Raw genomic sequence first — 54,023 nt, 5'->3', positions numbered from 1 at the left:
CACCAGCGCATCTCCGCTTCGGACGACTTTCTCGTCGTTGGCGCCTATCCGCCGGCCGGTACCTATGACGAATGCACGACCACCGCGGACCACGCCAAGGCGGTGGTGACGATCCCCAAGGTCGGCCGTCCGCGCAAGGACCCCGTCTATGGGAGCAAGGGCCCGCTGCTGGCGGCGTGGAAGAAAGATTGAGTTCGCCGAAGGCGAAAGAGAGCAGGCCCCGCCTCGAAACGATCGAGGGGCAGATCGAAGCATAGTTTCATCACTCCGGTGGAACGCTCTCGGGCATTGGAGGTTGGTAGCCGTCGAATGCTTTATCAACGGACTGGAAAACGGAGAGAGCCCGCCTTCGGTTGACGCCGGGGCGGGTTCTTCTTTGTCTGAGATTCTCGGGATTGATGGCGCGCGGGAACATGTCCGGCATGCCAGGCGCAATGTTGGGAGCAAAGCCTGGGGAGAGCAGGTGGTGAAGAGATTGCGCCTGCCTCGTAGCGGACAGACGACTGACGTACCGTCTACATTCCGTAGGTGAGGGCAACATAGATCGCCGGGATAAGCGTCAGGCAGATCGCCATTCCCACGACAACGGCGATGGCCAAGCGCTCGGTTCGCCTGACAAGATCGACCATGTTGGCGTCTTCGCTCAGACAGACGGGCGGGACCGAGGGGATTTCCGGGGCCTGAACATCATTGTCATTTGCGGGGCGATTGTCGTCGTGGATGCTCGGTCTCTGGGCTGATGTCACTGCTTGCCTCGCTCTCAGAATATCCGGCGGTCGAGCTGGATTCCGCGATGATGGGTGATTGGCTGCGTTGCTCCGCGCGAAACCCAACGTATCGGCAAGAAATGGGTTGCCGCATACGACTTCAGTCTTGCCAATTCTTAGACCTAAGCCTTGCCCGGGAACGCAATGCAGCGGGAGCCGTTGGTGACCGGTGACAACTCAAAGAATAGGAGAGGAGAAAGTCATGGCTGACGGTCCAACTGTTGTTAATTCTGGAGGTGGTGGCGGCACTGCGGTCGCTATTGTTCTTGCGATAATCGCCATCGTTGTCCTGCTGATATTTACCGGTGTCATCCACATCGGTGGCGGCGGCGGGAAGGACATCAACGTGAAGGTTGAGGCGCCAAAGGTGGAAGCTCCGGCCACTTCAGCGCCCGCGAAGCCCGCGGCACCTGCCAATGGTGGCTGATTGGCTGCGGCAGAGGCCAGAAGAATTCTGGCCTCTGAAAATGTTTCTTAGTTCACAAAAGGACTTGTCATGAAAAGATATCTTGTCGGCGCTGTCGCGGCCCTCGCGCTTATGGCTGGAATTGGTGCTTCCTTCGCGGGAGACGTCGTAATTCTCAAGCCCGAGCAGCAGACGGTCGTCCGCGAATACATCCACAAGCAAAAACTCGCGTCAGTCAGCCTGCTCGGCGTCGAACTCAACGTCGGCTCCGCTCTCCCTGACACAGTCGAGCTTCATACAATCGACGTCCCCGACGTCAGATACAAATACACTGTTGTCGGCGATCATGCGGTTCTGGTTGACCCCGATACACGCAGGGTCGTGCAGATCATCGAGTGATGCCGGTAGTTCGTCCCTGGCCAACGGGGGCGGCCCGCCGTGCCGCAAATGGCGCGGCGGGCTTTCTAAACGAAGCCACCTAATCCCTGTGAGCGCCGCCGAAACCTTCACCCGTCAGGCCTTGGCGTGGGTTAACCGCTCCAGCGCATCGACGATCAGGCCGCAGAATTTCGGATGGTCAAGTTTCATCGCCACGGTATGGCGGAAGTCGACCTGCTCGCTCGCAGTGCCGCCAAAATGGTGCATCCCGCCCATCTTCTCGAAATTGCACACCGTCATGCCCTTGGTCCACCGCCCGGCGATTTCGACGCGGATATCGGCCTTCTCGGTGGTGAAGACGGTCGGGTCGATCATGGCCGCGACGCAGCACGCGTCGTGGACGGCTGGATACTCGATCTGCAGGAGGCCGCCATGCGTGGTCGCTATGAACTCCCAGATATCGAGGATGAACTTGGCGATCGGGCCGCCGACGGCGCGCACCCTGTTTTGCAGGTCCGGAGTGGCCAGCGCCTGGTGCGTGAGGTCGAGGCCGACCATGGTGACATCCCAATCGGCGCGGAACACGACGTCTGCGGCCTCCGGGTCGCCATAGACATTGAACTCCGCCGCTGGCGTGATGTTGCCGCGCGTGTAGGCTCCGCCCATCGCGACGACGCCCTTCACTCGATCGATGATGCGTGGGTCCTTGCGGATGGCGAGCGCGATGTTGGTGTAGGGACCGACCGGCACCAGCGTGATGGTTTTCGGCTCGTGTGCCATGACCGTGTCGATGATGAAGTCGACGGCATGCCGCTTGTCGAGTTCGAACGAGGCGGGCGGCAGGACGGGGCCGTCGAGCCCGGTATCGCCATGGATTTCGACGGCCAGCACCTGGTCGCCGATGAGCGGGCCGGGTGAGCCCTTCGCCACCGGCACCTTGATGCCGTAGGCGGTGCATACGGCCAGAGCATTGCGCGTGGTGTTCTCGACATTGTGGTTTCCCGAAACCGTCGTGATGCCGAGAAGGTCGATATTCGGGTTTCCCGCCGCAAGCAGGATGGCGATGGCGTCGTCGTGCCCCGGATCGCAGTCCAGGATGATTTTTTCCATGATTTCGTCTCCCTTGTCGCCAAAGCCTGTGGCTGCCCCGTGCCAATAGTCGGCCCGCGCCTACTTGTCCTCGACAATGCGCAGATAGGCCGCCGTCACGAACAGGACGATCAACCCGAACAGGATCCGCCTCGCTCCCTCCGGCATCTGCAAAATCGTCAGCAGCGTCGTCAGCACCGTGAGGATCAGCGCGCCGATGATGGTGCCGGTGTAGCCGCCGCGGCCGCCGAAGATGGAGGTGCCGCCGATGACGGCCGCCGCCACCGAGGGCAGCACCAGCGGTTCGGCGAGCGACAGCGACGGCGCCTTGATCAGGCCGATATAGAGCAGGCCGGTGACGCCGGCGAGCACGCTGGAGGTGACGTAGAGCGCCGTGATGACCTGCCAGTATTGCACGCCCGACAAGCGCGTCGCGCGCTCATTGTCGCCGACGGCGTAGAGCAGGCGGCCGAAGCCGGTGCGGGCAAGCGTGAAGACGATGAGGGCCGCCAGCGGCACGAACAGCAGCAGGGCGTTGGGGAAGGCAAAGCCGAGTACGGGGGTGACGCCGGTACCCAGCCAGGCGAGAAAGTCGGGGATCTTGGCGCCGGACGCGATCACGGTGCGCTGGTAGACCTGCAGGCAGCCGGTGCCGATCAGGCTGGTGCCCAGCGTCATGATCAGCGGGTGGACGCGGAAGACACCGACGCCGATGCCGTTGACGAGGCCGATCAGCACCGCCGGCATCATCGCCAGGAGGAAGGCCACAGCCGGGTCCTGGCTGACGATCTGCGTTGCCATGATGAAGGCGCTCATCGTCGCCACCGTGCCGACCGAAAGGTCGATGCCGCCGGTCAGCATTGTCATGGTCTGGCAGCCGGCGAGGATCGCCAGCGGAATGGCGAATTTGATGGTGTTGGCGATCCAGCGCTCGTTGACGATGCCGGGGCGCAGGATCTGCAGGATCACCACCAGGATGACCAGCAGGATGATCAGCGGGATGAGAGGCCGGTCGGCCATGAAGCGTTTTATGCGGCGGCCGAAGGAGACCGGCGCGGGCGTGATCGCGGTGGTGCTCATGGGGTGGCTCCCGTTCGCGAGGAGGGGGGCTTGGTGGTGGTGTTCTGGAGGGATGGTGCTCTACGGCGCCGTACAGCGCTGCGGGTGAATTTCATGATTGCCGCCCTCGCATCGTGATGAAGGCGCCGAACATCACCACGGCGACCATGATCAGGCCTTCGATGATGGCGGTGACGTTGGGGTCGATGGCGAGCAAGGTGAGATCCGTGCGCACCAGCCGCAGCACGAAGACGGCGACGATGGGGCCGAGCAGGCCGCCCTTGCCGCCGCCGAGCGCCACGCCGCCCAGCACGACCGCGGCGACGCTGGCCAGGAGATAGGGGCCGGGGATCGGCGCGCCGATGCCTGTGCTCATGGTCAGCGCCAACCCGCCCATGGCCGCGAACAGGCCCGAGAGCGCGTAGGCGATGACCCTGGTGCGGGCGACAGGCACGCCGCTGCGGAATGCCGCCAGTTCGCTGGAGCCGATGGCGTAGATGGAAAGGCCGAGGCGCGACCGCCGAAGCGGTATCCAGATGATGCAGAGGCAGACGATCAGCACCAGCAGCGCCTTGGGCAGCCACGCGTCGACGGCGTCGGGCAGGCCCGGTATCGGCACGGTGCCCGAGATCAGCGCCTTCAGCCATTCGGCCGCCGCGCCGCCCGGGGCGCCGAGCACCAGAAGGGCCGCGCCTTGCAGCACGAACAGCATGGCCAGCGTGACGACGATGTCCGGCACGCGGGTGACGACGATCAGCATCCCGTTGAGCGCGCCGAGCACGAACCCCATGGCGAGCACGAAAGGCACCACGAACAGCGCGTATTCCTCGCTCGCGCCCGCCATCATCGAGGCGGCGGTGACGCTGGTCAACGCCATCATGGCGGCGACCGAGAGATCGATGCCGCCGGCGATGACGACGACCGTCTGCGCGGCGACGGCAAAGGCGTAGGGCAGCACGGCCCGCGCCAGCGAGCCGAAATCGCCGCTGCCATAGCCGGGCTGGATGATCTTGGTGGCGATGAACAGGATGACGAGGAGGGCGAACAGACCTGTTACCCAGCCTTGCCGGCGCAGGAAATGGCTCATGGCGTTGCCTCCGGCGCATCGGAGGCATTCGCCGTGGGTGCGGCCAAAATACCGATATCCGCCTTGACGCCGCGCGGCAGGCCGTAGGCGGCGCGCATCAGCGTCGGCTCGTCGGCCTCCTCGACAGGGAAAATATCGACCAGGCGGCCGCCGAAGATGACGATGACGCGGTCGCAGACGCGCTGCACTTCTTCCAGTTCGGAGGTGTAGAACAGAACCGACTTGCCGTTGCCGGCGAGCTCGCGCAGCAGACGATAGATCTCCTGCTTGGTGCCCACATCGATGCCGCGCGTCGGGTCGAAACACAGGATGGTGCGCGCGTCGGCCGCGATCCAGCGGGCGATGGTGACCTTTTGCTGGTTGCCGCCGGAAAGGCGCTGCACCTCGCCTTGCGCGCGGGTGTCGATCTGCAGGCGTTGGATGGCGCTCGCCACGGTGGCGCGCTCCTTGCGCATACGAATAGGCCCCCAGTTGCGCAAGGCGGCACTGAAGGGGAGCGCAATGTTCTCGCGCACCGAGCGCTGCATGGCGAGCGCCTCGGAACGGTCGCCCGGCACATAGGCGATCCCCGATCGGATGGCGTCGATCGGGTGGGCGAATTTCACCGGGCTGCCGTCGACCTCGATCGTGCCGCCCGATGGTTTGATCGAGCCGGCAAGTGCGGCGAACAGTTCGTCCTGGCCCTGGCCTTCCAGCGCCACGACGCCGGCCACCTCGCCATCGCGGAGATCGAAGGAGACGTCGCTGAGCTTGGTCCCGACGCGCAGGTTTCGCACGGCGATGCGCGGGCGGGCAGGGGGGCGGGCCTTTTCGCTGTCGCCGCAGGCGGCGACATGGGTCTTGACGATGCGAGTGCCGAGCATCAGCTCGACGATCTTCTCCTCGATGCCCGGCACGATGTCGACGACGCCGACGGTCGCGCCGTCGCGCAGCACCGTGGCGCGGTCGCAAAGGGCCGAGATTTCGACGAAGCGGTGGGAGATGAAGATCACGGCGCGGCCGGCGTCGCCCTGCCTGCGCACCACTTCCAGCACCTTTTCGGCAAGGTTGGCGGGGAGTGCGGCCGTCATCTCGTCGAGCAGCAGCACGTCGGGCTCGACGGCGAGTGCGCGCGCCAGATCAAGCACGCGCAGGATGGCGAGCGGGATGTCGCGCGCGGTGTCGCGCAGGTCGAGGTCAGGTATGCCGAGTTCGCGTACCCAGGCGCGGAACGGCTCGACCGGCGTGCCGGTCAGCCGCAGATTGGACAGCACGTCGAGATCGGGGATCAGCGACGGCTCCTGGTAGACGGGCAGCAGCCCGGCCCGGCGCGCGGCGGCGGGCGAGCGTATGTCGCGCGCCTCGCCACGGATCAGGATGCGTCCGGCATTGGCTGATATCGCGCCGGTCAGGATCTTCACCAGCGTCGACTTGCCGGCGCCATTGGCACCCATCAGCGCATGCACCTCGCCCGGCAGCACGGAGAGCGACGCATCGCGGAGAGCCGCGACCGCGCCGTAGTTCTTGGCGACGCCTGACGCGTCGAGGAGGGGACTGGTGGTCAAATGATTTGGGTCTCGATTTGAAGCTCAAACAGTTTGCAGCGTCGGCGCCGCCCCTCACCTGCCTGCCGGCATCCTCTCCCCGTATAGAGACGGGGAGAGGGGGCTTGCCCTCCGGCGTTGCGGCCAGCTTCTCTCGCCCCGTTTTACCGGGAGAGATGTCCGGCAGGACAGTGAGGGGCGGCGCCGACCATGGTCAGCAAAGCCGCTGCTTACTCGCCCGGGCCCTTGCAGGCCACGATCTGGTCCTTGGTATACGTCGTCCAGTCGGGGATCATGATCGAGACCGGCCATTCAGGGCTCAGCGACGGGTCGGCGGCGGCTTTCAGCTTGGCCTTGCCTTCCTCGGTGGCATTCTCCCACAGCTGCGGGTCGACCAGCACGGTCTGCTGGGCCGGCTTCTTGCCGTCGAGGATCTGCAGCGCCAGCGTCACGCCGGCACCACCGATCGAGCCGGGGTTGGTGACGGCGGCACCCACGAGGCCCTTGACCGAGCTCAGCTGGCCGACGAAGCCGGCATTGTCGGCGCCGACCACGGGCACCAGCGGCGCCTGCGATTCGACCAGCGCGTCGACGATGACGTTATCGATGCCCGACGTCCACACGCCGTTGAACGGCGTGCCGGTGGCCAGGAAGGACAGCATCTGCTGCTTGGCCTGGTCCTGCTGCCAGCCGGTGAAGACCTCCTGCGCCACCTTCACGTCGGGGAATTCGGCCAGTGCCTTCTTGAAGCCTTTGTCGCGATCGCTATCGGCCGAAGCGCCCGCCGCGCCGCGCATGTAAAACACCTCGCCCTTGCCGCCCATCTGCTGGAACAGCCATTTGGCACCGAGATACGCGTACTGCTCCTGGTTGTTGGAAATGATGTAAGCCGACGGCTCGGTGACCGCCTGGTCGACGGCGACGACGACGATGCCGGCCTTGGTGGCTTCTTCCAGGCCGGCCTTGATGCCGGCCGGGTCGGCGGGGTTGACGACGATGGCGTCGACCTTGGCGCTGATCAGGTTGCGGATGTCTTCCAGCTGGCCGGCGGCATCGGTGTTGCGGTGGGCGATGTTGAGCTTGGTCACTTCGCCGGAGGCGAGCGCCTGCGCCTTCATGGCGCAAACCATTTCCTCGCGCCAGCCATTGCCCTGCACGGTGTTGGAAATGCCGATCGTGTATTTGCCGGCAGCGGACGACACGCCCACCGAGGCCAGCAGCGCCGCGCTGGCAAGCAGCGGGACCATGGTCAGATAGTTCTTCATTTCAGTCTTCCTCCACATTGTTTTTCAGTTCAGTTTTAACCTGTTGGGCCGCGCCACTCACAATCAGAGTCAAGTGGCTCGCTTTGCCGTTACTTGACGAAGGGACGCAGCACGTCGCGGGCGAGCAGAAAGCCCCGCTTCACCTGCTCGTCGCTGCCTTCAAATCGCCTGTCCTCGTGTTCGATGATGACCGATCCGTCATAACCGGCGCGGTAGAGGCCCGAGAAGAAGCCGCTCCAGTCGACATCGCCCAGCCCCGGCATGCGCGGCACCTGCCAGCCTATGCCCGCCGACAGAATTCCGCGCTCGTACAAACCATCACGATCAATCATCAGGTCCTTGGCGTGGACATGCAGCATATAGGGGCCGAATTCCCGGATGAAGCGGGCCTGGTCGATCATCTGCCAGACCAGATGCGAGGGGTCGAAATTCATGCCGACATCGCCGCCCCAGGCTTCGAGAATGCGACGCCAGACCTGCGGCGAATAGGCGATGTTGTGCCCGCCCGGCCATTCATCATAGCTGAAGATCATTGGGCAGTTTTCGAAGGCGAGTTTTACCCCGTGGCCGCGCGCATGGGCAACGATTTCCGGCCAGACTTTCAGCGCGTCCTGCCAGTTGACGTCGACTGTCTTGGAGGCATCGCCGCCGCAGAAGGTGTTGACCAGGGGAACGCCCATGTTTGCCGCCAGGACGATGACCTTCTTCAGGTGGCCGATGACCGCCTCGCGATGGGCGGTATCCGGGTGCAGCGGGTTGGGGTAATAACCGAGACCGGAGACCGTGAGGTTCTTTTCCGCCAGCGATGCAACGATTTCTTTCGCCCGCGAGACCGAAGTGCCATCAGCATCGATATGGCTGGTGCCGGCATAGCGGCGGGTCGCGCCGGAGGTTTTCGGCCAGCAGGCGATTTCCAGTGCCTCGAAGCCGACAGAGCTTGCCCAGCCGGCGACCTCGCCAAGCGGCGTGTCCGCGAACGGTGCGGTGAGCAGCCCAAGTTTCATCATGCCTCCCCTGACCGAGAACCCGCGATCGATGCCTATAATGCCGATTGTTTGGATCGCTTCAACCTCGCGACCTCATCTTGTTCGAGACTGTGACGGACTGCCGCCATCGGATCGCCCGAAAGCAGTTCGCCAAGCGCTGACGTGACGGCCTGCCGGAACGTCTCGTCGGCGGCAAGGCCCGGGTCGAATATCGTGTCGATGGCCAGGATGGCGGAAGCCAGCGCCCGCGCATCGTGGCCGGTTTCGTCCGCAATCGCGGCGACCTTGCCGGCATAGGGATCCGACACCGGCCAGCGCTTGCCGAAGCGCGCCGAGGCCAGGATCAGATAAGCCATCCAGCCGGCGACCGGCACCGACAGCAGGCCGATGCTGGCCCCCAGGTTCAGGCGGTCGCGGATCGGGTTGAGCAGGCGCTGCACGATTTTTTGCGAGCCGTCGGTGGCGATCTGGTGGTTGCGATGGCGGATCGCGGTGTTCTTCAACCGGCCAAGGCTCTGCTCGACATAAGCAGATGGATTCATGCCAGCCACCGGCATCAGTGTCGGCAGGGTTTGCTCGACCAGCATGCGCCTGACAAAGACCGAAAGCAGCGGGTCGGCGATGGCATCCGACGTGTGTTCGAGGCCGGCCAGTACGCCGAGCGTGGCGAGTGTCGTCTGGGCGCCGTTGAGCACCCGCATCTTGAGATGCTCGAACGGGGTGACGTCGTCGACAAAGGTCGCGCCGGCCAGGTCCCAGCGCGGCATGCGGCCGGCGAACTTTTTCTCGATCACCCATTGCCGGAAGGGTTCGCCGACGGCGACGGCGGCGTCGCGATAGCCGAACCGTCGCTCGACGCTGTCGAGATCGTCCTGTGTCACCGCCGGAGCGATGCGGTCGACCATGGCCGAGGGGAAGGCGGCATTGGCCGCGATCCAGTCGGCCAGGCCATTGCCGCGCCGTTCGGCAAAGCTCCGCACGACATTTTCCAGGATGACGCCGTTGGTCGGAATGTTGTCGCAGGAGAGCAGCGTCAGCTTCGGGCCATGCGTGGCCCTGCGTTGCTCCAGCGCCCGCGTGAGGATGCCGGGCACGCTGCGCGGCGCTTCCGGGTTGGCGAGGTCGTGGACGATGTCGGGATGATCGAGGTCGAGCGCGCCAGTCGAGGGGACGTGGCAATAGCCTTTTTCGGTCACCGTCATCGTCACCAGTTCGATGTCGGCGGAGACGAGCACCTCGAGCGCCGGTGCGGCGCTGTCCTGGCTGTCGACCACCTTCACGATGCTGCCGATGACGCGTGCCTCGACATCATCGTTCTCGCGGATCAGCCTCGTGTAGAGGCCGTCTTGCCGGCCAAGCGTCTCGGCCAGGGCGGGCGGGCGAATGTTGATGCCGACGATGCCCCAGCGGTCGAACCGGCGCGAAAGCAGGTCGTCGGTGTATTCGGCCTGGTGACAGCGATGGAAGGCGCCGACGCCCAGATGCGCCATGCCTGGTGAGAGTGCCGCGCGGTCGTATGACGGCTTTTGCACGGCTGGGGGAAGCCGCTCCAGCAGTCTGGGCCCGAGCCTTTCGATGGCGTTCACCGGTTCGCCCCGATCACCGACTGTTCCTGGTCGATCACGGCGCCGGTCATCGGCCCGGCCGCGTCGGAAAGCAGGAACACGGCGAGATTGGCGATATCGTCGGGCTTCAGCAGCCGACCGAAGGGCTGCGCGGCATTGGCGGCGTTGAGCCATCCCGGGCCATTGCCCAGCGTCTGCGCCTGCATGATGCGTTCGGCCGGCGTGTCGGTCCAGCCGACATTGATGCCGTTGACGCGGATGCGGTCGAAGCGGTGGGCGTTGGCGGCATTCTTGGTCAGCGTCGCCAGCGCACCCTTGGTGGCGGAATAGACGGCGAGTTCCGGCGAGCCGCAATGGGCGTTGATCGACAGGATGTTGACGATCGCGCCGCCCTGGCCACGCTTCTTCATGTCGGCGATCGCGGCCTGCATCAGGAAGAAGGGCGCACGGGCGTTGACGGCAAACAGCGCCGACCAGTCGTCCGGCGTGGCGTCGAGGAAGGAGGCGCGGTCGGTCAGGCCGGCGGCGTTGACGAGGCCGTCGATGCGGCCGAAGCGGTCGATGCAGGCCTGCGCCAAGAGGGCGGGAGTTTCCGTGTCTCCAAGGTCGGCGGCGACGAAGAGCGTCGGCGTACCCAGGGCCGACAGTTCCGCTGCCACGGCCTCGCCGCGTTTGCTGTCGCGCCCGGTGATCAGCAGGCCGGCAGCGCCGGAGCGCGCCAGCGTCTCGGCGATGGCACGGCCGATGCCTTGCGTCGACCCGGTGACCAGCGCCACCTTGCCTTCGAGCCTGATCTCCATTCCTCCTCCCGGAACAAAGTTTCTATTTATTGAAATATGGAATGTTGATTCCCGATAGTCAATTGTACCAGCGGCGCCTCATGTGCCGCGGCGCGCCGCGACGCCTTGGACCAGCGCCATGCCCACCGCCAGCGACGCCGCCAGCGAGCGGAAGCCGGCGAAGTCGGATTCCACCACTTCCAGCCAGCTGTCCGACAGCCGGATCAGCGGCGAGAAGGTGCTGTCGGTGATGGTGACGATGCGCGCCTTGCGCTCATGCGCGACGGCCACCAGGTCCGGCGTGATCGAATTGTAGGGGCTGAAGGACACCGCCAGCACGGCGTCGCGTGCGCCAATGCAGCCGACCTGATCGAGCGCAGTCGAGCCGACATTGTCGACCAGCACATTGCGCACGCCTTGCTGCGAAAGCGTCAGCGACAGATAGGTGGTGACGGGAAAGGCGCGCTTGGAGCCGATGACGTAGATCAGGTCCGCCTTGGCCAGTGTTGCCACCATCTTCTCGAAGCTTTCGATATCGAAGCCGCTTTCGATGCGGCCGAGCGAGGCCTGCGAGGCGCCAACCATGCCGCGCAGGAAATGCGTGGCGGCATTGGGCTCGGCCTCGGCGCGCTGCTCGCCGCGGCCTTCCGGCCACGATCCCTTGACGTGGTCCTTGAACAGGCCCTGGAAATCGGAAAAGCCGGAATAGCCGAAGATCTGGGCGAAGCGCACCAGCGTCGAGGGCTGCACGCCGGCCTGTGCCGCCACTTGGGCAATGGTGCCGAGCGCCACCTCGCTCGGGTGCTGCCACAGGAAGATCGCCACCTGGCGCAGGCGCTTGGGAAAATGCACGGTGCCGGAAGACAGCACCGCGCGCAACTCCTCATAGGTTCGCGGCTGTATATAGCCGAGTGCCGCCAGCGAACGGCCGCGTTTGCGCGTCGCTGCCTCATCGGCACTGGATCGTCCGGATGGTTTTCTCTCCCCGCTCATGAATTCAGGCTAGCGCGATACGATCGTTTTACAATATGGATTTTGGAAATGGTGTTCGATGAGGATAGGGCGAGGCTCGGCGATTTCGTCATCCCAGGGCGAAGCAGCCGCGCAGATCCTGGGTCTACGCGCGTCGCTTCGCTCCTTGCTACGCCCTGGGATGACGACCCCGCTAGTGATCAGCCCGAGGAGAAAACATGGTCTACGCAACATCGGATGGATCGACGCGCCAGCGTCTGCGGGTCGGCATGGTCGGCGGCGGCCGCAATGCCTTCATCGGCGCCGTGCATCGGCTGGCCATGCGCCTCGACGACCAGATCGCGCTGGTTGCCGGCGCGCTGTCGTCCGACCCGGACAATGCCGCCGCCTCGGCCGCCGAGATCGGCATCGCGCCGGAGCGCAGCTATGCCGAGTACCGCGCCATGGCCAAAGCGGAGGCCGCGCGGCCGGATGGCATAGAGGCGGTCGTCATCGTCACGCCCAACCATCTGCACGCGCCGATCGCCACCGCCTTCCTCGAGGCCGGCATCGACGTGATCTGCGACAAACCGCTGTCGACGACGCTGGCGGACGCCGAGGCACTGGTTGCACTCACGAAGGCGAAAAACCGCCGCTTCGTCGTCACGCTCAACAACACCGGCTACGCGATGGTGCGCCAGGCGCGCGAGATGGTGATGGCGGGCGAGCTTGGCCGGGTCGTGTCTGTGCATGGCGCCTACATCCAGGACTGGCTGACCAAGCCGATCGATGCCGACGGCCAGAAGCAGGCGGAATGGCGCACCGATCCGGCGAGGGCGGGGCAGTCGGCGGTGCTGGCCGATATCGGCGTGCATGCCTTCAACCTGGCAGGCTTCATTTCGGGCCGCGAGGCCGAGACGGTGTCGGCCGACCTGTTCACCGCGGTGCCCGGACGCCGGCTCGACGACAATGCCCATGTGCTGGTGCGCTGGACCGATGGCGCACGCGGCACGATCCTGGCCAGCCAGACGTCGCCCGGCCACTACAACGACCTCTCCGTGCGCATTTATGGCGACAGGGCCGGGCTCGAATGGTCGGGCGGCCGGCCGGAGGAACTGCGCTTTTCCAGATATGGCGAGGAAACCCGCACGCTGGTGCGCGGCGGCCATGGCTCGACGGAGGAATCCCGCCGCGTGTCGCGCATGCCGGCGGCGCATCCCGAAGGCTATATCGAGGCCTTCGCCAATTTCTACCGCGACGCCGCCGACATCATCCGAGCCCACCGCTCGGGCGGCGCGGTGGATCCCGCCCGCGCGGCGCGGGTGCCAGACGTGATCGACGGCGCGCGCGGCGTGAAGTTCGTCGCCGCCGCGGTGGAGTCGAACGCGGCTGGCGGGGCTTGGACCGCGGCCAGGTTTGCGGGATGAACAGCCGACCTCCGAGGGGAGATCGGCGGCTTTTGCCGTCGGCAACTATTCGATACCCAACTGTTCTGCCAAATCCGACAGCATAGGGCGCTGACCCTGCAGAATCTTCACCCCGGCCTCGGCCAAGGTGAACCAGCCGGCCCTGTCGACCTCCGGGAATTCCTTCATCGATCCCGACCGCGGCGGCCATTCCATGGTGAAGGTGTTGCTCTTGATGGCGGTCACATCGATGTCGGCCTCGACGGACCAAGCCATGACGATCTTGCCGCCCGGTTGCCGATAGTCGCCAAGGCGAGCGAAGGGGCCTTCGACCTTCATGCCGAGCTCTTCCTCGGTCTCGCGTCGTGCCGCCGCCAATTCGTCCTCGTCCTCGTCGATGAGGCCCTTCGGGATCGACCAGGCGCCATCGTCCTTCTTTGCCCAGAAGGGGCCGCCGGGATGAACCAGCAGCACCCCGATACCGTCATCGCTCCGGCGATAGATCAGCAGACCCGCGCTGCGTTTTGCCATGTTTGCATGTCCGTTTGCGGCACCGGTGCGAAGCCGGCCGATTCTGAGATCATGGCTGCCGATCTTGCACCTGGAAATTGCGACGCTATGTCAGATGCATCCGCATTGCACCTCATACGCGAGTCCGGCAAACTGATAGCATCGTTTCTGGGGCGGCGTCGAAAATCAGGTGAGGCGTCCGAATGCAGCTGGGTCTGATCGGCTACTACAGCGACTTCGTGGTCTATCCCCTGGTGATCGCGATATTGGGGGTGGCCGGACTGATCGAGGCCGGAGAAGAAAGCGCGCCGGACTGGGTCGGCACGATGCTGATCTGCCTTGGCCTGTGGACGCTGATCGAATATGTGCTGCACCGTTTCGTGCTGCACCACGTCCCCTGGATCCGAGACCTGCACGACCGTCACCACGTCGAGGAGCGCAGTCCGGTGGGCACGCCCACCTGGCTCAGCCTGGGCGTGCATGCGCTGGTGGCGTTCCTGCCCGTCTGGATGGTCTCCGACTTCGCGACCGCCAGCGCGGTGAGTTGCGGGTTGATGCTGGGCTATCTCTGGTACATCAGCGTCCACCACATGATCCACCACTGGCATCCGGCCCATCCGAGCTATCTCTACACGCTCAAGCGCCGCCACGCGGTGCACCACCATATCGACGACAACGCCAATTTCGGCGTGACGTCGATATTCTGGGACCGGATTTTCGGCACCGCTAGGCTTTGACGTGGGGAATCTTTCGACCAGGCGACCAACTTCATTCGTGGTCTGCCGGGCGACGGGAAACGCCCAGCCTGAAATCCATATCAGGCCGAGCGATCTGGCCAGAATAGCCAGATGAGCGCGGCGGCCATCAGAACCCAAAGTCCGACAATGAATGCGAGACCGCCGCGGCTGGTCGGCCTCGATCGGCGAATGGCCTCCGCGCGAAACTCCGCCATCAGATCGGCGGGGATCAACTTCACCGCAAGCAGGATGCCAAGCGGCACGATGATCAGATCGTCCAGATATCCGAGTACGGGAATGAAATCGGGTATCAGATCGATAGGACTGAGGGCGTAGGCGGCGACCATGCCGGCGGCAAGCTTGGCGTACCAGGGAACGCGAGGATCGCGGGCGGCCAGCCACAGGGCCATCACATCGCGCTTGATGGCTCTCGCCCATTGCTTTGTCTTGTCGAGGACAGTCACCCGGCAACTCTCTTTGGAAGGCCCCGAACATCGGCGTCTCCGCTCCTTCCTCGATCATTGCAGCGATGTCGACGGTCTGCAAACTGACCCCGCCGCCCAACGGGCGTGCCGTGAAGAAGACCTGTTGAAAGCCGGCGCTGGTGACGACCACCGCGCCGCCTGGTTCGGGACGTCGATCCGCAAAGCGTGAGCGACGGGGAGGGCTCCTCCGCTCACAATTCCTTCTCCGCCAGTTCCCTGAATGCGTCGGGCACCGAGCGGGCCGCTTCCAGGGCCACCGTACCGTAGCCGACCGCCTGTTTGCCGAAACGCTGGCGGATTTTGTCGATGGCGCGGTCGGCGCCGAAGCGCGCGAGGCCTTTTTGGCTGCCCGGGCGGCGCTTCTCGTCGGCGAGGCCGAGCGGCAGGTCGAGTTGCAGTTCGGCGCTCTCCTCCAGGTGCGAGACCGAGATCGCCAGCAGCGAGATCGTTTTCTCCCGGGGATGCTCGGCGAGCACGCCGCGCACCAAATCCCCTGCGATCTCGGCTAGCATGGCGGTCGCCGAGATCGGCTGTTCCAGCGTGATCGAGCGCGTGACGGCGCTGAGATCGGCAAAGCGCACGCGCACCGTTACCGTGCGGCCGGGGCGGTTCTTGGCGCGCAGCCGGCTGGCGACGCGGTCGGCCAGATGCAGCAGTGTCGGCACGATCACTCGCGCCACGGCCGGCTTTTGCCCGAGCGCCGATTGCGCGCCGGCCGAGTGCGCCCGGCGCTTCGTCTCCAGCTTGCGCGGATCGCGGTTCCACGACAGCGCCGCGAGCTTTTCGCCGGCCGCGGGGCCTAGCAGCCGGATCAGGGCGCCGCTGTGGGTCCTGGCCAGCTCGCCGATGGTCTCGATGCCGATCTCGGCCAAGCGCGCCCTGGTTGCCGGGCCGACGCCCCACATCAGCGAGACCGGCAAATCGTGCAGGAAGACAAGCTCGGTGCCGGGATCGACCACCACCAGCCCGTCGGGCTTGGCGACTTGCGAGGCGATCTTGGCCAGATGCTTGGTGCGCGCAACGCCGATCGAGATCGGCAGGCCGAGTTCGGCCCGCACACGGCCGCGGATCGCCGTCGCGATTTCCCGGGGGGAGCCGAACAGATGCGTGCAGCCGGCGACATCGGCGAAGGCCTCGTCGATGGAGATGCGTTCGACCACCGGCGTGAAATCGTCGAGCACCTTGATCGCCGCGTCGCCCAGCCGCTGGTAGTGGCTGAAATTGCCGCCGACGAAGATCAACTGCGGGCAAAGCTCGCGCGCCTTGCGTCCCGGCATGCCGCCGCGCACGCCAAAGGCGCGCGCTTCGTAAGAGGCGGCGAGCACCACGCCGCCGCCAACCGCGATCGGCTTGCCGCGGAGCGACGGGTCGAGCAGTTGCTCGACCGAGGCATAGAAGGCGTCGAGATCGGCATGCAGGATGGTGGCCGTCGTTTCCATCCTGTTCCGCTCATCCGCGATTGCTGATAGACAGGGAACCTATAGTGAACAAACAGAGATCGTTGTCAACTGGGTCTTTGGTGCATCGGTGTCCGTTGGGCGTAACCGAGGCGCGTAAAGTGCCTCCTTTTCCCACAGGGGGAAGGCGGCAGCGCCACTTCCTAGACAACATGCTCCGCCCGCAGTGCCGCCTTCATCCGTTCCAGCGCCGGCTCGCCGCCGGCCGCCAGTTCGTCGGCGATGCGGGCAAGCTTGTCGTCGGACTTGCGGTGCTTGCTGCCCCAGGCGCCGAGCGTGGCCAGCACAGGCAGGAGATCGATGCCGGCTTCGGTCAGCCGGTAGATCGCCTTCAGGCCGTGGCTAGGGTCGTCGCTGCGAGTGAGGATGCCTTCGTCCTGCAGCGTCTGCAGCCGCTCGGCCAATGTGCGCGAGGAGATGCCTTCATCGGATTGCAGGAACTCGCGAAAATGCTTTTTGCCGGCGAAGACCAGGTCGCGGATGATGAGCAGCGTCCAGCGATCGCCGAGCAGTTCCAGCGACAGGCTGATCGGGCAGCCGGATCTTTCACGCGTTGACATCTCTATGGTTCCATTTTTAAATCACTTTACTATTGACATCGTTCTTTCCATCGGTCAAATGCTTCCAAAAGTAAATCGTTAGATCGCAACTTGGCCAGCAGGAGGACGTCATGAGCCAAGCCGTCGGGAAAATCAGCACACCAAGAACCGTCGTGGTCATCGGGGCCACCAACGAGGTTGGCAAGGCAGTCGCCCGGGTCCTGACCGGGCGGGGGCATATTGTGCGCGGCGTGGCGCGCAGCCTGGGTGTCGCGCTTGACGATAGCGACGCGCTCGCCTCCGCCTTTTCCGGCGCCGACAGCGCCTATGTAATGATTCCGTTCGACGTCACGGCGCCGGATCTTCATCGCTTCGAAGATGAAGTCGGCGCACGGCTGGCGGCGGCGATCGCGAAGTCAGGCGTGCGCCGCGTCGTGCTGCTCAGCGGCCTCAACGCCCATCTCAGGATGGGAACTTCGCTCGGCGCCGCCTTGATGGAGGACCGGCTGGCGGCGCTCGGCCTCGACGAACTGGTGTTTTTGCGCGCCTCGTTCTTCATGGAGAACTTCGCCAACGGCATGGGCTTTGTCCAGCAGGCCGCTTCCGGCATCTTCATGACGCCGTTCCGGGGCGATCTGCCGATGCCTTTGATTGCTGCCAGCGATCTCGGCCAGCGCGCCGCCGCGCTGCTGGACGCCACGCGTTTTCCAAGCGAGCGGATCATCGAATTGCATGGCGGCGGCTATTATACCTTCGAGCAGGCCACCGCGATCCTGGGCAGCGCGATGGGGAGGCAGGTCGCTTACAAGGCGGCTCCATTCACTGAGGCGCGCGCCGGGATGATCGCCAACGGCCTGTCACCGAGCTTTGCCGATGCGCTCGGCGAAACGGCGGCGAGTTTCAACAAGGGTGAGCGCTGGGCGCTTGAGGCACCGTCAATCCGCAACGCCACGCCGACCACTTTCGAGAGCTGGGCACAAGCCTTTGCCCGTTCGCAAAGCGCGGCGTGATCCTTCCTGCCTGGAATCCGGAAACGAGGAGAACCCCATGAAAAAGCTGATCCTTCAGATGCAGATGTCGGTCGACGGCTTTGTCGGTGCCAATGAGAACCACCCCTGGCAACTTTGGGGATGGGGCGACGACATCGGCTGGGACGAGGAACTGAAGCGTGATTTCAACGCGGTGTTTGCCGGCATCGACACCATCCTGCTCAGCCGCAAGATGGCTGAGGAAGGTTACCTCACCCATTGGGGCAACGCGGCGCGGAAATATCCGGCCGATCCGTTCTATGCCTTCGCCCAGCGTATCGTCGAAGCGCGCAAGGTGGTGCCGAGCGACAGGCTCGAGACCTCGCGATGGGAGCGCACGACGGTGGTGAGCGGCGACCTGCCGCGCGAGGTCAACGCATTGAAGGCGGGTGAGGGCGGCGACATGGCCGTCTTCGGCGGGGCGGGCTTTGCGTCGGCGCTGATCGCGGCCGGGGTGGTCGACGAGTTCCAGCTGTTCGTCAATCCGGCCGTGCTGGGCGCCGGCCGCCGCATCTTCGACCAAGGCGGGTTCCGAAACCTGCTTCTGCTCGGCTCGAAGGCTTATGCCTGCGGCATGGTGGTCAGCCGCTACGCGCCGGCGGGTTGATCGCCGGCGTGCGGGCCGCACGCCGGTAAAAAGACGTTTGGCCGGAATCCTTTGCCCACTTCTCTTCGTCTTCAAGGTGGGTCGCCGGAAGGGCGGCCACATCAATGCTGAATGGAGAGACAGATGATCCTGGTGACAGGCGCCACCGGCCTGAACGGCAAGGCAGTCGTGCGCGAGTTCGCGCGGCAGAAGCATCAAGTGAGGGCGCTGGTTCGCGATCTCAACCGGGCATCCGCGGCAGGGCTCGGCGGACTTGCCGGCGTCGAGCTGGTCGAGGGCGACATGCGCCGGGCGGAGACGCTTGGCGCGGCTCTCGATAGTGTCGATCGCGTGCTGATGATTTCGACCGCCGCGCAAGACATGGTCGAGACGCAGTGCCGTTTTATCGACGCCTGCAAGCAGGCCGGCGTCGCGCATGTGGTGAAGTTTTCCGGTGCCGAATCCAACATCGGCTATGACGCGACGAAGTTCCGCTTCACGCGCATGCATGAGCAGGTCGAGCGCTATCTCGAAGGAGCCGGCATGGCGTGGACGCATCTGCGCCCCAGCCAGTTCATGCAGGTCTATCTGCGCGACGCGCCGACCATCGCCGCCGAGGGCGCCTTCTATCTGGCGCTTGGCGGCACCGAACTGTCGCCGGTCGATGTCGAGGATATCGCCAAGGTCGCCGTCCGTCTGCTGCGCGATGGCGGCCATGAAGGCGAGAGCCTCGACATGACCGGACCCGAGGCGCTGACGATGAGCGACATCGCGGCGCGGATTTCGCAGGCGATCGGCAAGCCGGTCCGCTATGTCGACATCAGCCCGCAGGACCGCCGGCGCAACCTGCTGGCCGCCGGCGTCCCCGCCGACTTCGCCTATGCGCTGGACGAGCAGTTGACCGAGCGCCTGCGGCGGCCGAAATCGCGGGTGCATCTTGCCACCCACGATATGTTCGGCGTGCGCGCGACGCCGTTCGTCGAATTCGCCCAACGCCACGCGGCGATGTTGCGGGGCGAGGCGTAGGCCGCCGAAAAAAAATCTCAGGTCGGCACGTATCCTTTTTGCCTGCCCGTCCGTCTCTTGCCTGAAGGTCGCGCCGGACCGCGATGGGCCACCACGGAAAAACGGTCATGGCGAGCATGCAAAGTCAGGCAAACAGGAACTACTACGCCGCGCTCGCGGCCAATGCGGGCAAGTTGACCAGCCCGCAGGCGGTCATCGACTACAACGACGTCAATTGGACGGCGCTGACCGGCGAACCGGGCGGCGTCGACTATGTCGAGGTCGACGCCGGCGGCGTGCCGGCGATGTGGATCGTGCCGAAAGGCGCCAACGATGAGCGGGTGCTGTTTTACGCGCATGGCGGCGGCTTCATCGGCGGCTCGATCTACACGCACCGCAAGCTGGTCGGTCATCTCGCCAAGGCCGTCGGCTGCCGGGCGCTGCTCTACGACTATCCGCTGGCGCACCAAGCCAAGCATCCGGCCCAGCTCGAGGCCGCGACATCGGCCTGGGACTGGCTCGTCGACCAAGGCTTCGACCCCAAGCGGATCGTGATCGCAGGCGACTCCTGCGGCGCGGTGCCGACCTATGGCGTCCTGCAGCGGCTGCGCGCGCAAAGGCGGCCGCTGCCGGTCGCCACGCTGATCATCTCCGGCTGGTTCGACATGGCGTTGACCGGCGCCAGCTACGAGACCAACCGCGACAAGGACCCGGCCTTCGCTAGGGAAGCCGTCGACTGGCTGGCGGCCAATTTCATCGGCGATGCCGATCGGCGCGATCCCGAAGTCAGCCCGCTCTACGCCGACCTCTCCGGCTTTCCACCCGTCTTCCTGCAGGCCGGCGCCGACGAGACGCTGGTCGACGAAAGCCGCATGTTCGCCGAGCGGGCGAGGCAGGCGGGGGTCGAGACGCGGCTCGACGTCTTTGACGGCATGCTCCACTCCTTCCAGATGATGGCAGGGCGGGCGCCGGAGGCCGATGACGCCATTGCCCGCTTCGCCGCCTGGGTGCGGCCGAGACTGGGGCTGCCGGCTCCCGGTGAGAAGACCAGCGAAAAGGCGGCGTGAGCATGCGGCGGCTGATCGTGTCGAGTTTCGTCTCGCTGGATGGCGTCATCGAGGCGCCGATGACGTGGGCGTCGCCATTTTTCGTCGGAGAGAATGTGGACCATGCCTTGCGGGCGCTTTCGAACTTCGAGTTCTTCCTGCTTGGCCGCGCCACCTACGAGATGTTCTTCGCGCGCTGGCCCGGGACCAAGGGTCCGTACATGGACCGCATCAACGGCCTGAAGAAGCTGGTCGCCTCGACGACGCTGAAGACGGTGTCGTGGAATGCCGCGCTGATCGAGGGCGACGTCGCCGAGGCGCTCGCGGCGCTGAAACGCCAGCCGGGGGGCGACATCCTGAAATATGGCGTGTCGCAGCTCGACCGCACCTTGCTTTCCACTGGGCTGGTGGACGAGTATCATCTGTCGATCGTGCCGACATGGGTCGGGCAGGGCAAGCGCGCCTTCGACGACGTCGGGCCGATCGATCTCGAACTGGTCGACATCAACCGTTTTGCCAATGGCGTGGTGACCCTGACCTATGTGCCGCGATGAACCAGCAGATCCGCAAATCCCCCGACACGGCACGAGGCATGCGGGCCTGGCCTGAGCCCGACCGCGTGTTCGACCTGCGCTATGCCGCGTTCCTGGAGACGGTTTCGCATCTGCGCGCCAGGCTGCATCGCTATTGCGCCCGCATGACCGGCTCGGCGCTGGATGGCGAGGACATCATGCAGGAGGCGCTGTTCGAGGCCTATCGCAAGATCGAGCTGCTCGACGATGCGCAGGCGCTGCGGCCGTGGCTTTTCCGCATCGCGCATAACAGGTGCATCGATTTCATCCGCAATCGCCGCACGCGGCACGCGGCAGAGGCCTTCTATGCCGACGACGACGTGGTGCAGCCGGTCGAGCCGGCCGGTCCGGGCGCCGGCCGCGCCATCGAGCGGTTGGTGGTGCATCTGCCACCGAAGGAGCGCGCCTGCGTGCTGCTCAAGGATGTCTTCGACCATTCGCTGGAGGAGATCGCCGAGCTGGTCGGCTCGACACCGGGCGGCGTCAAATCGGCGCTCAATCGCGGCCGCGCCAAGCTCGCCGCTCTACCCGCGCAACCGGCCGCGGCGCCGCCACACGATCCCGAACTGGAGCGGCTGCTTGATCGCTATGTCGCGCTCTTCAACGCCAGGGACTGGGACGGCGTGCGGGCACTGACCAGCGCCGATGCACGCCTCCAGGTGTCGGACTGCTACAGCGGCTTGCTGTCGGCTTCGCCCTACTTCGTCGAATATGAGCGCAGCGAACTGCCCTGGCGCGTGCGGCCAGGCGCGTTCGAAGGGGAGATGGTGCTGGTCGTCGACAGGCAATATGGCGAGGTCTGGCGGCAGGCATATCTGGTCCGGATCGGCGCCACTGGCGGGGTGATCGACAGCATCAGCGACTATTATGCCTGCCCGTGGATCCTGGAGATGGCAAACGCGGAGGGGATCTATCCTGGCCTCCTCGCCGGTATCGTTTCCCTGCCTACTTCACCGAGTCCACCGCCGCCAGGATAACATCGGCGACTTCGCGAGGCTTGGCGAGCATGGCGACGTGGCTGGTCGGCAACTCGGTGACCTTGGCGCCGATCGCCTTCGCCATCGCGTCCTCGGCCGCCGGCGGGATCATTCCGTCGTGCCTGGCGACGATGTACCAGCTCGGCTTTGTCTCATACGCGGCCGCGGTGAGCTTTTCGTCGAAGATACCGGAGAAGGCTGGTCCCTGGGTGGCGGCGATCACCCCTATTTCCGCCGGGGGCAGGTCTTGCGCGAAATATTTGGCGACACCCTCGGCGCTCAACCTGAGATAGCCGCCGCTGTCGGGTTGCAGCGCGCTTGCCCAGGGCGGCGGCGGCTGACCCTTGCCGAGGTCGTTGATCGAAACGCCCTTTGGCGGCGCGAAGGCGGCGACGTAGACCAGCGCCTTGACCTTGTCGTTCACGCCGGCCTGGCTGATGACGACGCCGGCCCAGGAGTGACCGACCAGAATGACTGGACCAAGTTGTGCCTCGATGACGCGCATGGTTGCGTCGACATCGGCGGCAAGCGAGCTCAACGGATTTTGCACGGCCACCACATTGAGCCCCTTGGCCTGCAGCAAGGGAATGACCTTGCTCCAGCTCGATCCGTCGGCGAACGCGCCGTGCACCAGGACGACCGTTTTCTTCGGGACATCGGCGGCTGACGCCGGTGCTGTCGCCGTCAGGAGAACGGCGGTTCCCAGAGCCAGGAAATGCTTTAACGGCATAGAATGTCTCCCATTGCCGCGACGGGCCGCACCCTTGCTGGGCGCGCTCCCGCTCGGCTTCATCGTTACAAAGGTCGCCCTGGCAGAGCCCGCGGTGGCTGAAGCGGTGCTGTTACTTGGCGAGGAAGTCTGTAATCAGCGTGACGGTGGCGTCCGGGTTTTCCTCCATGATCCAATGGCCCGATGCAGGCACGATGGCTCCGGTCACGTCACTGGCGACCAACCGCAAGATGTCGGCCTGCGTCGTGCCGGCCGATTTTTCCGCACCCGCCGCGAGCACTGGCATGGTCAGCTTGCCGCCCGTGGTGAGCATCGCCTGATTGTCGATCGCATCCTGGTCGAATGCCTTGAACTGCTCGAAGGCGTCGTGCATGGCATGTGGCCGGGCGTAAAGCTTGGCGTAGTGGACGCGCGTCGCCTCGTCGATCTTCTTGGGGTCGGCCGACAGTTCGTTGTAGAAGCGATCGAGGTAGATGCGCTCGCGGCCCGCCACCAGCCGTTCCATATCGGGGCCGCGGAAGTTGAAATGCCACAGCAGCGGGCTCTGCTTGATCTTGTCCCAGTCGCCTATGCCCGGCAGCGGCGCGTCGATGACAACCCATTTGGTGATGCGCTTCGGATACTGCGCGGCCAGCGCATAGCCGACCATGTTGCCGATGTCATGGGTGACCAGGTCGGCCTTGTCGATCTTCAGCGCGTCCATCACGCCGGCGATGTCGACGGCTTGGTTCTTCTTCGTGTAGCCGTCGTCGGGATGCGCCGAAAGGCCCATGCCGCGCAGGTCCGGCACGATCACGGTGTGGTCCTTCATCAACGCTATCGCAGCCGGCGCCCACATGTCGCCGGTGTCGGCGAAACCATGCAGCAGCACGACCGCCGGCCCTTGTCCGCCGACACGGACGTTCAGGCTGGTGCCGTTGGTCTCGATCGTCTGCGTCTTGAAGCCGGCCGGAAACGCGACAACGCGCGCAGAGGCCGGAACACTCATGGCCAGCAGACCAAGGACGACAACGAACGGACGAAACATGCTGCACTCTCCGAGCTTTTGTTCTGTGATCGCGGTATCGCGACCTGCACAATTATGGCACCATGTCCTTGATTTCGTTAGGTGGCTGTCGCCTGACGGTGAATTCGGGAAAGCCGAACAATGCTGAAGCTCGAATCGGCCGCCGCGTTTGTCGCCGTAGCGGAATCCGGTTCGATCAGCGAAGCGGCCAGGCGCATGAGCCTGTCGAAATCCGTCATCAGCGAGCGACTGTCGGAACTGGAGCGCGGCCTCGGCACAAAGCTGCTGGACCGCACTACCCGCAAACTCTCCATCACCGAGGCGGGACGAGGTTTTTACGAGCGCGCCAAGCGCATCATGCAGGAGGTGGCCGATGCCCGCGCCGAAATCGCCGAGCGCCGCGGCGAACTCGCCGGGCCGCTCAGGATATCGGTGCCGACCAGTTTCGGCATCCTCCATCTCGGCCCGGCGCTATATGGCTTCCTGGCCAAGCACCCGGGAATTGAACTGACGCTCGATCTCGAGGATCGTTTCGTCAGCATGGTGGCCGATGGCTACGATGCCATTGTGCGTCATGGGCCGGTCGTCGAAGATGGACCTGTCATCGTCAAGAAGCTAGCTTCCAGCCGTCGCTTCCTGGTGGCCTCGCCGGATTATACCGAGCAATTCGGGTTGCCCGTGACCACCGATGAACTGAAGCGCCATAAGGGCATCATCTATTCCATCCGAGGTGCCGCCGACTGGCGGTTCAAGATTTCGCGGCGGCTGGTGACGATCCGCCCGGAAACCGCGCTGCGCGTCAACAATGGGATTTTGATGCGCGACGCCGCGCTTGCCGGCCTGGGCCTGGCGCTGCTCCCCGCCTACTTCATCCGCACCGAGATCGCCGACAAGCGATTGACGGTCGTCGATGTGGGTGCGGAGCCTGAAGGAGCCACCATCTATATCGCTTGTCCCGAGGATCGGCGCGGATCCGCCAAACTGCGCGCACTTACCGCATGGCTGCGCAACGCTTTCGGCGATCCGCCCTATTGGGAGCATGAGCCGGCGCTCACTTCGCATCGTGAAAAATGATGCCGACCGTGTGGCGCATGCCGGAGCGCAGGCGGCTGACGCCGTGGCGCAGGTTGACGCGGTAATTGCCCTTCGTGCCCTGCACCGGCCGGTTGTGGACCGCGAAAGCCACCGCATCGCCCTGGCGCAAGGGCACCACTTCGACCCGGCTCTGCATGCGCGGCCGCTGTTCGGTCAGCGCGAACTCGCCGCCGGTGAAATCCTCGCCCGGCTCGGAAAGCAGGATCGCCACCTGGAGCGGGAAGGCGAGGTCGCCATAGAGGTCCTGGTGCAGGCAGTTGAAGTCGCCGGGCACATATTGCAGCAAAAGCGGCGTCGGCCTGACCTGACCGGCGGCATGGCACTGGTCGAGAAACGCGCTATGCGTCGCGGGGTAGCGCATGGCGATCCCCATGCGCTCGTTCCAGCGGTTGGCGACCGCGGCCAGCCTGGGATAGAGCGCGCCGCGCAGGCCGCCGACCAGATCGGGCAAGGGATAGCGGAAATAACGGTATTCGCCCTTGCCGAAACCGTGCCTGGCCATGTGGATGTGGCTGCGGAAATGTTGCTCCTGGGGATAGAGGCCGGCGAGTTGCCGGCACTCATCGGCCGAGAGCAGCTTTTCCATCACCGCGCAGCCGAAGCTGTCGAGCTCGGTGGCGAGCGCCGGCCAGTCATAGGCGGTGATGCGTGTCTCGGCGGCTGCGACCAGCGGTGGCGCGACCCTGGCGTCGGCGTTCATATCGCGGCCTCCCTTTCCAGCAAGGCGCGCTTGCGCTCGATGCCCCAGCGGTAGCCGGACAGCGAGCCGTCGGCGCGCAACACCCGGTGGCAAGGAATGCCTAGCGCGACGGCGTTGGCGGCACAGGCCGTCGCCACGGCGCGGGCGCCATCCGGCATGCCGAGGCGCCGGGCAAGGGCGGTGTAAGTGACGGTGGCACCGCATGGGATGGCGCGCAGCGCCTCCCACACGCGCTGCTGGAAGGGCGTGCCGTTGCGCATGTCGAGCGGCAGGTCGAGACCGGCGCCGGGCGTTTCGATGAAGCGCGCTATCGCCGCGAGATCATCGCGCAGGCCGGCCGCGTCTTCGAGCAGCACCCTGCCGGGGAAGCGGTTGGCGAGGTCCTGCCGCAACGTGCCGGCGTCGGAGCCGATGAGGATGGCGCAGACGCCGATGGGGCCGCGCGCCGCCAGGATGTTTCCAAGCGCGGACTGGCCGATGGCGTAGCTGATGGTGTCAAGGACGCTGGTGGTTGTCGCCTGCATATCGGTTTGAATGTGGTTCATTGCCTTCACTCCTGTCTATGCCTTGACCCTAACGAACTCGCCGGTGCCGCTCACTCCGATGCTTGCTTTCAAATTCAATCCAGGAGGCTGAACGGCGAAAGCAAGTGCGGTTTGGACCGCCTCAAGCGACACGGGTGACGCCGACCTCGTCCAGCAAAAAAACTTCGCCTGATATCAGCCGCAGCTCGAACTCGCCGGTCGTCGTGCGGCTCCACTCGGCCTTGCCATCCTCGACAAGCGTGCCGATGACGGCCAACACCAGCGCCTTCGCGTCCTCCAGGCTGACGGCAGCGCCGTTGGCGACCTGACCGTTCGCACCGGTGGTGGAAGAACTGGCCATCGCGCGCATTGCCGTCAGGCCCCCGAGGACCGCGAGGCATTGTCCGCAGCATCGCCGGCCTCGCGGTCGAGCAGCGCGCGTTTGCGCTCGGCGCCCCAGGCATAGCCCGACAGGACGCCATCCTTCCTGATCACACGGTGGCAAGGGATGGCGACCGCGAGGGCGTTGGCGGCGCAGGCGGCGGCGACGGCGCGGGTTGCGTTCGGCGCGCCGATGCGGCCGGCGATCTCGGCATAGGAAACCGTGCGGCCAGCCGGGATATCCCGCAAGGCCTGCCAGACGCGCTGCTGGAACGCGGTGCCGCGCACGTCGAGCGGCAGGTCGAGACCGAGCGCCGGCGCCTCGACGAGGCCAACGACGCGGGCCACCAGCGCCTCGTAGTCGCTGTCGCCACCGACCAGCCGCGCCTTGGGGAAACGGTCCTGCAGGTCGCGCACCAGCGCGTCGGGGTCCTGGCCGAGCAGGATCGAGGCGACGCCTTTCCGGCTCGATGCGACCAGGATGGTGCCGAGCGAGGTTTCGCCGACGGCGAAGCGGATCTCTTCGTTGGCGCCGCCGGCGCGATAGCGCGTCGGCGTCATGCCGAGCATGCCGGTCGATTTCTCATAGAAGCGCCCGCTCGAATTGAAGCCCGCATCGTAGATCGCCGATGTCACGCTGACGCCGTCTTCCAGGCCCTGGCGGACCCGGGCGGCACGCCGGGCCGCTGCATAATCCTTCGGCGTCAGCCCGGTGACCGCCTTGAAAACGCGGTGGAAATAGCCGGGGCTGCGGCCGGCGGCATCGGCCAGTTCGATCAGCGACGGTTCAACCTCGCTCTGCTCAATCCTGCGGCAGGCGTCGGCGATCATCGCGGCGTTGGCGGCCTCGAGCGAAGGGCCTTCCGGATTGCAGCGCCGGCATGGGCGAAAGCCTGTCGCCCTCGCCGCCTGTAAAGTGTCGTGCAACTGGACATTGGCTGGGTTGGCGCGCCGCGACGGACAGGAGGGCCGGCAATAAACCCCCGTCGTCGCCACCGAATACCAGAATGCGCCGTCGGCCGACTTGTCGCGGGCGACAATGCGCGCCCAGCGTGGATCGTCGGCCAGCAGCGGCGCGGGTTGCAGATGTTTGGCCAGAGCGATGAACATGGCTGGCATTGAAGCCGCCAGAAGCCAGCCCCGCCACCCGTTTCCTGCCAACTGTCAGGAGGCGCACGCGTGATTGGAACCGGGATGTTGCATGTGAGCGCAGCCGAGACGCCTGCACAGACGGGACCGGCTGCTACGCCGCGCGTTTGGGTTCCACCGCGAACGGGCTGAGCCCCAGCCAGGCCTGCATCTTCCTGCCGATGGACTGGTCGCCGGTCAGGACGACCTTCGGGCCGGCCTTCTCGACGGTGAGCACTCCCATCCAGATCGCCGTCATCGTGTGCAGGTCGGTCGAGACATAGAGGTCGACGTCGAAGCCCGGATCATACCAGCACAGATCGACTTCGCCGTGCTTTTCGACGATCAGCCACCAGGAGCGTTTGGAGGCGGGGAGTTCCTGATACAGAAATTGTATCACCGTTCGTCCTTCCGGCAGCGGCGAGGGGTTCAAATTGCGCCGCATGTCCCACATCAGCAGCGACGGATCGAGGTTCTTGAGGGACAGGCGGGACTCGACCCATTTCTGCCCCCAGAAGCCCATCGCCTCGACGACCGGGCGCAAATCGCGGCCGGCTTCCGTCAGCCGATAGTCGAAAATTCCTTTTTCTCCCGGGACCTCCTTGCGCTCGACGATCCCCGCCAGCTCGAGCTCCTTAAGCCGTTGCGACAGAAGGGTCGGCGACATTTTGGGCACGCCGCGGCGCAAGTCGTTGAAACGGGTCGAACCGGCCACAAGCTCACGCATCAGCACCATCGTCCAGCGGGTGCACAGCACCTCGGCGGCCATCGATAGCGGGCAGAACTGTTTGTATCCGTGCTGGGTCATGACCGTGCCTCTCCCTAGAACCTGCGGGCAACATTAGTCCTTCGTGATCGAAGCGGCGAGTACAGAAACTGTACCGGCCCAGTACAGATCGCGGACTGGTCGGCTTGGGCCTAGCCATGCGAGCCCTCTGGACGGTTGCACGGGATATCCCTGTGCGCCGCAACCAGGAGACGACAATGACTGCTTACGTTATCGCCGACATCAAGATGAAGGACCCGAAATGGGTGCCGGCCTATGCCGCCTCGGTGCACGACCTCGTCCACAAGCATGGCGGCAAATATCTGTCGCGCAGCGGCAATGTGAAGACGCTCGAAGGCAAGCCGCTCGACACCACGCTGATCGCCCTGATGGCGTTCCCGTCGGAAGCAGCGGCGCGCGCCTTCACCACCGATCCGGCCTACGCGCCCTTCGTTTCGGCCCGCCAGGGCGGCAGCGACAGCCGTTTCCAGCTGATCGACGACACCGATCTGGCCGGAACGATCCCGTATCTGCCGAAGGGATGATCCCTCCCGGCATTCCTTGCACCGTATCCGGGATCACCAAGCAACAACAGCCACGGCGCTTGCCTGCCGGGCCGCCGTATGTTCGGCGGCCGGCCCGCTGTGCTTTTTCAAGAAGAATGGAACAAACATGATACGCGATTTTCGCAACGGGCTTTTCGTGGCAGGGGCCATTCTGGCCGCCTGCACCACCTTTGCCCAGGCGCATCAGGAGGCGGCTGAAACCGCGTCCGGTGCCAATCCGCTGGCCGAAAAGGTGCGGGCCGCCAACAGCCGGTTTCTCGACGTCAACGCCGCGACGGCGGAAGGCTATGCGCCCATTCCCTGCGCCAGCGGCATCACCGGCGGCGCCATGGGCATCCACTATGTCAATGGCGGGTACCTGAAGGACGACAAGATCGACATCGCCCGTCCCGAAGCGGTGATGTACGAGCCGATGACCGACGGCACGCTGAAGCTGGTGGCGGTCGAATACATCACCTCGAAGGGGCCGGCGTCGCTCGAGGGACAGCTGTTCAACTTCAACAGCGCGCCCAACCGCTATGGCCTGGGTGAATTCTACGAACTGCATGTCTGGGCCTGGAAAGGCAACCCGACCGGTACGTTCGCCGACATGAACCCGAAAGTGTCGTGCGAACACGCGATGGCGCCGAGCCAGTAAGCGGCATAGCCAGGCGGCGGCAATGCCGCCTGGCCCCCACCTCGGTTCTGCGTGAGATTTCTCAGGCGGGCTTGATGAGGCCGAGCTGGGTGAGGGCGGTGACGCCGTCGTCGAGACCGATTTCCTCGACGATCCTGCCGTCGATCACCTTGAGCACCGTGGTGCCGGTGAAGCGCATCGTGCGGCCGGTGGCGGCGGGCAGCGAACCGATGAGAAAATCGCCGAAGGCCGGGCCGGTATGCGTGCCGCCGCCCTCCCATTGGCCGACGACATAGTCGCCCTCAGCGATGAGATCGGCGGTGGCGCAGAAGTTGAGATCCGGGAAGGCTGCGCGAAAATCGGTCATGAAGGCCTTGATGTCGTCGCGCCCGCGGCGCGGCTCGTGCAGCGAGTATTTGAGCAGCATATCGGGGGCCGCGACGGCGTCGACGACGGAGAGGTCGCAGGTTTCACCCCAGAAGTCGGTGAACCATCTGACGACGACGGCCTTGTTGTCTTCCTGCTTGGTCATTGGGAGGTCCTTTTCCTGTCTTGCTTCGTGATCACCGGACTGGCTGGTGAACACGGCCATTCCTATGACCAATCGAGGCGCGCCAAACTCCGGTTCTTGCCCGCCAATCGAAAGGCCGATGCCAAGACTGTCGCTAGGAGCGTGGACATCCCCTCTTCCGCCGCCCGGTAACGGTTTCTTTTCTGGTTTTGCCGCAGATTGCCGCGGGTGGAGCGGGCAAAACGGACGAATGGCGGGTCAGGATAAGAAAAGTCGTAGCGGAGCGTTCTGGGCCAAGGCCCTGGAGCGCGCCCATCTTGGCGTCTGGGACTGGGATCTCAGCACCGGGGACTGCTTCTATTCGGCGACCTGGGCCCGGATGCTGGGTTACGAGGACGGCGAACTCGCCAATACCAGTGACCTATGGCTGCAGCTCACCCATCCCGACGACCGGGAACGGGCGCAGGCCAGCGGCGACCGCCACATTGCCGGGCTGACCGACGCCATCGAGACCGAACTCAGGCTCAAGCACAAGCAGGGCCACTGGGTTTGGGTGCTCGACCGAGGCGGCATCGTCGAGAGCGACGCCGACGGGAAGCCGCTCAGGCTGATGGGCGTGCAGACCGACATCTCCAAGCAGAAGGCGGCCGAAGCCGCGCTCGAACAGGTCAATATCCGCTTTCGCCTGGCGCTTGCCGCCAGCGGCACCGGCATCTGGCACTACGACATCGCTACCAACAAGAGCTATTGGGACGCGCGCACAAGAGAGATATTCGGCCTCGTCGCAGTGACCGACGAGGTGGCGGCCGATCTCTGGCACAGCTACCTGCATCCCGACGATAAGGACGCCGCCGAACGCGCCCACAGGGTGCCATTGGGAACCGACGGCGTCATCGCCGCGCAGTACCGCATTATCAAGCGCGACGGCCAGATCCGCCATGTCGAATCGCTGCTGCGCTTCATCGCCGCCGCCGGTGCCACCGGCCAGGTGCTGGGCACCGTGCGCGACATCACCGAGGACAAGCTGCGCGAACAGGAGCTTGCCTTCGCCGCCCGCCACGACGCGCTGACCGGCCTTTGGAACCGCGCCGCCTTCGACCGTCTGCTCGCCCACCATATCGCCACGGCCGTGCCGCTGGCGGTGTTCTATGTCGACCTCGACTACTTCAAGGCCCTCAACGATTTCGCCGGCCATGCCGCGGGCGATCTGGCGCTGAAGAGCGTCGCGGCGGGTATCGGCCGCTGCCTGCCGCCATCGGCGCATGCGGCGCGGCTCGGCGGCGACGAGTTCGCCCTGATGGTGCCCGATTGCGACGCCGTGCAAGCCGAAGGTCTGGCCGGCGCCATCCTGGCGGCCGTGCGCGACGCCGATCTCGGCCTTGCCGCGACGTCGCGCCGGCTGGCGGCCAGCATCGGCATCACCGTCGTCCGCGACCGTGCCACCACGGTTGCCGACGCGCTGGCCTGCGCAGACGATGCCTGCTACGCGGCCAAGGCCGCCGGGCGCGATCGCTTCGCGCTGTTTTCGACCGATGCCGTCTCCGGTTCGGCCGGCCTCAATGCGGCGCGGCTCGCCGCCGACACGGTCGACGCCATGGATGACGGCAGGCTGAAATTGTTCGGCCAGCAGATCCACCGGCTGGGCAGGCCCTGGGAAGAGAGCCGCCATGTCGAGGTGCTGGCGCGGCTTGCCGGACAGGGCGGCCGGCTGATCCCGCCCGGCGAGTTCATTCCGGCGGCGGAGCGCTTCGGCGTTGCCGCGCGGCTCGACCGCTGGATCATCCGCACCGCCCTGTCTCGGCACGGCGCGGCGATGAAATCCGGCGCGATCACGCTCGGCTTCAACCTGTCGGCGCAGACGCTGAGCGACCCAGGACTGTGGGACTTTGTCGACCGGGTCATCGAGGAGACCGGGGCGCCGCATTCCGGCATCGGCTTCGAGATCACCGAAACCGCCGCCGTCACCAATTTCGACGCCGCCGAGGCATTCGTGCGCAAGGCGCGCGAGCGGCGCTGCCGGGTCAGCCTCGACGATTTCGGCGCCGGCATGAGTTCGTTCGAATATCTCAGGCGCTTTCCGGTCGACGCCATCAAGATCGACGGCTCCTTCATCGAGCACGTCACCGAAAGCCGCTTCGACCGCGAGATCGTGCTGGCCATCACCAGCATTGCCCGCAGCCTCGGCTGCGCCGTGGTGGGCGAGAAGATCGAGCGGCAGGACACGGTAGCCATGCTGGCCGATATGGGCGTCGAGTTCGGTCAGGGTTTTCTGCTGCACCGGCCCGAACCGCTGGAGCGGGTCGTGGCGCAATCGGCGCGAATGGCCGGTGCCGCGTCGAGACGCAAGGCGTCCTGAGAGATCAAATGCATGTCGCTCCAAAAGCGGCCCGGAGCGACATGCGTCAAGACGAAGATTTGATCCGCGCGGGCTGAACAACGCCACGCGTGCTGTTCAGCCGAGTCGGCGCACCGATGCTCGCGGAAATTCCAGCACCCCGGGTTCCGGCTTCCTGTGTTGTGCTTCCGCTACCATCTCGATTAACAGGTCGAGGGCCTCGCATGTGGCGCGGCTCGTCTCGTCATTGCCGCGCAGATAGTGGTAGGCGCGTTCGAGATGGAGACGGGCGGCTGAAAAATCGCTGGTCAATGGTTCCCTCCATGATCCCGCCCTGATGGATATTGGCCTGCCTGGCGCAAGGTGGGGTAAATATCCACAGGCGCCTTTTATTCAAATGCCGGCGAACGCCGTGCTGCTGGCGGCGCCATCGTGTCAGGAGTGACGGCCCTGCCGGCTTTGCGCGGTTTGGCGGCTTGTCTAGACTGCGCTCTTTTGCCCGAGGTGAAATCGATGATCGTCCAAGCCTGCATCAACGGCGCGCGTTCGCGCGATTTCCATCCCAGGCTGCCGCTGACGGCAAAGGCAATGGCCGGCGATGCGGCTTCCTGCGTCGCCGCCGGTGCCGCCGAACTACACATCCATCCGCGCGGCGCCGACGGGCGCGAAAGCCTGGCGGCGGTGGATGCGACGGTCCTTGCCGTGCGCCAGGCCTGTCCGGGCACATTGATCGGCGTGTCGACCGGCGCCTGGATCGAGAACGATGTGGCGCGCACCCGCGCGGCGATCGCCGCCTGGCGGGAACTGCCCGACTATGCCTCGGTCAATCTTTCAGAAACCGACGCGCCCGCCGTGATGGAGTTGTTGCGCAAGCAGGGCGTCGGCATCGAGGCGGGCCTGGCCACGACGGAAGATGCCGAGCGCTTCGTGGCGCTCGCCGATCACGGCCGCGTACTGCGCACCCTGATCGAGATCGACATACCGGACCTGCCTGCAGCCCTCGACGAGGCGCACGGCATCGCCGCCATTCTCGAACGCGCAGGCGTGCGGCGGCAGATCCTGCTGCACGGCGTGGACGGCACGGTCTGGCCGTTCGTGGACCTTGCGCGGCAAAAGCGCTGGTCGACACGGGTCGGGCTGGAGGACGGCAAAACACTCGCCGATGGAACGGTGGCGAGGGACAATGCCGAGATCGTGGCCGCGACCGCCGCGAATTTCCACTCCACGAGTATGAGCTGAACCTTGTCGGGCCGCGCGCCGGCGAACTCGGGGATGCCATTCGCTCGGGCAAGGCGATTGAGGAACAGCTGAAATAAGGCCACATTTGCGGGCGAGGGGAGATGTCCAACCGTTTCGGAGCTCTCGCATGTCGCTGTCCGGCACGACAACCCGCTATGGGCGCCTCGCCCAGGCATTGCATTGGCTGACGGCATTGCTGGTGCTCATTGCCTTCCTGGTCTCGGCGGGAGGTCCGCCGGAGCGGGTCTATTCAGCGGCCAGGGCGTCGACGCTGCTGCTGCACGAGTCGCTCGGCTTCACCGTTTTCTGCTTGCTGGTCGTTCGCCTGATCTGGCGCCGGTTCGATCGCATTCCCGATGCCCCGGCCATGCCGTCCTGGATGGAGGTCGCCTCGAAGGCAACGTATTGGGCGCTCTACGCGCTGCTGTTCGCCGTTCCGGCGACAGCCATGGTCGGCGCCTTGTTCGGCGGCCACCCGGTCACTGTCTATGGGCTGGGAGCCATCGGTCCGTTTTCCGGCAGCTGGGGCGCGCCGCTGGCGGAGATTCACGGCACGCTCGGCGACGTCATGATGTGGATCGCCGGCCTGCACGCGGCCGCCGCCATCTTCCACCATTTCTTCCTTCGCGACCGGGTGCTGAGCCAGATGCTGCCGGGCCTGCCCGATCCATCGTCGCGGCAGGGCGGCTGAACGCGGTCAGTCGAGAATGATGCGGATCGCCCGATCGACGACCGGGTGCAGGCCGCTCGCCTGGAAGGAGAGGCGATTGCCGGAGCCGACATTGCTGGTCATGGCGATGGTGAGGTCCGTCTCGGGATCGTGCAGCATGACGGCGACATAGCCCGGAATGCTGCCCTGGTGCCCGTAGAAGGCGCGGTCCGCATAGGTGCTCTGGAACATGCCCGCGCCCGTCTCGCGCATGCGGGTGCCGGGGAAACTCGCCGGCACGCGGTGTTCGAACATCTCGGCGAAGAACGGCGGCGACAACAGTCCGCCGGAGAACAGGCCGCGCATGAAGCCCACCATGTCTGACGGCGTCGACACCATGTCGCCGCAGCCATAGGCGGCGCCGAAGGGGAAGGAGTCGGAGGAATCTTGCAGTTCATTGGAGTAGGGCAGCACGCCGTCCATTTGCCACATCTCGCCGCCCGAGGCGATGTCGGTGGGCGCGTTCGGCGCCCGCGGCGGCCGGTGGTAATAGCCGCGCACCATCGATTTATCGGGGAAGGCCTCGGTCGCCGGCGACCAGGTGTTGTTCAGGCCGAGTGGCTCAAGGACCGCGCTTCTGACATAGGCGCCCAGCTTCTGGCCGGTGACGGCCTCGATCACCATGCCGGCCAGGACATAGCCGGTGTTGTTGTAGACGGCCGGTCCGCCCGGTGGCTTCTGTTTGTCGGAGGCGAAGGCGATGTCGACCAGCTGTTGCGGCGTCCATTGCCGGCTCGGGTCCATTGGAATGTAATATTCGAATTCCGGCAGGCCGCTGCGATGGTTGACCAGCTGGCGTACCGAAATGGTTTTGGCGCCAGGCAGGTCCGGGAACCAGGAGGCGATCGGCGCGCCGAGGTCGAGCTTGCCGGTCTCGGCGAGCTTGACCAGGGCCGCGGCGACGAAGGTCTTGGTGCAGCTGCCGATCTTGAACAGCTGGTCCGACGTGACGGGCGTGCCCAGCGCGCGATCGGCGAGGCCTGATGTGAGGGCGGTTGGTGTGGTGTCACCCCTGGCATAGGCGAGCGACGCACCCACCGCGCCATCGGCGATGTAGGTGGCGAGAAGAGCGTTCAGGTCTTTTGGCATGGTGGTCTCGCTTTTTGTGGATCGCGGGATCTTCGCAAAATCGGCCGCGTAGCGGCCGGATGAGGGGGGTACCCAGCGCGACAAGCCTCACTCCGCGATATCGACGGCGGCGAAATTCTGCCGGCCGAAGGGGTCGAGCACGTAATTCAGCACGCTCTTGCGGATCGGGATCGCCACCATCGAATGGGCGATCGGCGCCACAGGCACCTCGGCCTTCAGGATGGCCTGCGCCTTTCCATAGATCGCGGCGCGCTCCTTCGGGTCGGCGGCAACGCGGCCCTCGTCGAGCAGCTTCTCGAAATGCTTGTCGCACCAGCGCGAGCGGTTGGAGCCGCCCTTCACGCCGTCGCAGGAGAGCAGATAGCTCAGCATGTTGTCGGGATCGCCATTGTCGCTGCTGCCGCCGAGCAGGAAGGCGTCCTGTTCGCCCGCCGCGGTGCGCTTGAGGTATTCGCCCCATTCGAAGCTGACGATCTCCGATTGCACGCCGACCTTCGCCCAGTCGGCCTGGATCATCTCGGCCATGCGCTTGGCATTGGGGTTGTAGGGGCGCGACACCGGCATCGCCCACAGGCTGATCTTGAGGCCGCTTTCGTGGCCCGCTTCCTTGAGCAGTTTCTTGGCGCCGTCGGGATCGTAGTCGATGCCGGCATCGGTGACGGCGCCGAGCTGCGCCGGCGGCACGACGCTGCCGGCCACCGTGCCGGCGCCGGCGTAGACCGCATCGACGATCGCCTTGCGGTCGACGGCCTTGGCCAGTGCCGTGCGCACGCGCACGTCGCCCAGCGGCTGGTGCTCGACATTGAAGCCGAGGATGCCGATGTTCTGGCCCTTGAGATCGAGAACCGTGATGTCGGGATCGCTGCGCAGGTCGGCGACGGCACTTGGCGGCGGCGGCGCGGCGACCTGGCATTCATTGGCCTTGATGCGCTCGACGCGGGTGGTCGGCTCGGGCGTGACGGCGAAGACCAGCGTGTCGATCTTCGGCGCGCCGCGCCAGTAATCCTTGTTTGCGGCATAACGGACCTGGCTGTCGGGCACATAGGCCTCAAGCACGAACGGTCCGGTGCCGACCGGCATGCTGTCGATCAGCTCCGGCGTGCCGGCCGCGACCATCTTTTCGGTCTGCTCCAGCGACAGGATGGAGAGATAGTCGAGTGCCAGCCCGGCCAGGAATGTGACGTTGGGAGCCGTCAGCGTGAAGCGCACGGTGTAGTCGTCGACCTTTTCTATTCTGTCGATCAGCGTGCCCATGCCCAGCGCGTTGAAGTACTCGTAAGAGCCGCCGCCAAGCTTGTGATAGGGATTGTTGGCGTCGCGCTGGCGGTTGAAGGTGTAGAGCACGTCGTCCGCGTCGAAGTCGCGCGTGGGCGAAAAATGCTCGTTCGACTGAAACTTCACGCCGTGCCTGAGATGGAAAGTGTAGGTCTTGCCATCAGGCGAAACCTCCCAGCTTTCTGCCAGCGCCGGGCCGACCTCGGTGGTGCCCGGCTTGAACTCGACCAGCCGATTGAAGATCGTCTTGGCGGCGGCGTCCATGGTGGAATCGGCGATGCCGATCGCCGGGTTGAAGGTCTCGGGATTGGCTTCCGAGCAATAGACCAGCGTCTTGGCGTAGGCCTGTCCGCCGAGAAGGATGGATGAGGCCAGAACGGACGTGGCCAGAAGGGACGTGGCCAGAAGGGACGGGGCAAGCACCGCGCGCAGAGATTTCATCGCAAACGCTCCTGATGACACATTCGGGATTGAGGGAAGGAACTTCATGGCGTCGTCGCCGGGGTAAGGAAGCGATCGGGCGCCAGCGCCCCAGCGGTGACGCCGAGTGCGGTGACGTCGTTGGGCAGGGGCTCGCCGCGCATCAGCGCCGCGCTCAGCCTGGCCAGCGTCAGCGACACCTGAAAACCGTAGCCACCTTGGCCGCCGAGCCAGAAGAAGCCGGGCAGGCGCGGGTCGAAGCCGGCGACCGGCGTGCGGTCGGGAGCGAAGGTACGCAGGCCCGCCCACGGCGTCGACGGGCGGCCGATGCGCATAGACGTCGCCTGTTCGATGCGGTCGACGGCGATGGCGACGTCGATATCCTCGGGATACGCATCGCAAGGCTCGGAATCCGTCTCGTCGGCGAGCGAACCGATCAATCTGCCGGCATCGGGCTTGAAGTAGAACTGCTCGTGCAGGTCGACCACCAGCGGCCAGCCGGCGATGTCCAACCCGGCGGGCGGATCGAACAGGAAGGCGGTGCGCCGTTTCGGCTGGAAGCCGAGGCCCGGGAGTCCCACCATGCCGGCGACGACATCGACCCAGGCGCCGGCGGCGTTGACGATGATGTCAGCCGAGTAGACGCCGGCGCTTGTTTCAACCCTAAAAGCGCTGCCGTCGCGTGAGATGGCGCGGACCTCCTCGCCGGTGCGGATGGTGCCGCCGCCGGCTTTGAGCTTGGACGCGCAGGTCGCAAGCATCTTGTCCGTGTCGACATCCACCGCGTCCGGCTCATAGACACCGCCGCAAGTGGCTTGCTGGGCAACGACCGGAACCAGCGCGTGGAGCTCGGCCGGCGAGAGGCGGCGCACTGATGGCACCAGCGCCTGCAAATCACGAGCCAGCTTGTCGATGGCGGCATCGTCACCGGTCCATCCGACATGCAGCGCGCCACGCCGGTGGGCGACGAAACCGCCCTCGACGATTGCCTGCCGGCTGGCCAGCGTCAGCCCGCGCACGAGGCGGTTGCCATAGGTCTCGGTGAACAGAGCGGCGGAGCGTCCGCTGGCGTGGTAGCCGAGATGCGGTTCGCGCTCGATGACGGTGACTTCGGCCGAGGCCGCCACCTCGGCGGCAAGTGAGAGGCCGGCAACGCCGCCGCCGATGACGGCAATCTTTTGGAAGGACTTTGACTGCATTCATCAGTCGTAAAAATATTTTCGTATCCAGTCAATATTTAGCGTATAAGAAAATTTCGGTGTTGTTGATGGCTGCGGGGAGTTCGACTACCTAGGGTGGAGCGGCGCGATCCCGCGCCTTGGAGCTGGCAATGTCGGAGCAACCCAATCTCGGTGATTGTCTGCGGGCTTTGAGAAAAACCCATGGCTGGACCTTGCAGGAGGTCAGCGCGCTCACCGGCGTCGCGGTGTCGACGCTGTCCAAGGTCGAGAACGACCAGATGTCGCTGACCTACGACAAGCTGCTGCAGATCTGCGAGGGGCTCGGCATCCATGTGACGGAACTGCTCAGCGGCGACCGCAAGCAGCCGGCAGCGCGCACTCGCCGCTCGGTCACCTCGCAGTCCAACACGCTGCGCCAGCTGACCCGAAATTATGACTACCGGTATCTCGCCAACGACCTAGTGCGCAAGCGCATGGTGCCGATTCACGCCTATGCGCGCGCCCGCACGCCGCAAGAATTCGGCCCGCTGACCAGGCATGCCGGCGAGGAATTCCTGATCGTGCTCAAGGGCGAGATCGAACTGCATACCGACCAGTACGCGCCGGTGCGGCTGAAAGCGGGCGAGAGCGTCTACATCGATTCCACCATGGGCCACGCCTATCTGTCGGTGGGTGAGGGCGACGCCGAGATGCTGTGCGTCTGCTCCGGCGACGAGCCCGACATGGAAGGCACGCTGCTGAGCGAGCTGGAGACGGTTGAAGGATAGGGCGCAGCTCACCGCGCAAGTTTTCTGCAGCTCGATTCAGGCTTTCTCGTTCGAACTGCGCGGCCAAACCGGCTATAGGACCGCTGAAACCGTAGCTCCCGCCAATCTGAAAAGGAAATCCGATGAGTGTAGAAAAGACAGCCGTGATCGTGGCCGGCGGCAGCGGCATGGGGGCGGCGGCGGCCAAGCGGCTGGCGGCGGATGGTTTCAAGGTCGCCATCCTGTCCTCGTCCGGCAAGGGCGAGGCGCTGGCCAAGGAGCTTGGCGGGCTCGGCGTCACCGGCTCCAACCAGTCGAACGACGATCTGCAGCGGCTCGCCGACCTGACCCTGGAGCGCTATGGCCGCATCGACGTGCTGGTCAACAGCGGCGGCCATGGGCCGCGCGCGCCGATCCTGGAGATCACGGACGAGCAGTGGCACACCGGCATGGACGTCTACCTGATGAACGTCATCCGGCCGGTGCGCATCGTGGCGCCGCAGATGGTCAAGCAGAAGGGCGGGGCCATCATCAACATCTCGACGGCCTGGGTGGCAGAACCGAACGCGATGTTCCCGACCTCGGCCGTGTTCCGCGCCGGCCTTGCCGCCTACGCCAAGATTTTCGCCAACACCTACGCGGCCGACAATGTGCGCATGAACAATGTGCTGCCCGGCTGGATCGACAGCCTGCCCGCCGCCGAAAAGCGCCGCGACAACGTGCCGATGCAGCGCTATGGCACATCAGAGGAGATCGCCGCGACGATCGCGTTTTTGGCGTCGGACGGGGCAGGGTATATTACCGGGCAGAATATCCGCGTGGATGGGGGTGTGATCCGGGCGCTGTGAGAGGCGGCTGGCGGCGATCCCATACCTCTCAGATTAGCCGAAGCCCTCCCTCCCTTCGTCATCCTAGGCGTAGCAAGGAGCGAAGCGACGCCGCGCAGACCCTAGGATCCATGCCGCGACGTGGGCCGAAAAAATACGGCGAACGAGGATAGTCCCCGGACGGGTTGGCGGTTACCGTCAACGCATGACCGGCTATGTTTACATGACCGCGAGCCAGAAGGGCGGCACCATCTACATCGGTGTCACCAACGATCTCGGTCGCCGCATGCCGGAGCACAAATCCGGCGAAGGTTCGCGCTTCACCAGGCGCTACGGTGTGCAGCGGTTGGTCTGGTACGAGGAACATTTCGACATTCGTGACGCCATTCAACGCGAGAAATCGCTGAAGCGCTGGTCGCGACAATGGAAGATCGAACTGATCGAGAAGACCAATCCGGAATGGTTCGAGCTGTTTCGCGGAACAGGTTGGTCGCGGTTTGATGGCGTTTCGTCGGAGGTTGGAGCCAGGTTCGGCACAGTTTTACCCGTCGCAAGCGTCGCGGCATGGATCCTAGGGTCTGCGCCGCGTCGCTTCGCTCCTTGCTCCGCCCTAGGATGACGAAGCGAGGGGGGCTTCGGCTAATCCCCACGTCAACTAGCGACCCTTACGACGTGGCTTCCCAGTTCACTGCGACCGCTTCGCCGCCTGATCCGCATCCGTCAGCGTCTGCAGAAACGCCACGATATCGTCGATCTCGGCATCGTTGAGCGCCGGCTTGTCGCCGGGTTTCTTGCCGTCGAAGGGCGGGTCTTGATTCAGGTTCGGCCAGTAAGCCTTTGGCAAATCGTCATATTTGTCGACCGTGCCGTAAGCGTTTTTCGGGTACCAGCGGCCGGGGTCGGTGTCGCGGCTGGCGTAGAAGGCCACCGCTTCGCGCAGCGTGTGGAAATATCCGTTGTGGAAGAAGCTCTTGCGCAGCGCCACGTTGCGCAGGCTCGGTGTCTTGAACAGGCCGCAATAGTCGGTGCGGCCACGGAAATCGGTGCGCAGGGGACCGCACAGGCCGAGATCGACATAGGTCGGGTCGGCGTTGGCCGGGATGGCCGGATTGCGCGGCACGGCGATGGCGATGAGGCCGAAATCGGTGAATTGCGGCGGCTCACCGTCATTGGCCGGTTCGCTGAGGTGGCAGGAGGCGCAATTGCCTTTCGCCTCGTCCTCGAACAGGGCGCGGCCATGCAGTTCCCGCGCCGATAGCGTCGCCTTGCCGGCGAGGAAGGCGTCGTAGCGGCTGGAATAGGGGTAGAAGTCGACCGCGCTCTGCTCGAACGTGCCAAGCGCCTCGGCGGCGGCGTCGAAGGCATCGTCCGGGCGGTCGAAGACATCGTTGCCGAAGGTTGCCTTGAACTCATCGGCATAGGCTGACTTGCGCAAGGCGGCGGTGACCGCCACGGCATCCTTGTTTGCCATCTCGAACGGCGAGAGCAGGGGGATTTTCGCCTGGTCCACACCGTGATCGGCGCGGCCGTCCCAGGTCAGACCGCCGGTCGGGCCATTGTCAACGCTCTCGTCGCCCTCGTCCTCGGAATCGTGGAAATGCTCGGTGAAGGCGGGTGCCGCCTCGAGGTAGCGCAGCGACGGCACCGCGCGCACGCCGGACTGGTCGAGGTTCGGGCCGCCCATCTCGACGGGAGATGCCGAGGCCGGACCGAAGGCATGGCGCGGATCGTGGCAGGAGGAACAGGCCTGTTTTCCCGAAGCCGAGAGCGCCGGGTCGAAGAACATCTTTCGCCCCAAGGCAGTCAGCGCCTCGGCCCGTGCGAAGGCTTGCGCACGCGACAGCGGACCGGGATGGACGCCGTCCGGCCCCGCCGTATTCGCGGGCGCGGCAAAGCCAAATGCCGAGATCGCGGCACTCGCGATCACCAGGCTTCTCCATCGTCTCGTCATCATGGGGCACGGTCCGCTTTGGCCCGGAAATAAGAACGCAGTGCAACGGATTGATGACCGGTCCCAGTGCTCAGGAAACCGTGTTCGCCGCGGCGGCGGATGTCACAAAGGTGACAAGGCATCCACGTTAGCTGCCCATGGTTCCCGCGCCATAGCCGCATAAGCCCCATAGCCACAGTCAAGCCACGAGGTCTTTCCATGACGAGGCCCAAGTTCCTCACTTCCTTTTGTCTGGCCGGTTCGGCCTTGTTTCCCCTTGCGGCCGCCAATGCCGCCCCTCCCGGCTTCGACAAGATCGACACCGTCGTCGTCATCTATGCGGAGAACCGTAGCTTCGATAATCTTTATGGCGGCTTCCCCGGCGCCAATGGGCTGGCCAATGTCTCGGCCGACCAGGCGCGCCAGCTCGATCGCGACGGCAAGCCGCTGACCGAACTGCCCCCGGCCTGGGGTGGGCTGACCGGAAAGGGCGTCACGCCCGTGGTGACGGAGGCGCAGACCGCGCATCTGGCCAACGCGGCCTTCGCCATCGACGATCCCAAAGGCTTCAACGAAGGCACCAATGTCATCACCCACGATTTGTGGCACCGTTTCTACCAGGAGCAGATGCAGATCGACGGCGGCAAGAACGATAAATTCGTCGCCTGGGCCGATTCCGGCGGGCTGGTCATGGGCCATTATGACGGCTCGGCCTGCCGATGTGGCAGGTGGCGAAGAAATATGTGCTGGCCGACAATTTCTTCCAGGGCGCCTTTGGCGGCTCCTTCCTCAACCATTTCCAGCTCGCCTGCGCCTGTACGCCGGTCTATCCGCATGCCGACACGAGTCCGATCAAGGGCCAGATCGCCGTGGTCGAGGCCGACGGAACGACCTTGAAGGTGGCCGACAATTCGCCGCCGTCGGCGCTGGGCGGCGTGCCGAAATTCGTCAATGACGGCGCCATCACGCCCGATTTTTACGCCGTCAACACCATGCAGCCGCCCTATCAGCCGAGCGCCAACAAGCCTGCCGAGGGCGGTGACAAGGCGCTGGCCGATCCGGCCGCTCCCACCACACTGCCGCCGCAGCACGACATCACCATCGGCGATCTCCTGTCGCTGAAGGGGGTCGACTGGGCCTGGTACGCCGGCGCCTGGCAGACGGCGCTCGACGGCAAGAACGCCACGCCGGTGCCGAACTTCCAGTTCCACCACCAGCCGTTCAACTATTTCGCCGCCTACACGCCCGGCACCGCAGCGCGCACCGAGCATCTCAGGGATGGCGGCCTGGATGGCGCCGAGTTCATCAAGGCGATCGACGACGGCAAGCTGCCGCAGGTCGCCTTCTACAAGCCGCAGGGCAATCTCAACGAGCACTCAGGCTATGCCGACGTGACATCGGGCGACCGGCATCTGGCCGACCTCGTCGCGCATCTGGAGAAGAGCCCGCAATGGAGCCACATGCTGGTCGTCATCACCTATGACGAGAATGGCGGCTTCTGGGATCACGTCGCGCCGCCCAAGGCCGACCGCTGGGGCCCGGGCAACCGCATCCCGGCCTTCATCGTCTCGCCCTATGCCAGGATGGGCACGGTCGACCACACGCAATACGATACGACGTCGATCCTGCGCTTCATCACCGCGCGCTACGATCTGCCGGTGCTGACGGGCATCGTCGCCCGCGACAAGGCGCTGGCCGCCAATGGCGAGCCGCCGATGGGGGATTTGTCAGCCGCGCTTAATCTCAGCCGCTAGGGCGGAGCGAACCGCGAATATGCCACCGCGCCGCGAGGCGCGGTGGCTCAGCCGCCATTGACCAGGGCAAGAATGAGCTTTTGCAGATTGCCGCCCTGGCCGAGTTCGATGCGGTCGAAATCGCGGCTTGCCTGCCGCTGCGCCTGCGAAAGGGCGGACAGGCGTTTGGTCATCTCGACCCGGATCTTGCTGCATTTGGGATCGTCGGGAACGGTGAGGCCGACCGTCGCCGCCTCGATCTTGCGCGCCATGTCGACAATGGTCGCGCCATGCACCTTTTCGTGGGCGCTGACGCCTGCGAGGAAAACCTCCCAGTTCTTCTGGATGGCGGACGGCAGCGGCGAGGAGGGGCTGGGCAAGGTGTAGGTGATGATGAGCTTTGGCTTGGCCGAGACCAGCACGCAGGCTCCGGCACGCGGCTGATAATCCCTGGTCCAGGTCAGCTTGAAATTGGTGTGAGCAATGGCGCGGGTAATGCCGACATTCGGCCCGTTCTCGCCAATCGACCGGTAGAGCTCGAGCCCGGACTGGCCTGAAATGGCGTAGGTCTCGACCTTCTCGACAGGCTTCCACTCGGCATGCGCCGCAAGCGGCAAGGCCACCAGGGCGGCGGTCGGAAGATACAGGCGAACACAGGCTCTCAACACTGCTCTCTCCGAGGCGCGCGGCCTTGCCATTCAGGCAACGCTATTCAACGGCTTTTCCTATATGCTGCCGGCGGGCGCTGCAAATGGCCCGGAGGGGAAGTCATGAGAAGAAATCTCGTTGCCGCCGGTGCCTTGGCGGCGGTGCTTGGCTCGCAATCGGCCTTCGCGGCATCCTGCGGCGGCTGGAGCGCCAAGATGGAGGAAGACGAGGGTGGCAGCGTGCTGACCGCTTCGGTCTGCGGCGGGCCCAGGGGCGACGCCTATCTGATGCTCAATTGCTACGACAAACCGGTGCTGAGCTACGATCTGGGCGCCAGCGGCCAACAACTGGAGCCGGGCATCAGCGGCGCTTTCGACTTCAAGGCCGACGGCAAGACGGTGACGAAAACCCTGCAGCTGGAGGCGATGTACAATTATTTCGTGGTCGATCTGGAGAAGGGGGACCCGCTGCTCGACCTGTTGCGGTCCAAGGGGGACGTGTCGGTCAGCGCTGCCAAATATGGTTCGATCAGTTTTGCGCTGAAGGGTTCCAGTGGGGCAATCGGCAAGGTGCTGGCGCAGTGCGGCAAGGCGAAGCCCGCGGGCGACGGGGATTGAACCTCGAGAGGTTGCGCCGCCCCTCATTGTCCTGCCGCCCATTGATCCATTCCATCAGCGGCTTGCCGCCAGCGCCGGGCGGCCGTATCTCACGTCCATGACCGACATCCAATTCCGCAAGGCGCAAGCCTCCGACTTGCCAGCCATCGTCGCCATGCTCGCCGACGATCCGCTGGGTGCCGCCCGCGAAGACGCCTCGTTGCCGTTGGCGCAGGGCTATATCGATGCCTTCGACGCCATCGATGCCGATCCCAATCAGCTGCTTGCCGTGGCCGTGGATGGCGCGGAGGTAATCGGCACCCTGCAGATCAGCTTCCTTGCCGGTATTTCGCGCAAGGGCGGCTGGCGCGGGCAGATCGAGGCGGTTCGCGTTGTCAGCGGCAGGCGCTCCGACGGCGTCGGCAAGAAGATGTTCGAATGGGCGATCGACGAGTGCCGGGCGCGGGGCTGCGGCCTTGTGCAGCTCACCACCGACAAGGGGCGAGCGGATGCGCACCGCTTCTATGAAGGGCTCGGCTTCAGTGCCAGCCATATTGGTTACAAGAAGAGCCTTTAGCGGAAACCCGTGCCGGTTCGGGCCTGGCGGTGACTGGCGTATAGCGGAAGCCCTTCAGGCACTATTCAAATCGCCTGGCAAAGCGGATATAGGTCAGTCAGGTTGACCTATTGTAAAAACGTCCGGGGAGGCGTGTCGTGACCCTTTTGAACCTTCTGGCCTCGCGCTCATCGCGCATGAAGGCCTCCGAAATCCGCGAGCTGTTGAAGCTGCTCGACCAGCCCGACATCATCTCCTTCGCCGGCGGCATTCCCGATCCGTCGCTGTTTCCGGCGGACGCCATCCGCGATGCCTATGCCGACGTGCTCGGCGGGCCGGAAGCGGGGGCAGCACTGCAATACCAGGTTTCGGAAGGCTATCTGCCGCTGCGGCGCTGGCTCGCCGGGCAAATGGGCAAGCTCGGCGTGGCCTGCGACGAAGCCAACATCTTCATCACTTCCGGCTCGCAGCAGGCGCTGGATTACCTCGGCAAGCTGTTCCTGTCGCCAGGCGATACCGCGCTGGTGACATGGCCGACCTATCTCGGCGCGCTGCAGGCCTTCAACGCCTACGAGCCCCGCTATGACCGGCTGCGGCCCGAGGGCGGCAACATGACGCCCGATGCCTACCACACTGCCGCCGCCGCCAATGGCGGCAAGGTGAAATTCGCCTATCTGGTGCCCGATTTCGCAAACCCGACCGGCAACACGCTGGACCGAAAGCAGCGCGAGGCGGTGCTCGACCTTGCCGGCGAGCTCGACATCGCCGTCATCGAGGATGCCGCCTACCGGGCGCTGCGCTATGACGGCGAGGGTGTGCCGCCGATCCTGGCGCTCGACTGCATCAGGTCCGGCGGCATCGACAAGGCGCGCACGCTCTATTGCGGCTCGTTCTCGAAAATTCTGTCGCCGGGCATGCGTGTCGGCTGGGTTTGCGCGCCGCGCCGCGTGGTGGAAAGGCTGGTGCTGATGAAGCAGGCTTCGGACCTGCACAGCCCGTCAGTCAACCAGATGGTGATGCACCGCGTCGCCGAAGCCGTGTTCGACGGCCAGGTGGAAAAACTCATCGGCGCCTACCGCGAGCGCCGCGACGGCCTGCTCGGCGCGCTTGAAGCCAACATGCCGGAGGGGGTGACCTGGAGCCGTCCGGAAGGCGGCATGTTCGTCTGGGTGACGCTGCCGGAGGGCACCGACGCCACGGACCTCCTGGCACGGTCGGTGAAGGAGGCGCGGGTCGCCTTCGTGCCCGGCAACGCCTTTTACGCCGACGGCACCGGGCGCAACACGCTGCGGCTGTCGTTCACGCTGGCCACCCGCAGCGCGGTGAGCGAGGGCATTCCACGGCTGGCGGCGCTGCTCAAGGGTTAGAGCAAATCCAAGAAAAGTGTGAAACGGTTTACCGGGACAAGCGCGCAGCACCTTCCCCAGGAATTGCGCAATAGCAAAGAGCGGCAGGCGCCTAAGCCGGCACGTTCACCAGCTGCTTGAGCTTCGCAAGCCTGGCGCGGGCGAGCTTGCGGATCGGCTTTTCGAAACCCTCTTCGCCGGCTTCGATGACGAAGACCAATGTCTTGAAGTCCAGCATGAACTCGTCGATGGCCCGCGTCGTCTGTTCGGACCTGTCCTTGAACCGGCGCAGCAATGCGTTCGCTTCCTCGATGGCATCGGCATTGGCGCCGTCGACCAGCGCTTCAAGCTTCTGAAAACAATCCAACCGAAAATTCTCCCGCCGCGCCTCCAAACTTGCCATCGGTGCAAAAGTTCCATCGGGCTCGAAAAATTGTCGCTGGTTGTCAGCAGAGGCTCGCGCCCCGCGTTGACGCCCTGCCAACCGCGCCTAAATTCGAGGCCTTGCAAGGAGGCGCTTTCATGGAAACCCAGGAATTGCATCGCGGCCGGCTCATCGACCACCTCCAGCTCGTGGTCCGGGATCTCCCCGCCAGCCGGCGTTTCTACGAGGCGGTTTTCCAAGTCCTTGGTGTCCCGATCGGCGGCACCGGCGAGGATTATTTCTGGGCTGACGAATTGTTCATTTCCAGCGCCGACAGCCGGGCCGCGCTGGGAAAGCTGACCGGACGTCATCATCTGGCCTTCCAGGCCAGGGATCACGCCATGGTCGATGCCTTCTACAAGGCCGGGCTCGAAGCCGGCGGCACGGACAATGGCGCGCCGGGCGAGCGGTCCTATCATCCCGGCTATTATGCCGCCTTCCTGCTCGACCCGGACGGCAACAATATCGAGGCCGTCCATCACGGCCCCGCCAACCGCAGCGCCGCGTCGGTGAAGATCACGTTCTAGGAGCAATCGGTCGACCGCGTCGAGGCGAGGTGATTCCGATGCCGCATCTCCGGGGTATTTTGGAGACTCGGACGCCACACCGGCCAATCCGATCGGATTCTTGACCTGGGCAGCACTGAAATTGTCCTGCGGAGCATGGATGGCGCCGTCTCTGGACAAGAGGCAAATCGGTCCCATACGGTGCGGTTTCAGGGAAGACGCGTGCGCGGGAAAGGCCGGTTGCTCGTTGAAAAAGAACGTCTTCTCTTCGCTCGATCTGCCGTCGCATCTCGACGACCGCGCGCGCTTCGCGCTCTGGCAGGACATTCATGTCGCCGAGATCTGGTCGGTCGAATATGCCATCTCCGGCAATGTGCCGTTCCAGGCGCATATCGAAGCCACCGCCATCGGGCCGCTGGTGCTCGGGCGGATGGCCGGGACGATCAAGCATGCGAGCCGCAAGACGCGCAACATCGCCGACGACGGCCGCGACGGCTATCTGCTGCTGGTCAACGATGGCGACACCAGGCTGAGCGGTGTGCAGACCGGCCGCGACTACAGCATCGGCAGGGGCGAAGGCGCGCTGGTCTCGGCTTCGGAAGCGCTGGAAATGACCGGCGGCGACCGCAATGTCTGGACCAATGTCGTGGTGCCCCGCGAAATCATGGAAAATGCCTTCGCCCATGTCGAGGACCGCCTGGCGCTGACCATCGGCGTCGACAATGAAGCGCTCGACATGCTCAAGCGCTATTGCGGCTTCCTGGAAGCGGGGCCGGCATTGCTCTTGCCCGATCTTGTCGCCCATGCCACCGAAACGATCGTCGACCTGATCGGATTGGCGACGGGCGCCAAGGGCGAGATCGCCGAGCTGGCGGGCGTGCGAGGCCTGCGCGCGGCAAGGCTGCAAGCCATCCTGCAGACGATGCGGGACAATTTCGCCGATCCCGGCATCTCGGCCCAGCACATCGCCCAGCGTTTGCGGCTTTCCGCGCGCTACGTCCATGATCTCCTGCAGGAAACGGGCTCGAGTTTCGCCGAGCATATTCTCGAACTGCGCCTGCAGAGGGCCCACCGCATGCTGCGTGACCGGCGCAACGACCGCATGCGGGTCAGCGAGATCGCGCTGTTGAGCGGCTTTTCCGACGTCTCCTACTTCAATCGCTGTTTCCGCCGCCGCTTCGGCTCGACGCCGAACGCCGCCCGTTAGAGCGAATCATCGTCTCACAGAATCGATGGCCGCTCTAACTCCTTGTTTTCGCAATTCTGGGCGGAAGCGCGGCACCAAAGACAAGGACTCGAAGCGAGTCGGATCAGTTGTCTTCGAACCGATCGACTGATGCCGAACGGCCACACTGATCGCCCCGAGTGCCGCAGCGCTCTCCACGACAATTCCAATGCGGCTCAGCCCAAGACGCCGCCCGCGAACAATGCAAAACCTCGACGATACCCGGGTCGCCGCGGAGTATTTTCCACGGCCGGGGAAAGCAACATCATTGGGGTAGCAAACAGTGAAAACGATTCTTCTCGCCACCATCCTCGTGCTTGCGCCAGCCGGCATGGCGTCCGCGGCGGACGTCAACGAAACCTTGCCGGTTGCTGCCGGCTATGACTGGTCCGGCCTCTATGCCGGCGTTCACTTCGGTTACGTAGCCGGGAAATCCAATCTCTTCATCGGCGGCGCCGGCATTGGGGGCACCGACGTCAATGCTGCCTTCGATCCGGACGGTTTCATTGGTGGCATCCATATCGGCGTCAATCAGGAATTGGCGAACCGTTTCGTGCTCGGCGCCGAGGCTGACCTTGCCTACAGCAATGTCGATGCGGTGGGGACCTTCGCCGGTGCCGGCGCGTTGTTGTCGAGCGAACTCAAGTGGTCGGGTTCGGCCCGGCTGCGGGCCGGCTATGCGTTCGATCGGACGTTGCCTTATATCAGTGCCGGCGTGGCAGCGGCCAAGTATGAAATGAGTGTGGTCAGCAGTGGTCCCCTCGGTACAGTAACAATCCACGACGAAACCCATCTTGGCTGGACGGTTGGGGCCGGCGTCGAGCACGCTTTCACCGACAAATGGATCGCCCGCGTCGAATATCGCTATTCCGACTTTGGCAAAGAGGATCTCTCGGTGCCGATTTTTGGTCTTGGCACGGTTTCGAACATCGATCTCAAGACGCACGATTTACGCGTCGGCCTCAGCTATAAGTTCTGACACGCCGGTTCGAACAAAACCCTGGCGTCCGCGCCGGGGTTTTGCCTGCGCCGCGGCTGATGCTGAACGGCCACACCGGCCGGGCGGGGTGCGGCGGCGCGCTCCAAGACAATTCCGATGCTGTCCAGCCCAAGACGCCGCCGGCGATCAATGCAACACCGTAGCTTCGACTGACCGCCACTGACCATGTCGGTCGTGGTGCAGCATCCCGGGGACAGCAGACAAGCAATGAAAACGATTCTTCTCGCCACTGCCTTTCTTTTCGTTCCCGCCGGCATGGCGTTGGCCGCCGACCCCACCGAGACCTTGCCGGTCGCGGCCAGCTACAACTGGTCCGGCGGCTATTTCGGAGCACAGGCCGGATATGCCCGGAGCTACGCCAGGGTCGGACAGACTTTCGCGCCGGGCAGCTTCGACAATTACGGCTGGGGTTACAGCCCGTCCGGCGGTTTCGGCGGTGTGTTTGCCGGCTACAACAAGCAGTTCGACAGCGGATTGGTTGTTGGCGTCGAGGGAGACTACAGCTTTGCAAGCGTGAACGACACGACGCTCTACCGGGCGCTCGGCGTCGACGACCCCGCCTTTGGTGGCGAGCTCGAGCTTGAGGCGGTAGGCACCGTGCGCCTCAGAGCCGGTTATGCGATCGATCGCTGGCTTCCTTTCGTCACCGGCGGCCTGGCGGTGGCAAGCTACAAACACACGACCACCAACATTCCGGGCGGTCCCTATGCCGACGTCCGAGATACCGTCGCGGGTTATACGCTGGGTGCGGGCGGCGAATACGCCGTCACCGACAATTGGGTGGTTCGGGGCGAATACAGGTTCGCCGATTTCGGCCGCCACACCTCCGTGCGCCACGCCTTCTCCAATGGCGCTCCCCTCAATCGGGATGCCATCGAACTGACGACACAGGATCTGCGGATCGGCGTGGCCTACAAATTCTGATCTCCACGGCCGGACGCTGGTCCGGAAATTCGCATTCGAGGGCTCTAATGCATCGCTTTTCAATCTTCGCCGCGTCGTCGCTGGTCGCCGCGACCTCCGCTTACGCCGCCGATACGCAGCAGCCGCTGGCAGCGGAGACGGTGGTGACGCCGCATGTTTCGGGCTACGGCGAACTCTATCTCGGCGGGCTTCGCTTCGTCGGCGACGACTACACGACCCGGGCCGGCGGCGGCGCCGTGCGCGTCAACATTCCGTTTGCCGAGCGCTGGAATTTGCAGGGCGACCTGACCTACGACCGCATCTGGGGCCATTACGATCCCCTGGATGACACGCGCGGTGCGGTCCATGGCTTCTACCGCGATCCCGACCGTTTCGCCGCCGGCATTTTCGCCGCCTACACATCTGTCGGCGAAAGCGGGGTGACCGTAAACAACTATGCGGTCGGCCCGGAAGCACAACTCTATTTCGGCAATCTGACCCTCTATGGCCAGGCCAGTGTCGGCCAGCTCACCATCAGCGACTTTCATGGCGACCAATGGGGTATACGCGCGGTGGCGCGCTACTTCGTCCGGAAGAATCTTCGCCTCGATGCGGAGCTCGACTTCAACCGAACCGACTACAACGGCACCAACGAAGACGTGGTCGGTGCCGCCGTGCAGGCCATGTACCGGTTCGACGAAACGCCATGGGCGGTGTTCGGACGCTATGAATTCGAGCGGAGGAAGTTCGAAACGTCTACGCAGGACACCAGAGCCAACAAGGTCGTCATCGGCCTGCGCGCCAGCTTCGGCAGCGATACGCTGTTCGACGAGGACCGCAACGGCGCGACCATGGACACCTATCGGGCCGCTTCGGTGATCAATACGAAGTGAGCCGGCGGCACGACTGGAAAGGCGCGACCTGGCTTTTGCCTTCGACCTGCATGCCGAGCGGGTTATCGGACTGGTCGCACGGCCGATGCCGCCTTCGCGGCGCGTCCTGGAAAAACACGTTTTTCGCTTCGAAGGCGAGGTGACGCCGCACGGTGCGCCGACCGACCTCTTCGCTCTCGAAAGAAGGCGGGAAACAACCGGCACATCCGGTCAATGACAGGGCTGCCAGCCGCAAGCGGGCTTTCTCGCGCCGGCACATTCGCAAGCGGCACGAGACGGTGGAGACTGGCGCCGATCAGCCTTGTTGAGCCGTGCCTTGCGTTGCCAGATTGGTGGCCGCGGTGCTAACCGGGAAATGGCGGACGGGAATCGACCTCAAAGCAATGCGCGAGGTCTTTCCCAATAACATCCCGAACAGACCATCTCTTGCCCACCGTGGAGAAACAATTTTTATGCAAAAATCAGCCAGGGCGATCCGTGTCGCCGCGCCGTTGCTTGCGATTTTGGGCATGGCCACACCATTCATATTAACAATTTCTCATATATCTTCGGCGCAGGCTCAGGAGGAATATCTTCCGACCCAGAAGGACTTTGTCGGCAAATGGCAACTCAGCGGCGCGACCACCCGGCCGCCGCGCGACATGAAGGATGCGGCAACGCCGGAACAGGAAGCGGCCGCCAATGAGTTCCAGCAGACGGTGACCGCGTTTTACGGCGCGTTCGATTATCTGGAGATCACGGCGGACGGCCGCTACAATTTCCATCAGCCCGGTGACCCGGCATCAGGTTCCTGCGTCTGGTGCGGAACCTGGTCCTTCAACAAGAGTTCGCTATGGCTGGAACTGGACACGGCACCCCGGCTTGATATCTACGCCAAGGGCGGCGACATCCAGATGACCTATACCGCCGAACCCGACGAAAAATCGAAATACGCCTGGCTGGTTTTTGGCTGGACGAAGGTCGAGTAGACGCCGCGGCCCTCGACAGGTCCGAGCGGCTTTTCTCCAATCTTGTATGCTCGTATACGAGTTGAAGACCCGGGGAGTTCGCATGAGTCCATTGCCTGAAACCGTGCCGTTTTTCAGTCAGTGGGAGACGCCTGACATGACGCTGGCGGTGCTCGCCGACGGCGCCGAAGCCGCGTTGCGGCGGGATCCGCTATGGCAGGGATCAGGCGCTGCCACGCTCGATGAATACACGGCCTGGGCCGCCAATGCCTGCGGCATGGCGTGTCTCAAGATGATCCTGGCGACGCGCGGCGAGATCGTGCCGACGATCGAACTGGCCAGGCGATGCACTCCGTATGGCGGCTATGTCGTCAATGAAGGCTCGATCAAGGGGCTGATCTATGCGCCCTTCGTCACCTTCGTGAAGGCGGAATTCGGCCTCGATGCCGAGGTGATGACCGGTGTCGCGACGGCGGACATTCCGTCGATCCTCGGCCGGTCGCGGTTCTTCATCGCTTCGGTCAGCAGTTCGATCCGCTGGCCCGAGCGCGAGCCGCCATCGAAGGGCGGACATTTGGTTCTGGTCACCGCCGCCTCGGATGAAGGGTTCCGCTTTCACAACCCATCCGGCCATACCAGTGCCACACAGGTCAACGCAGTGTTGGCGCCAGCCGCTTTCGACCGCTTCTTTGCCAATCGCGGCATTGCCGTCGCCATTTGATTTTGACAGTTGAGGGATTTCGATGACCGGAAAGATCAGGGTTGCGATCCTCTATGGCGGGCGCTCGGCCGAGCATGACGTGTCGCGGCTTTCGGCCGCCAATGTGCTGAAGGCGATCGACCGGACGCGCTACGAGGTGGTGCCGATCGCCATTTCCAGGGAGGGCAGATGGCTGCTGCAGCCGGCGTCCGAGGCCATCGGCGAAGGGGCGGGAGCTCCAGTGTCGCAGGATGGCGTGGAGATAGCCCTGCTGCCCGGCGGCAAGGGCCGGCTGATCTCAGCGTCGCCTATGGGAACGCGGGCTGACCTGGCGCCGGTCGATGTCGTCTTCCCCGTGCTGCACGGTCCTTTCGGGGAGGACGGCTCGGTGCAGGGCTATGCAGAGGTTGCCGACGTCGCCTATGTCGGCTGCGGCATCCTCGCCTCGGCCGCGGCGATGGACAAGGATGTCGCCAAGCGGCTCATGCACGGGGCCGGGCTTGCCGTCGCCCGCTCGGTCACTGTCCATCGTAACGACGTCGGTTCCTTCCAGGAGATCGCCGGGGCGC

The 54,023-nt window shown here is 64.7% G+C and carries 60 protein-coding genes and 2 pseudogenes (2 of these 62 only partly in view); 32 read left to right on the top strand and 30 right to left on the bottom strand.

The genetic code is table 11. The features are described from left to right. A protein-coding gene (locus FJ543_RS18455) for a cupin domain-containing protein (RefSeq protein ID WP_140876342.1) crosses the window boundary here: on the top strand, positions 1–192 show its end. It extends 411 nt beyond the left edge of the window; 192 of the gene's 603 nt are visible here — the last part of the coding sequence; its start codon lies beyond the left edge, outside the window; the stop codon is at positions 190–192. 323 nt (positions 193–515) lie between these two features. Here the strand turns inward: FJ543_RS18455 and FJ543_RS18450 are convergent, their stop codons facing one another. Then, positions 516–746, bottom strand: coding sequence for a hypothetical protein (locus FJ543_RS18450; RefSeq protein ID WP_140876340.1), 231 nt, complete (start codon positions 744–746; stop codon positions 516–518). A gap of 223 nt (positions 747–969) precedes the next feature. Here FJ543_RS18450 and FJ543_RS18445 point away from each other — a divergent pair, with 223 nt between their 5' ends. Together FJ543_RS18445 and FJ543_RS18440 are read left to right on the top strand one after the other, a co-directional pair. Then, the gene (locus FJ543_RS18445) at positions 970–1,194 is read left to right on the top strand and encodes a hypothetical protein (RefSeq protein ID WP_140876338.1); all 225 of its coding nucleotides are present in this window, start codon (positions 970–972) and stop codon (positions 1,192–1,194) included. 69 nt (positions 1,195–1,263) lie between these two features. After that, positions 1,264–1,572: a DUF1236 domain-containing protein gene (locus tag FJ543_RS18440; protein ID WP_015316968.1), complete on the top strand. Its 309-nt coding sequence runs from the start codon at positions 1,264–1,266 to the stop codon at positions 1,570–1,572. 114 nt (positions 1,573–1,686) lie between these two features. Here the strand turns inward: FJ543_RS18440 and FJ543_RS18435 are convergent, their stop codons facing one another. The 9 genes from FJ543_RS18435 to FJ543_RS18395 form a co-directional block, all read right to left on the bottom strand. Next, positions 1,687–2,661 carry a nucleoside hydrolase gene (locus FJ543_RS18435; protein ID WP_140618010.1) on the bottom strand — a complete coding sequence of 325 codons (975 nt, stop codon included), beginning with the start codon at positions 2,659–2,661 and terminating at the stop codon, positions 1,687–1,689. Between the two features lie 60 nt (positions 2,662–2,721). After that, positions 2,722–3,720, bottom strand: coding sequence for an ABC transporter permease (locus FJ543_RS18430; protein ID WP_140876336.1), 999 nt, complete (start codon positions 3,718–3,720; stop codon positions 2,722–2,724). Between the two features lie 91 nt (positions 3,721–3,811). After that, on the bottom strand, positions 3,812–4,786 hold the full coding sequence (locus FJ543_RS18425; protein ID WP_140876334.1) for an ABC transporter permease: 975 nt from the start codon (positions 4,784–4,786) through the stop codon (positions 3,812–3,814). After that, positions 4,783–6,330 carry a sugar ABC transporter ATP-binding protein gene (locus tag FJ543_RS18420; protein WP_140876332.1) on the bottom strand — a complete coding sequence of 516 codons (1,548 nt, stop codon included), beginning with the start codon at positions 6,328–6,330 and terminating at the stop codon, positions 4,783–4,785. The genes FJ543_RS18425 and FJ543_RS18420 overlap by 4 nt, the downstream gene beginning before the upstream one ends. Positions 6,331–6,539: 209 nt before the next feature. Next, positions 6,540–7,574 (bottom strand): ABC transporter substrate-binding protein, encoded by a 1,035-nt coding sequence (locus tag FJ543_RS18415; protein ID WP_015316972.1) that lies wholly within the window; start codon positions 7,572–7,574, stop codon positions 6,540–6,542. An 89-nt stretch (positions 7,575–7,663) separates the two neighbouring features. Next, positions 7,664–8,578: a sugar phosphate isomerase/epimerase gene (locus tag FJ543_RS18410; protein WP_140876330.1), complete on the bottom strand. Its 915-nt coding sequence runs from the start codon at positions 8,576–8,578 to the stop codon at positions 7,664–7,666. Between the two features lie 35 nt (positions 8,579–8,613). Next, entirely contained in the window at positions 8,614–10,146 is a 1,533-nt protein-coding gene (locus FJ543_RS18405) for a mannitol dehydrogenase family protein (protein ID WP_140876328.1), read from the bottom strand. Then, positions 10,143–10,925, bottom strand: a complete 783-nt coding sequence (locus tag FJ543_RS18400; protein ID WP_140876326.1) for an SDR family oxidoreductase — start codon at positions 10,923–10,925, stop codon at positions 10,143–10,145. The genes FJ543_RS18405 and FJ543_RS18400 overlap by 4 nt, the downstream gene beginning before the upstream one ends. Before the next feature lie 78 nt (positions 10,926–11,003). Continuing rightward, positions 11,004–11,897: a MurR/RpiR family transcriptional regulator gene (locus FJ543_RS18395; RefSeq protein WP_015316976.1), complete on the bottom strand. Its 894-nt coding sequence runs from the start codon at positions 11,895–11,897 to the stop codon at positions 11,004–11,006. Positions 11,898–12,094: 197 nt separating this feature from the next. Between FJ543_RS18395 and FJ543_RS18390 the strand changes: the two genes are divergently transcribed. Continuing rightward, positions 12,095–13,282, top strand: a complete 1,188-nt coding sequence (locus FJ543_RS18390) for a Gfo/Idh/MocA family oxidoreductase (RefSeq protein ID WP_140618018.1) — start codon at positions 12,095–12,097, stop codon at positions 13,280–13,282. Between the two features lie 45 nt (positions 13,283–13,327). On the opposite strand, the gene FJ543_RS18385 is transcribed toward FJ543_RS18390, so the two are convergent. Beyond that, entirely contained in the window at positions 13,328–13,792 is a 465-nt protein-coding gene (locus FJ543_RS18385) for an NUDIX domain-containing protein (RefSeq protein ID WP_015316978.1), read from the bottom strand. A 182-nt stretch (positions 13,793–13,974) separates the two neighbouring features. Between FJ543_RS18385 and FJ543_RS18380 the strand changes: the two genes are divergently transcribed. Further along, positions 13,975–14,508: a sterol desaturase family protein gene (locus FJ543_RS18380; RefSeq protein ID WP_140716295.1), complete on the top strand. Its 534-nt coding sequence runs from the start codon at positions 13,975–13,977 to the stop codon at positions 14,506–14,508. A gap of 80 nt (positions 14,509–14,588) precedes the next feature. Here the strand turns inward: FJ543_RS18380 and FJ543_RS18375 are convergent, their stop codons facing one another. From FJ543_RS18375 to FJ543_RS18365, 3 genes are all read right to left on the bottom strand, one after another. Continuing rightward, entirely contained in the window at positions 14,589–14,972 is a 384-nt protein-coding gene (locus tag FJ543_RS18375) for a YkvA family protein (RefSeq protein ID WP_140876324.1), read from the bottom strand. Positions 14,973–15,184: 212 nt separating this feature from the next. Next, positions 15,185–16,432 (bottom strand): DNA polymerase IV, encoded by a 1,248-nt coding sequence (gene dinB / locus FJ543_RS18370; protein WP_140876322.1) that lies wholly within the window; start codon positions 16,430–16,432, stop codon positions 15,185–15,187. Between the two features lie 161 nt (positions 16,433–16,593). Continuing rightward, positions 16,594–17,010, bottom strand: a complete 417-nt coding sequence (locus tag FJ543_RS18365) for a helix-turn-helix domain-containing protein (RefSeq protein ID WP_015316982.1) — start codon at positions 17,008–17,010, stop codon at positions 16,594–16,596. A gap of 110 nt (positions 17,011–17,120) precedes the next feature. Between FJ543_RS18365 and FJ543_RS18360 the strand changes: the two genes are divergently transcribed. From FJ543_RS18360 to FJ543_RS18335, 6 genes are all read left to right on the top strand, one after another. Further along, positions 17,121–17,999: an NmrA family NAD(P)-binding protein gene (locus FJ543_RS18360; RefSeq protein WP_140876320.1), complete on the top strand. Its 879-nt coding sequence runs from the start codon at positions 17,121–17,123 to the stop codon at positions 17,997–17,999. 37 nt (positions 18,000–18,036) lie between these two features. Then, the gene (locus tag FJ543_RS18355; protein WP_015316984.1) at positions 18,037–18,624 is read left to right on the top strand and encodes a dihydrofolate reductase family protein; all 588 of its coding nucleotides are present in this window, start codon (positions 18,037–18,039) and stop codon (positions 18,622–18,624) included. A gap of 123 nt (positions 18,625–18,747) precedes the next feature. After that, a complete protein-coding gene (locus tag FJ543_RS18350; protein WP_140876318.1) occupies positions 18,748–19,629 on the top strand; it encodes an SDR family oxidoreductase in 882 nt (293 codons plus the stop codon). A 107-nt stretch (positions 19,630–19,736) separates the two neighbouring features. Next, complete coding sequence (locus FJ543_RS18345) at positions 19,737–20,675, top strand: alpha/beta hydrolase (RefSeq protein WP_140876316.1); 939 nt, start codon at positions 19,737–19,739, stop codon at positions 20,673–20,675. 2 nt (positions 20,676–20,677) lie between these two features. Then, a complete protein-coding gene (locus tag FJ543_RS18340) occupies positions 20,678–21,208 on the top strand; it encodes a dihydrofolate reductase family protein (protein WP_140876314.1) in 531 nt (176 codons plus the stop codon). Further along, positions 21,205–22,203 (top strand): sigma-70 family RNA polymerase sigma factor, encoded by a 999-nt coding sequence (locus FJ543_RS18335; protein WP_140876312.1) that lies wholly within the window; start codon positions 21,205–21,207, stop codon positions 22,201–22,203. The genes FJ543_RS18340 and FJ543_RS18335 overlap by 4 nt, the downstream gene beginning before the upstream one ends. Here FJ543_RS18335 and FJ543_RS18330 read toward each other — a convergent pair. Further along, positions 22,172–22,933: an alpha/beta hydrolase gene (locus FJ543_RS18330; RefSeq protein ID WP_140876310.1), complete on the bottom strand. Its 762-nt coding sequence runs from the start codon at positions 22,931–22,933 to the stop codon at positions 22,172–22,174. The two genes, FJ543_RS18335 and FJ543_RS18330, sit on opposite strands and share 32 nt — an antisense overlap. A gap of 112 nt (positions 22,934–23,045) precedes the next feature. Continuing rightward, on the bottom strand, positions 23,046–23,960 hold the full coding sequence (locus FJ543_RS18325; protein WP_140725345.1) for an alpha/beta hydrolase: 915 nt from the start codon (positions 23,958–23,960) through the stop codon (positions 23,046–23,048). A 120-nt stretch (positions 23,961–24,080) separates the two neighbouring features. On the opposite strand from FJ543_RS18325, the gene FJ543_RS18320 reads away from it, so the two are divergent. Beyond that, positions 24,081–25,013, top strand: a complete 933-nt coding sequence (locus FJ543_RS18320) for a LysR family transcriptional regulator (protein WP_140876308.1) — start codon at positions 24,081–24,083, stop codon at positions 25,011–25,013. Here the strand turns inward: FJ543_RS18320 and FJ543_RS18315 are convergent. The 5 genes from FJ543_RS18315 to FJ543_RS18295 form a co-directional block, all read right to left on the bottom strand. Further along, complete coding sequence (locus FJ543_RS18315; RefSeq protein ID WP_140618029.1) at positions 24,991–25,734, bottom strand: 2OG-Fe(II) oxygenase; 744 nt, start codon at positions 25,732–25,734, stop codon at positions 24,991–24,993. The genes FJ543_RS18320 and FJ543_RS18315 overlap by 23 nt on opposite strands. Next, entirely contained in the window at positions 25,731–26,279 is a 549-nt protein-coding gene (locus tag FJ543_RS18310) for a methylated-DNA--[protein]-cysteine S-methyltransferase (protein WP_140618030.1), read from the bottom strand. Before FJ543_RS18310 ends, FJ543_RS18315 begins: the two co-directional genes overlap by 4 nt. Positions 26,280–26,400: 121 nt before the next feature. Further along, a complete protein-coding gene (locus FJ543_RS18305; RefSeq protein ID WP_224526894.1) occupies positions 26,401–26,619 on the bottom strand; it encodes a hypothetical protein in 219 nt (72 codons plus the stop codon). 14 nt (positions 26,620–26,633) lie between these two features. Then, positions 26,634–27,749 (bottom strand): bifunctional DNA-binding transcriptional regulator/O6-methylguanine-DNA methyltransferase Ada, encoded by a 1,116-nt coding sequence (ada, locus tag FJ543_RS18300; RefSeq protein ID WP_140876815.1) that lies wholly within the window; start codon positions 27,747–27,749, stop codon positions 26,634–26,636. 133 nt (positions 27,750–27,882) lie between these two features. Continuing rightward, positions 27,883–28,575: a helix-turn-helix domain-containing protein gene (locus FJ543_RS18295; protein ID WP_015316996.1), complete on the bottom strand. Its 693-nt coding sequence runs from the start codon at positions 28,573–28,575 to the stop codon at positions 27,883–27,885. A gap of 176 nt (positions 28,576–28,751) precedes the next feature. Here FJ543_RS18295 and FJ543_RS18290 point away from each other — a divergent pair, with 176 nt between their 5' ends. Both FJ543_RS18290 and FJ543_RS18285 read left to right on the top strand, forming a co-directional pair. After that, on the top strand, positions 28,752–29,078 hold the full coding sequence (locus FJ543_RS18290; RefSeq protein ID WP_015316997.1) for a DUF1330 domain-containing protein: 327 nt from the start codon (positions 28,752–28,754) through the stop codon (positions 29,076–29,078). A 127-nt stretch (positions 29,079–29,205) separates the two neighbouring features. Next, on the top strand, positions 29,206–29,736 hold the full coding sequence (locus tag FJ543_RS18285; RefSeq protein ID WP_181166454.1) for a hypothetical protein: 531 nt from the start codon (positions 29,206–29,208) through the stop codon (positions 29,734–29,736). 61 nt (positions 29,737–29,797) lie between these two features. Here FJ543_RS18285 and FJ543_RS18280 read toward each other — a convergent pair whose 3' ends face one another. After that, positions 29,798–30,247, bottom strand: coding sequence for an ester cyclase (locus FJ543_RS18280; protein WP_015316999.1), 450 nt, complete (start codon positions 30,245–30,247; stop codon positions 29,798–29,800). A gap of 229 nt (positions 30,248–30,476) precedes the next feature. On the opposite strand from FJ543_RS18280, the gene FJ543_RS18275 reads away from it, so the two are divergent. Then, on the top strand, positions 30,477–32,582 hold the full coding sequence (locus FJ543_RS18275; protein ID WP_140876306.1) for an EAL domain-containing protein: 2,106 nt from the start codon (positions 30,477–30,479) through the stop codon (positions 32,580–32,582). Positions 32,583–32,678: 96 nt separating this feature from the next. Here the strand turns inward: FJ543_RS18275 and FJ543_RS18270 are convergent, their stop codons facing one another. Beyond that, positions 32,679–32,873 (bottom strand): hypothetical protein, encoded by a 195-nt coding sequence (locus tag FJ543_RS18270; protein WP_181173006.1) that lies wholly within the window; start codon positions 32,871–32,873, stop codon positions 32,679–32,681. A 201-nt stretch (positions 32,874–33,074) separates the two neighbouring features. On the opposite strand from FJ543_RS18270, the gene FJ543_RS18265 reads away from it, so the two are divergent. After that, positions 33,075–33,800, top strand: a complete 726-nt coding sequence (locus FJ543_RS18265; protein WP_140876305.1) for a 3-keto-5-aminohexanoate cleavage protein — start codon at positions 33,075–33,077, stop codon at positions 33,798–33,800. Between the two features lie 127 nt (positions 33,801–33,927). Beyond that, positions 33,928–34,491: a cytochrome b gene (locus FJ543_RS18260; RefSeq protein WP_140876303.1), complete on the top strand. Its 564-nt coding sequence runs from the start codon at positions 33,928–33,930 to the stop codon at positions 34,489–34,491. Positions 34,492–34,497: 6 nt separating this feature from the next. Here FJ543_RS18260 and FJ543_RS18255 read toward each other — a convergent pair whose 3' ends face one another. The 3 genes from FJ543_RS18255 to FJ543_RS18245 form a co-directional block, all read right to left on the bottom strand. Then, positions 34,498–35,598, bottom strand: a complete 1,101-nt coding sequence (locus FJ543_RS18255; protein WP_140876301.1) for a serine hydrolase domain-containing protein — start codon at positions 35,596–35,598, stop codon at positions 34,498–34,500. An 87-nt stretch (positions 35,599–35,685) separates the two neighbouring features. Then, on the bottom strand, positions 35,686–37,314 hold the full coding sequence (locus FJ543_RS18250) for an ABC transporter substrate-binding protein (protein WP_140876299.1): 1,629 nt from the start codon (positions 37,312–37,314) through the stop codon (positions 35,686–35,688). Positions 37,315–37,358: 44 nt separating this feature from the next. Beyond that, positions 37,359–38,492 (bottom strand): FAD-binding oxidoreductase, encoded by a 1,134-nt coding sequence (locus FJ543_RS18245; RefSeq protein ID WP_140876298.1) that lies wholly within the window; start codon positions 38,490–38,492, stop codon positions 37,359–37,361. Positions 38,493–38,623: 131 nt separating this feature from the next. Here FJ543_RS18245 and FJ543_RS18240 point away from each other — a divergent pair, with 131 nt between their 5' ends. The 3 genes and pseudogenes from FJ543_RS18240 to FJ543_RS18230 form a co-directional block, all read left to right on the top strand. Beyond that, positions 38,624–39,241 carry an XRE family transcriptional regulator gene (locus FJ543_RS18240; protein ID WP_140876296.1) on the top strand — a complete coding sequence of 206 codons (618 nt, stop codon included), beginning with the start codon at positions 38,624–38,626 and terminating at the stop codon, positions 39,239–39,241. Between the two features lie 122 nt (positions 39,242–39,363). Next, positions 39,364–40,068 (top strand): SDR family oxidoreductase, encoded by a 705-nt coding sequence (locus FJ543_RS18235; protein WP_140876294.1) that lies wholly within the window; start codon positions 39,364–39,366, stop codon positions 40,066–40,068. A 184-nt stretch (positions 40,069–40,252) separates the two neighbouring features. Continuing rightward, positions 40,253–40,537 (top strand): annotated as a pseudogene (locus tag FJ543_RS18230) (GIY-YIG nuclease family protein); the annotation flags it as partial. A 195-nt stretch (positions 40,538–40,732) separates the two neighbouring features. Here FJ543_RS18230 and FJ543_RS18225 read toward each other — a convergent pair. Further along, a complete protein-coding gene (locus tag FJ543_RS18225; RefSeq protein WP_140876290.1) occupies positions 40,733–42,001 on the bottom strand; it encodes a cytochrome-c peroxidase in 1,269 nt (422 codons plus the stop codon). 195 nt (positions 42,002–42,196) lie between these two features. Here FJ543_RS18225 and FJ543_RS18220 point away from each other — a divergent pair. Further along, positions 42,197–43,731, top strand: a pseudogene (locus tag FJ543_RS18220) (acid phosphatase). Positions 43,732–43,778: 47 nt separating this feature from the next. Here FJ543_RS18220 and FJ543_RS18215 read toward each other — a convergent pair. Next, positions 43,779–44,375, bottom strand: coding sequence for a DUF922 domain-containing protein (locus tag FJ543_RS18215; protein WP_224622495.1), 597 nt, complete (start codon positions 44,373–44,375; stop codon positions 43,779–43,781). 105 nt (positions 44,376–44,480) lie between these two features. Between FJ543_RS18215 and FJ543_RS18210 the strand changes: the two genes are divergently transcribed. From FJ543_RS18210 to FJ543_RS18200, 3 genes are all read left to right on the top strand, one after another. Next, positions 44,481–44,975: a hypothetical protein gene (locus FJ543_RS18210; protein WP_224583715.1), complete on the top strand. Its 495-nt coding sequence runs from the start codon at positions 44,481–44,483 to the stop codon at positions 44,973–44,975. Between the two features lie 97 nt (positions 44,976–45,072). Further along, on the top strand, positions 45,073–45,531 hold the full coding sequence (locus FJ543_RS18205; RefSeq protein WP_015317014.1) for a GNAT family N-acetyltransferase: 459 nt from the start codon (positions 45,073–45,075) through the stop codon (positions 45,529–45,531). Between the two features lie 176 nt (positions 45,532–45,707). Further along, positions 45,708–46,877, top strand: coding sequence for a PLP-dependent aminotransferase family protein (locus FJ543_RS18200; RefSeq protein ID WP_181174024.1), 1,170 nt, complete (start codon positions 45,708–45,710; stop codon positions 46,875–46,877). A 91-nt stretch (positions 46,878–46,968) separates the two neighbouring features. Here FJ543_RS18200 and FJ543_RS18195 read toward each other — a convergent pair whose 3' ends face one another. Continuing rightward, a complete protein-coding gene (locus FJ543_RS18195) occupies positions 46,969–47,223 on the bottom strand; it encodes a hypothetical protein (protein WP_224622493.1) in 255 nt (84 codons plus the stop codon). Positions 47,224–47,378: 155 nt separating this feature from the next. On the opposite strand from FJ543_RS18195, the gene FJ543_RS18190 reads away from it, so the two are divergent. From FJ543_RS18190 to FJ543_RS18170, 5 genes are all read left to right on the top strand, one after another. Then, complete coding sequence (locus FJ543_RS18190; RefSeq protein WP_015317017.1) at positions 47,379–47,807, top strand: VOC family protein; 429 nt, start codon at positions 47,379–47,381, stop codon at positions 47,805–47,807. 226 nt (positions 47,808–48,033) lie between these two features. Then, complete coding sequence (locus FJ543_RS18185; RefSeq protein ID WP_140876282.1) at positions 48,034–48,993, top strand: AraC family transcriptional regulator; 960 nt, start codon at positions 48,034–48,036, stop codon at positions 48,991–48,993. 301 nt (positions 48,994–49,294) lie between these two features. Then, the gene (locus FJ543_RS18180) at positions 49,295–49,990 is read left to right on the top strand and encodes an outer membrane protein (RefSeq protein WP_140665757.1); all 696 of its coding nucleotides are present in this window, start codon (positions 49,295–49,297) and stop codon (positions 49,988–49,990) included. A 228-nt stretch (positions 49,991–50,218) separates the two neighbouring features. Next, positions 50,219–50,935 (top strand): outer membrane protein, encoded by a 717-nt coding sequence (locus FJ543_RS18175; protein WP_140876280.1) that lies wholly within the window; start codon positions 50,219–50,221, stop codon positions 50,933–50,935. Positions 50,936–50,982: 47 nt separating this feature from the next. Next, positions 50,983–51,807, top strand: coding sequence for an outer membrane beta-barrel protein (locus FJ543_RS18170; protein WP_140876278.1), 825 nt, complete (start codon positions 50,983–50,985; stop codon positions 51,805–51,807). Here FJ543_RS18170 and FJ543_RS31475 read toward each other — a convergent pair. Beyond that, positions 51,794–52,042, bottom strand: a complete 249-nt coding sequence (locus tag FJ543_RS31475) for a hypothetical protein (RefSeq protein WP_181174003.1) — start codon at positions 52,040–52,042, stop codon at positions 51,794–51,796. The genes FJ543_RS18170 and FJ543_RS31475 overlap by 14 nt on opposite strands. Positions 52,043–52,259: 217 nt before the next feature. Here FJ543_RS31475 and FJ543_RS18160 point away from each other — a divergent pair, with 217 nt between their 5' ends. The 3 genes from FJ543_RS18160 to FJ543_RS18150 form a co-directional block, all read left to right on the top strand. Beyond that, complete coding sequence (locus tag FJ543_RS18160) at positions 52,260–52,775, top strand: hypothetical protein (protein WP_140876811.1); 516 nt, start codon at positions 52,260–52,262, stop codon at positions 52,773–52,775. 82 nt (positions 52,776–52,857) lie between these two features. Further along, positions 52,858–53,475 carry a C39 family peptidase gene (locus FJ543_RS18155; protein ID WP_140876276.1) on the top strand — a complete coding sequence of 206 codons (618 nt, stop codon included), beginning with the start codon at positions 52,858–52,860 and terminating at the stop codon, positions 53,473–53,475. Positions 53,476–53,497: 22 nt separating this feature from the next. Continuing rightward, a protein-coding gene (locus FJ543_RS18150) for a D-alanine--D-alanine ligase family protein (RefSeq protein ID WP_140876274.1) crosses the window boundary here: on the top strand, positions 53,498–54,023 show its beginning. 554 nt of this gene lie beyond the right edge of the window; the window shows 526 of its 1,080 coding nt (coding positions 1–526); its start codon is at positions 53,498–53,500; its stop codon lies beyond the right edge, outside the window.

This window comes from Mesorhizobium sp. B2-5-7 (genome assembly GCF_006440875.1).
GTDB lineage: Bacteria > Pseudomonadota > Alphaproteobacteria > Rhizobiales > Rhizobiaceae > Mesorhizobium > Mesorhizobium australicum.
Note: the sequence above shows the minus strand (reverse complement) of the source record. Positions and strands in the feature narration are given on the sequence as shown.

What these genes read in the sequence shown, in the direction of transcription:
- FJ543_RS18280 (WP_015316999.1), bottom strand. Translation starts at nt 30,247, where the DNA reads ATGACCAAGCAGGAAGACAACAAGGCCGTCGTCGTCAGATGGTTCACC.
- FJ543_RS18155 (WP_140876276.1), top strand. Translation starts at nt 52,858, where the DNA reads ATGAGTCCATTGCCTGAAACCGTGCCGTTTTTCAGTCAGTGGGAGACG.
- FJ543_RS18235 (WP_140876294.1), top strand. Translation starts at nt 39,364, where the DNA reads ATGAGTGTAGAAAAGACAGCCGTGATCGTGGCCGGCGGCAGCGGCATG.
- FJ543_RS18190 (WP_015317017.1), top strand. Translation starts at nt 47,379, where the DNA reads ATGGAAACCCAGGAATTGCATCGCGGCCGGCTCATCGACCACCTCCAG.
- FJ543_RS18365 (WP_015316982.1), bottom strand. Translation starts at nt 17,010, where the DNA reads ATGTCAACGCGTGAAAGATCCGGCTGCCCGATCAGCCTGTCGCTGGAA.
- FJ543_RS18175 (WP_140876280.1), top strand. Translation starts at nt 50,219, where the DNA reads ATGAAAACGATTCTTCTCGCCACTGCCTTTCTTTTCGTTCCCGCCGGC.
- FJ543_RS18225 (WP_140876290.1), bottom strand. Translation starts at nt 42,001, where the DNA reads ATGATGACGAGACGATGGAGAAGCCTGGTGATCGCGAGTGCCGCGATC.
- FJ543_RS18350 (WP_140876318.1), top strand. Translation starts at nt 18,748, where the DNA reads ATGATCCTGGTGACAGGCGCCACCGGCCTGAACGGCAAGGCAGTCGTG.
- FJ543_RS18170 (WP_140876278.1), top strand. Translation starts at nt 50,983, where the DNA reads ATGCATCGCTTTTCAATCTTCGCCGCGTCGTCGCTGGTCGCCGCGACC.
- FJ543_RS18325 (WP_140725345.1), bottom strand. Translation starts at nt 23,960, where the DNA reads ATGTTTCGTCCGTTCGTTGTCGTCCTTGGTCTGCTGGCCATGAGTGTT.
- FJ543_RS18240 (WP_140876296.1), top strand. Translation starts at nt 38,624, where the DNA reads ATGTCGGAGCAACCCAATCTCGGTGATTGTCTGCGGGCTTTGAGAAAA.
- FJ543_RS18210 (WP_224583715.1), top strand. Translation starts at nt 44,481, where the DNA reads ATGAGAAGAAATCTCGTTGCCGCCGGTGCCTTGGCGGCGGTGCTTGGC.
- FJ543_RS18380 (WP_140716295.1), top strand. Translation starts at nt 13,975, where the DNA reads ATGCAGCTGGGTCTGATCGGCTACTACAGCGACTTCGTGGTCTATCCC.
- FJ543_RS18260 (WP_140876303.1), top strand. Translation starts at nt 33,928, where the DNA reads ATGTCGCTGTCCGGCACGACAACCCGCTATGGGCGCCTCGCCCAGGCA.
- FJ543_RS18255 (WP_140876301.1), bottom strand. Translation starts at nt 35,598, where the DNA reads ATGCCAAAAGACCTGAACGCTCTTCTCGCCACCTACATCGCCGATGGC.
- FJ543_RS18345 (WP_140876316.1), top strand. Translation starts at nt 19,737, where the DNA reads ATGGCGAGCATGCAAAGTCAGGCAAACAGGAACTACTACGCCGCGCTC.
- FJ543_RS18295 (WP_015316996.1), bottom strand. Translation starts at nt 28,575, where the DNA reads ATGACCCAGCACGGATACAAACAGTTCTGCCCGCTATCGATGGCCGCC.
- FJ543_RS18435 (WP_140618010.1), bottom strand. Translation starts at nt 2,661, where the DNA reads ATGGAAAAAATCATCCTGGACTGCGATCCGGGGCACGACGACGCCATC.
- FJ543_RS18360 (WP_140876320.1), top strand. Translation starts at nt 17,121, where the DNA reads ATGAGCCAAGCCGTCGGGAAAATCAGCACACCAAGAACCGTCGTGGTC.
- FJ543_RS18285 (WP_181166454.1), top strand. Translation starts at nt 29,206, where the DNA reads ATGATACGCGATTTTCGCAACGGGCTTTTCGTGGCAGGGGCCATTCTG.
- FJ543_RS18310 (WP_140618030.1), bottom strand. Translation starts at nt 26,279, where the DNA reads ATGAACCACATTCAAACCGATATGCAGGCGACAACCACCAGCGTCCTT.
- FJ543_RS18385 (WP_015316978.1), bottom strand. Translation starts at nt 13,792, where the DNA reads ATGGCAAAACGCAGCGCGGGTCTGCTGATCTATCGCCGGAGCGATGAC.
- FJ543_RS18245 (WP_140876298.1), bottom strand. Translation starts at nt 38,492, where the DNA reads ATGCAGTCAAAGTCCTTCCAAAAGATTGCCGTCATCGGCGGCGGCGTT.
- FJ543_RS18390 (WP_140618018.1), top strand. Translation starts at nt 12,095, where the DNA reads ATGGTCTACGCAACATCGGATGGATCGACGCGCCAGCGTCTGCGGGTC.
- FJ543_RS18335 (WP_140876312.1), top strand. Translation starts at nt 21,205, where the DNA reads ATGAACCAGCAGATCCGCAAATCCCCCGACACGGCACGAGGCATGCGG.
- FJ543_RS18320 (WP_140876308.1), top strand. Translation starts at nt 24,081, where the DNA reads ATGCTGAAGCTCGAATCGGCCGCCGCGTTTGTCGCCGTAGCGGAATCC.
- FJ543_RS18315 (WP_140618029.1), bottom strand. Translation starts at nt 25,734, where the DNA reads ATGAACGCCGACGCCAGGGTCGCGCCACCGCTGGTCGCAGCCGCCGAG.
- FJ543_RS18415 (WP_015316972.1), bottom strand. Translation starts at nt 7,574, where the DNA reads ATGAAGAACTATCTGACCATGGTCCCGCTGCTTGCCAGCGCGGCGCTG.
- FJ543_RS18275 (WP_140876306.1), top strand. Translation starts at nt 30,477, where the DNA reads ATGGCGGGTCAGGATAAGAAAAGTCGTAGCGGAGCGTTCTGGGCCAAG.
- dinB (WP_140876322.1), bottom strand. Translation starts at nt 16,432, where the DNA reads ATGGAAACGACGGCCACCATCCTGCATGCCGATCTCGACGCCTTCTAT.
- FJ543_RS18330 (WP_140876310.1), bottom strand. Translation starts at nt 22,933, where the DNA reads ATGCCGTTAAAGCATTTCCTGGCTCTGGGAACCGCCGTTCTCCTGACG.
- FJ543_RS18440 (WP_015316968.1), top strand. Translation starts at nt 1,264, where the DNA reads ATGAAAAGATATCTTGTCGGCGCTGTCGCGGCCCTCGCGCTTATGGCT.
- FJ543_RS18250 (WP_140876299.1), bottom strand. Translation starts at nt 37,314, where the DNA reads ATGAAATCTCTGCGCGCGGTGCTTGCCCCGTCCCTTCTGGCCACGTCC.
- FJ543_RS18355 (WP_015316984.1), top strand. Translation starts at nt 18,037, where the DNA reads ATGAAAAAGCTGATCCTTCAGATGCAGATGTCGGTCGACGGCTTTGTC.
- FJ543_RS18445 (WP_140876338.1), top strand. Translation starts at nt 970, where the DNA reads ATGGCTGACGGTCCAACTGTTGTTAATTCTGGAGGTGGTGGCGGCACT.
- FJ543_RS18160 (WP_140876811.1), top strand. Translation starts at nt 52,260, where the DNA reads ATGCAAAAATCAGCCAGGGCGATCCGTGTCGCCGCGCCGTTGCTTGCG.
- FJ543_RS18430 (WP_140876336.1), bottom strand. Translation starts at nt 3,720, where the DNA reads ATGAGCACCACCGCGATCACGCCCGCGCCGGTCTCCTTCGGCCGCCGC.
- FJ543_RS18340 (WP_140876314.1), top strand. Translation starts at nt 20,678, where the DNA reads ATGCGGCGGCTGATCGTGTCGAGTTTCGTCTCGCTGGATGGCGTCATC.
- FJ543_RS18395 (WP_015316976.1), bottom strand. Translation starts at nt 11,897, where the DNA reads ATGAGCGGGGAGAGAAAACCATCCGGACGATCCAGTGCCGATGAGGCA.
- FJ543_RS18400 (WP_140876326.1), bottom strand. Translation starts at nt 10,925, where the DNA reads ATGGAGATCAGGCTCGAAGGCAAGGTGGCGCTGGTCACCGGGTCGACG.
- ada (WP_140876815.1), bottom strand. Translation starts at nt 27,749, where the DNA reads ATGTTCATCGCTCTGGCCAAACATCTGCAACCCGCGCCGCTGCTGGCC.
- FJ543_RS18305 (WP_224526894.1), bottom strand. Translation starts at nt 26,619, where the DNA reads ATGGCCAGTTCTTCCACCACCGGTGCGAACGGTCAGGTCGCCAACGGC.
- FJ543_RS18410 (WP_140876330.1), bottom strand. Translation starts at nt 8,578, where the DNA reads ATGAAACTTGGGCTGCTCACCGCACCGTTCGCGGACACGCCGCTTGGC.
- FJ543_RS18265 (WP_140876305.1), top strand. Translation starts at nt 33,075, where the DNA reads ATGATCGTCCAAGCCTGCATCAACGGCGCGCGTTCGCGCGATTTCCAT.
- FJ543_RS18205 (WP_015317014.1), top strand. Translation starts at nt 45,073, where the DNA reads ATGACCGACATCCAATTCCGCAAGGCGCAAGCCTCCGACTTGCCAGCC.
- FJ543_RS18290 (WP_015316997.1), top strand. Translation starts at nt 28,752, where the DNA reads ATGACTGCTTACGTTATCGCCGACATCAAGATGAAGGACCCGAAATGG.
- FJ543_RS18200 (WP_181174024.1), top strand. Translation starts at nt 45,708, where the DNA reads ATGAAGGCCTCCGAAATCCGCGAGCTGTTGAAGCTGCTCGACCAGCCC.
- FJ543_RS18425 (WP_140876334.1), bottom strand. Translation starts at nt 4,786, where the DNA reads ATGAGCCATTTCCTGCGCCGGCAAGGCTGGGTAACAGGTCTGTTCGCC.